The 56,749-nt window shown below is 72.2% G+C and carries 27 protein-coding genes and 1 pseudogene; 9 read left to right on the top strand and 19 right to left on the bottom strand.

Annotated elements, in window-relative coordinates:
- The 14 genes from AB0G74_RS27090 to AB0G74_RS27025 all read right to left on the bottom strand — a co-directional run.
- Positions 1-10,262, bottom strand: a 10,262-nt coding sequence (locus AB0G74_RS27090; RefSeq protein ID WP_361151131.1) for an SDR family NAD(P)-dependent oxidoreductase, incomplete at its 3' end; no start/stop codon positions are given.
- A 39-nt stretch (positions 10,263-10,301) separates the two neighbouring features.
- On the bottom strand, positions 10,302-13,427 hold the full coding sequence (locus tag AB0G74_RS27085; protein WP_361151128.1) for a type I polyketide synthase: 3,126 nt from the start codon (positions 13,425-13,427) through the stop codon (positions 10,302-10,304).
- A gap of 59 nt (positions 13,428-13,486) precedes the next feature.
- Positions 13,487-14,224, bottom strand: coding sequence for a thioesterase domain-containing protein (locus tag AB0G74_RS27080; protein WP_361151125.1), 738 nt, complete (start codon positions 14,222-14,224; stop codon positions 13,487-13,489).
- A complete protein-coding gene (locus AB0G74_RS27075) occupies positions 14,221-15,468 on the bottom strand; it encodes a cytochrome P450 (protein WP_361151123.1) in 1,248 nt (415 codons plus the stop codon). The genes AB0G74_RS27080 and AB0G74_RS27075 overlap by 4 nt, the downstream gene beginning before the upstream one ends.
- Entirely contained in the window at positions 15,465-15,695 is a 231-nt protein-coding gene (locus tag AB0G74_RS27070; protein ID WP_361151120.1) for a phosphopantetheine-binding protein, read from the bottom strand. Before AB0G74_RS27070 ends, AB0G74_RS27075 begins: the two co-directional genes overlap by 4 nt.
- A gap of 268 nt (positions 15,696-15,963) precedes the next feature.
- A complete protein-coding gene (locus tag AB0G74_RS27065) occupies positions 15,964-16,698 on the bottom strand; it encodes an alpha/beta fold hydrolase (RefSeq protein WP_361151117.1) in 735 nt (244 codons plus the stop codon).
- Positions 16,695-20,582: an amino acid adenylation domain-containing protein gene (locus tag AB0G74_RS27060; RefSeq protein ID WP_361151114.1), complete on the bottom strand. Its 3,888-nt coding sequence runs from the start codon at positions 20,580-20,582 to the stop codon at positions 16,695-16,697. Before AB0G74_RS27060 ends, AB0G74_RS27065 begins: the two co-directional genes overlap by 4 nt.
- Positions 20,583-20,587: 5 nt before the next feature.
- Positions 20,588-29,569: an amino acid adenylation domain-containing protein gene (locus AB0G74_RS27055; protein ID WP_361151111.1), complete on the bottom strand. Its 8,982-nt coding sequence runs from the start codon at positions 29,567-29,569 to the stop codon at positions 20,588-20,590.
- Positions 29,570-29,574: 5 nt separating this feature from the next.
- Positions 29,575-38,259 carry an amino acid adenylation domain-containing protein gene (locus AB0G74_RS27050; RefSeq protein ID WP_361151108.1) on the bottom strand — a complete coding sequence of 2,895 codons (8,685 nt, stop codon included), beginning with the start codon at positions 38,257-38,259 and terminating at the stop codon, positions 29,575-29,577.
- Positions 38,260-38,302: 43 nt separating this feature from the next.
- Positions 38,303-39,490: an NAD(P)/FAD-dependent oxidoreductase gene (locus AB0G74_RS27045; protein ID WP_361151105.1), complete on the bottom strand. Its 1,188-nt coding sequence runs from the start codon at positions 39,488-39,490 to the stop codon at positions 38,303-38,305.
- A gap of 55 nt (positions 39,491-39,545) precedes the next feature.
- Positions 39,546-39,821, bottom strand: a complete 276-nt coding sequence (locus AB0G74_RS27040) for an acyl carrier protein (RefSeq protein WP_361151102.1) — start codon at positions 39,819-39,821, stop codon at positions 39,546-39,548.
- 34 nt (positions 39,822-39,855) lie between these two features.
- On the bottom strand, positions 39,856-41,439 hold the full coding sequence (locus AB0G74_RS27035) for an amino acid adenylation domain-containing protein (protein ID WP_361151099.1): 1,584 nt from the start codon (positions 41,437-41,439) through the stop codon (positions 39,856-39,858).
- Positions 41,440-41,559: 120 nt separating this feature from the next.
- Positions 41,560-42,321: an LmbU family transcriptional regulator gene (locus AB0G74_RS27030; RefSeq protein ID WP_361151096.1), complete on the bottom strand. Its 762-nt coding sequence runs from the start codon at positions 42,319-42,321 to the stop codon at positions 41,560-41,562.
- Between the two features lie 92 nt (positions 42,322-42,413).
- Positions 42,414-42,629: an MbtH family protein gene (locus AB0G74_RS27025; RefSeq protein WP_358822980.1), complete on the bottom strand. Its 216-nt coding sequence runs from the start codon at positions 42,627-42,629 to the stop codon at positions 42,414-42,416.
- 501 nt (positions 42,630-43,130) lie between these two features.
- Between AB0G74_RS27025 and AB0G74_RS27020 the strand changes: the two genes are divergently transcribed.
- Genes AB0G74_RS27020 through AB0G74_RS27010 form a run of 3 tightly spaced genes read left to right on the top strand, consistent with a single transcriptional unit; the run spans position 43,131 to position 47,654 of the window.
- Complete coding sequence (locus tag AB0G74_RS27020) at positions 43,131-43,895, top strand: thioesterase domain-containing protein (RefSeq protein ID WP_361151092.1); 765 nt, start codon at positions 43,131-43,133, stop codon at positions 43,893-43,895.
- Positions 43,882-44,706, top strand: a complete 825-nt coding sequence (locus AB0G74_RS27015) for an SDR family oxidoreductase (RefSeq protein ID WP_361151089.1) — start codon at positions 43,882-43,884, stop codon at positions 44,704-44,706. The genes AB0G74_RS27020 and AB0G74_RS27015 overlap by 14 nt, the downstream gene beginning before the upstream one ends.
- Before the next feature lie 41 nt (positions 44,707-44,747).
- A complete protein-coding gene (locus tag AB0G74_RS27010) occupies positions 44,748-47,654 on the top strand; it encodes a non-ribosomal peptide synthetase (RefSeq protein ID WP_361151086.1) in 2,907 nt (968 codons plus the stop codon).
- Positions 47,655-47,780: 126 nt separating this feature from the next.
- Here AB0G74_RS27010 and AB0G74_RS27005 read toward each other — a convergent pair whose 3' ends face one another.
- Complete coding sequence (locus AB0G74_RS27005) at positions 47,781-48,359, bottom strand: hypothetical protein (RefSeq protein ID WP_361151083.1); 579 nt, start codon at positions 48,357-48,359, stop codon at positions 47,781-47,783.
- A gap of 207 nt (positions 48,360-48,566) precedes the next feature.
- Here AB0G74_RS27005 and AB0G74_RS27000 point away from each other — a divergent pair, with 207 nt between their 5' ends.
- Positions 48,567-49,367: a hypothetical protein gene (locus AB0G74_RS27000; protein WP_361151080.1), complete on the top strand. Its 801-nt coding sequence runs from the start codon at positions 48,567-48,569 to the stop codon at positions 49,365-49,367.
- Here AB0G74_RS27000 and AB0G74_RS26995 read toward each other — a convergent pair.
- On the bottom strand, positions 49,364-49,954 hold the full coding sequence (locus AB0G74_RS26995; protein WP_361151077.1) for a dihydrofolate reductase family protein: 591 nt from the start codon (positions 49,952-49,954) through the stop codon (positions 49,364-49,366). The two genes, AB0G74_RS27000 and AB0G74_RS26995, sit on opposite strands and share 4 nt — an antisense overlap.
- Before the next feature lie 212 nt (positions 49,955-50,166).
- On the opposite strand from AB0G74_RS26995, the gene AB0G74_RS26990 reads away from it, so the two are divergent.
- The 4 genes from AB0G74_RS26990 to AB0G74_RS26975 all read left to right on the top strand — a co-directional run bounded on the left by AB0G74_RS26990 (position 50,167) and on the right by AB0G74_RS26975 (position 53,947).
- Complete coding sequence (locus tag AB0G74_RS26990) at positions 50,167-50,787, top strand: class I SAM-dependent methyltransferase (protein ID WP_361151075.1); 621 nt, start codon at positions 50,167-50,169, stop codon at positions 50,785-50,787.
- A gap of 162 nt (positions 50,788-50,949) precedes the next feature.
- Positions 50,950-51,732 carry a hypothetical protein gene (locus tag AB0G74_RS26985; RefSeq protein WP_361151072.1) on the top strand — a complete coding sequence of 261 codons (783 nt, stop codon included), beginning with the start codon at positions 50,950-50,952 and terminating at the stop codon, positions 51,730-51,732.
- A gap of 375 nt (positions 51,733-52,107) precedes the next feature.
- A complete protein-coding gene (locus AB0G74_RS26980) occupies positions 52,108-53,526 on the top strand; it encodes a DEAD/DEAH box helicase (protein ID WP_361151070.1) in 1,419 nt (472 codons plus the stop codon).
- Positions 53,527-53,608: 82 nt separating this feature from the next.
- The gene (locus AB0G74_RS26975; RefSeq protein ID WP_361151068.1) at positions 53,609-53,947 is read left to right on the top strand and encodes a thioredoxin domain-containing protein; all 339 of its coding nucleotides are present in this window, start codon (positions 53,609-53,611) and stop codon (positions 53,945-53,947) included.
- Positions 53,948-54,047: 100 nt separating this feature from the next.
- Here AB0G74_RS26975 and AB0G74_RS26970 read toward each other — a convergent pair whose 3' ends face one another.
- Complete coding sequence (locus AB0G74_RS26970) at positions 54,048-54,440, bottom strand: hypothetical protein (protein WP_361151066.1); 393 nt, start codon at positions 54,438-54,440, stop codon at positions 54,048-54,050.
- A 143-nt stretch (positions 54,441-54,583) separates the two neighbouring features.
- On the opposite strand from AB0G74_RS26970, the gene AB0G74_RS26965 reads away from it, so the two are divergent.
- Positions 54,584-55,528, top strand: a complete 945-nt coding sequence (locus AB0G74_RS26965; protein ID WP_361151063.1) for a VCBS repeat-containing protein — start codon at positions 54,584-54,586, stop codon at positions 55,526-55,528.
- Between the two features lie 296 nt (positions 55,529-55,824).
- Here AB0G74_RS26965 and AB0G74_RS26960 read toward each other — a convergent pair whose 3' ends face one another.
- Together AB0G74_RS26960 and AB0G74_RS26955 are read right to left on the bottom strand one after the other, a co-directional pair.
- A complete protein-coding gene (locus tag AB0G74_RS26960) occupies positions 55,825-56,214 on the bottom strand; it encodes a DUF6205 family protein (RefSeq protein ID WP_361151061.1) in 390 nt (129 codons plus the stop codon).
- 55 nt (positions 56,215-56,269) lie between these two features.
- Positions 56,270-56,749: pseudogene (locus AB0G74_RS26955) on the bottom strand (hypothetical protein); the annotation flags it as partial.

Genomic DNA, 56,749 nt, shown 5'->3' with positions numbered 1-56,749 from the left:
CCCGCATTCGCCAGCGCCTGCCGAATCACCCGCTCCTGCGAAGGCCCATTCGGCGCCGTCAACCCGTTACTCGCACCGTCCTGATTCACCGCCGACCCACGAACCACCGCCAACACCCGATGGCCGTTTCGCCGCGCGTCCGAAAGCCGCTCCAGCAGCAGAACGCCGGCGCCTTCACCCCAGCCGGTGCCGTCGGCGGCGGCGGCGAACGCCTTGACCCGGCCATCGGGGGCGAGGCCGCGCTGTCGGCTGAACTCGGTGAAGACCCCCGGGCTCGCGATCACCGACACTCCTCCGGCGACCGCGAGGGTGCACTCCCCCTGGCGCAGTGAATGCACCGCTTGGTGGAGCGCCACCAGGGACGACGAGCAGGCCGTGTCGATGGTGATCGCCGGGCCTTCGAGTCCGAGGAAGTAGGCCAGTCGGCCGGAGATCACACTGGTCATCTTGCCGGTCATCAGCAGGCCGTCCATACCTTCGGGGGCCTGGTGCAGTGGTGTGCCGTATTCGAGCGATACGGCGCCGACGAAGACGCCGGTCCGGCTGCCGCGTAGCCCGCCCGGATCGATACCCGCACGCTCGACGGCCTCCCACGCGGTTTCCAGCAGCAGCCGCTGCTGGGGGTCCATCGCCGTCGCCTCGCGCGGGCTGATTCCGAAGAATCCCGCGTCGAACCCGGCCGCATCCGCCAGAAACCCACCCTTGGTGACATACGACGTACCGGGCCGGTCCGGATCGGGGTCGTACAGCCCCTCCACATCCCAACCACGATCCGTGGGGAACTCCGAAAGTGCTTCGGTCCCGGACGCCACCAGGTCCCACAGTTCTTCCGGGGATCCGACGCCTCCCGGTAGTCGGCAGCCCATTCCCACCACGGCGATCGGCTCGTCCCATGCCGTGCCCGCGACCACGGGTTCGGCACCGGCATCGGCCGCGTCGCCGAGCAGTTCACCGCGCAAGTAGCGCGCCAGCACCACCGGTGTCGGGTGGTCGAAAACCGCCGTGGCGGGGAGCCTCAGGCCGACGGCCTCCGTCAAGCGGTTGCGCAGGACGATCGAGGACTGCGAGTCGAAGCCGAGTTCCCGGAAGGTGCTCTCGGGTCGTACCGCCGACGCTCCGGTGTGCCCCAGTACGGCGCCGGCGTGAGCACGTACGACCTCCAGCAGCTCACGCTCCGCGTCGATCGGGGATTTCCCGGCGAACCGCTGCCCGGCTGTCGATCCGGCGGCGGTACGCCGGGTGATACGAGGACGGGCCGTGATCTCCGACTCTGCGGGCGGGGTGTCCGCCGTGGTCGGTTGCGCGGGGTCGGCGGGGCGTAGGGCCAGGTTGTCCACGGAGGCGATGGGGGCGCCTTCGGTGTCGGCCAGCTCCAGGGCGAACGAGGACCGGCCCGTCGGCGTCAGCCGTACCCGGGCGTGTACGGCTCCCGTCGCGTACAGCCGCACACCCGACCAGACGAACGGCAGCCCCGACGAAACGCCACCGGCGTGCATCGCCGCGTCCAGCAGCACCGGATGCAGACCGAACCCGGCCACCTCCCCCTGCCGCTCCTCCGACAGCACCACCTCGGCAAAGGTCTCCTCACCCCGCCGCCAAACCCCCCGCACACCCTGGAACCCAGGCCCGTACTGATACCCGTCGACCTCCATGGGCACTGCCCCGGTCGGAGGCCAGATCCGCGCGTCCCACGACGGCATGGACACCGAGCCGTCCGGGGTGAGTGTGCCCGTGGCGTGTCGGGTCCACGGCGCGCCGGTCTCCTCACCGTCAGGTCGGGAGTGCACGCCGACCGTGCGCCGCCCAGTGTCATCGGACTCCCCCACCTCCACCCGCAACCGCACCCCTGCCCGGTCGGGCAGAACCAGCGGCTCCTCCAGCCTCAGCTCCTCGACACCGTCGACACCCACCTCGTCCCCGGCCCGCAGCACCATCTCCACCAACACCGCGCCCGGCACCACAGGATCGGACAGCCAACCGACCGACGCCGACGACAACCGGCCCGTCAGCACCACCGCGTCCGCGCCGGCCAGCTCGACCACCGCACCCAACAACGGATGCCCCAGCACCTCCTGACCCAACGCACCCGCATCTCCCGCGCCACCCGATGACTCCAACCAGAACCGCTCACGCTGGAAGGGATAGGTGGGGAGGTCGAGGTGTGCGGACCGATCCGTCGGATAGAACACCGACCAGTCGGCGGCGGTCTGGAGATGAGTGGTGGCGAGGGACGTAAGAACCCGCTGCCAGGTGTCGTCGTCGCGACGAAGGGTGCCGGTGACGGTTACTCGAACAGTGCCCGCGTGGTCCTCGGCGGTCTCCTGAACCGGATACGTCAGCACCGGATGCGGACTCGCCTCGACGAACAGGGTGTGGCCGTCGTCCAGCAGAGCCTTCGTCGCAGCCTCGAAGTCGACGGTCGTGGCCAGATTGTCGTACCAGTACCCGGCATTCATCACCGTGGTGTCCGGCATCGGACCACCGGTATGACCGGCGACGGAGGAGTAGAACGCGACAGAGCCAGGCCGGGGCTGAATCGGGGCAAGCAGCTCCAGCAAGCGATCCTTGAGTGCTTCCATGTGGAGGGTGTGGGAGGCGTAGTCCACCGGGATCCTCCGCGCCCGGATCTGCACGTCCTCGCAGTGCGCCAGGAGTTCCGCCAAGGCGTCGGCATCGCCTGCGACCACGGTCGACAGCGGACTGTTCACCGCCGCTACGAAAACCTGACCAGCCCACCGTTCGATCAGAGCCGAGGCATCCGACCGGGGCAGCGGCAGGGAGACCATTCCACCGGATCCGGCCATCGCCGCGATGGTCTGTGACCGCAGTGCGACCACCCGCGCGGAATCCTCCAGAGACAGCACACCCGCGATATGAGCCGCCGCGATCTCCCCCTGGGAGTGACCCACCACCGCGTCCGGGACGATGCCCAGGTGCTCCCAGAGCCGGGCCAGCGACACCATCACCGCCCACAGAGCAGGCTGAACCACGTCCACCCGATCCAGCCCCGGAACACCCTCCACACCCCGAAGAACATCCACCACATCCCAACCCGTAAAGGGTTCAAGAGCCGCCGCACAAGCCTCCAGATGCTCGGCGAAGGCGGGCGAGGACTCCAGCAATCCCAGACCCATACCGATCCACTGCGCCCCCTGCCCGGGAAAGACGAAGACCGTACGACCCGCCTCGCCAGAAGCCACACCGGAAACCAACCGCCCAGAGGGCTCACCGGCCGCCAACGCCGCCAGTCCGTCCCGATAATCAGACTGATCCCGGCCAATGACTACAGCCCGATGGTCGAACACCGCCCGACTCGTCGCCAGAGCGTGCCCCACCTCGACAGACGTCACCCCAGGACGACGATCCAGATGATCGAGGAGCCGACGGGCCTGCTCACGCAACGCCCCCTCCGACCTCGCCGACACCACCCACGGCAACACCCCACCCGCCACCACCACAGGCTCGGAACCCTCACCCCCCTCCACAACCTCCGGCGCCTGCTCCACAATCAAATGCGCGTTCGTCCCGCTGATACCGAAGGCGGAGATCGCGGCTCTGCGCGGACGGTCGGCATCCGGCCATGCGCGCTGCTCCGTCAGTAGCCTGACTCCACCCGTCGACCAGTCGACATGCGGTGTCGGCTCGTCCACATGCAAGGTCTTCGGCAGTACGCCGTGCCGGATCGCCAGCACCATTTTGATCACACCGGCCAGCCCGGAGGCCGCCATGGTGTGGCCGATATTGGACTTCAGGGAGCCGAGCCACAACGGCCGTTCTTCAGGACGGTTCTGGCCGTAGGTCGCGAGCAACGCCTGCGCCTCGATCGGATCCCCGAGCGTCGTCCCCGTACCATGCGCCTCCACGGCATCGACCTCATCCGCCGCAAGCCCCGCATTCGCCAGCGCCTGCCGAATCACCCGCTCCTGCGAAGGCCCGTTCGGCGCCGTCAGCCCATTACTCGCACCGTCCTGATTCACCGCCGAACCACGAATCACCGCCAACACCCGATGACCGTTCCGCCGCGCGTCCGAAAGCCGCTCCAGCAGCAGAACGCCGACGCCTTCACCCCAGCCGGTGCCGTCGGCGGCGGCGGCGAACGCCTTGATCCGACCGTCCGCCGCCAGGCCGCGCTGTCGGCTGAACTCGGTGAACACACCGGGTGTGGCCATGACGGCTACTCCACCGGCTACCGCGAGGGGGCATTCGCCCTGGCGCAGTGCGTGGATCGCCTGATGGAGTGCGACCAGGGACGACGAGCAGGCCGTGTCGACCGTGATCGCCGGGCCTTCGAGCCCGAGGAAGTAGGCCAGCCGGCCGGAGATCACACCGGCCGTCTTGCCGGTCAGCAGATAGCCGTCCATTCCTTCGGGGGCCTGGTGCAGTAGTGAGCCGTACTCCTGGTTCATGGCACCGATGAACACACCGGTCCGGCTGCCGCGCAGCCCGCCCGGATCGATACCCGCACGTTCCACGGCCTCCCACGCCGTCTCCAGCAACAACCGCTGCTGCGGATCCATCGCCGTCGCCTCACGCGGACCGATCCCGAAGAACCCCGCGTCGAACCCGGCCGCATCCGCCAGGAAGCCGCCCTCCCGGACGTAGCTCTTTCCGGGCCGATCGGGATCGGGGTCGTACAGCCCCTCCAGGTCCCAGCCACGGTCCGCCGGAAAATCGGAGATCGCGTCGCCGCCCGCCGCCAGTAGTTCCCACAGGTCTTCGGGCGAGTCGATGCCTCCCGGCAGTCGGCAGCCCATTCCCACCACGGCGATCGGCTCGTCCCATGCAGTCCCCGTGACCACGGGTCCGGCATGGGCATGGACATGGGCACCGGCATCGGCCGCGTCGCCGAGCAGTTCACCCCGCAAGTACCGCGCCAGCGCCACCGGTGTCGGATAGTCGAAAACCGCCGTGGCGGGCAGTCGGCGACCGAGGGCGTCCGTGAGCCGATTCCGCAGTTCGACGGAGGCGAGGGAGTCGAAGCCCAGCTCCCGGAAGGTGCTGTCGGGCCGGACGGCCGACGGTTCGCCGTGTCCCAGTACGGCACCGGCGTGAGCGCGTACGACCTCCAGCAGCTCCCGCTCCGCGTCGGCCGGTGCCATCCCGGCGAAGCGTCGTCCGCCCGCCGTACCGGCCGCCGTTCCGGGTCCGGCCGCCGTACGCCGGGTCGTACGGGGACGTACCAGCGCGCCGAGCACGGCCGGTACCGGTGCGCCGCCGTCCCGGGCCGACCGGGCGGCTTCCAGCCCGGCGGGTACCAGCGTCGGCTCGTCGCGGGCGAGTGCCGAATCGAACAGGGCGAGCCCTCGCTCCGGCGTCAGCGGCACCAGGCCCGTCCGGGCCATTCGGGCCAGGTCCGCCCGGTCGAGATCGCCCGTGAGTCCGCTCCGCGGCTCCCACAGGCCCCAGGCCAGGGAGACGGCCGGGAGTCCGCGCGCCCGGCGGTGTTCGGCGAGGGCGTCGAGGAAGACGTTGGCCGCCGCGTAGTTGCCCTGTCCGGCGCCGCCGAGCGCGCCCATGACTGAGGAGAACATCACGAACGCCGACAGTTCCCGGCCCTTGGTGAGCCGGTGCAGATGCCAGGCCGCGTCCGCCTTGGGCCGTAGGACCGAGTCGAGGCGGTCCGGGGTCAGGTCGGTGAACAGACCGTCGTCGAGTACGCCCGCGGCGTGGACGACGGCGGTCAGGGGATGCCCGGCGGGGATCCCGTCCAGTACGGCGGCGAGCGCGACGGGGTCGGCGACATCGCAGGTCACGACCGTGGCCGTCGCTCCGAGCGCGGTCAGTTCGGTGACGAGTTCGGGTGCCCCGTCGGCGTCCGGCCCGCGTCGGCCGGCCAGCAGCAGATGCCGTGTCCCGTACGTGGTCACGAGATGGCGGGCCAGCAGTCCGCCGAGCGTGCCGGTGCCACCGGTGATCAGTACGGTGCCCTCCGGATCGCCCAGTGGTGACCTGGTGGTCGTGGTCTTCCCGGCGCCCCGGTCCTCCGCGGGACCGGCGGCCCGGGTGAGCCTCGGCACCAGAATCCCGCCCGCGCGCACCGCGAGCTGCGGTTCGCCGAGGGTCAGCGCCGACGGCAGGGTACTGAGGGATGACTCGTCCGCGTCGATGTCCACGAGGACGATCCGGTCGGGGTTCTCCGTCTGCGCCGAGCGGAGCAGCCCCCATACCGCCGCCAGGGCGAGATCGGGATCCGTCGTGCTCCCGGCGGACATCGCGCCCCTGGTGACCACCGCGAGCCGTAGCCCGGTGAATCGCTCGTCGGCCAGCCAGGACCGCACCAGGAGCAGCGCCTCGGTCAACGCGGCCCGTACGGCGACGGGGTCACCGCTCGAAATGTGCTCGGTGGGCCGGGGGCAGAACAGGGCCAGCTCGGGGCGCCTGCCGGAGGCGGATTCCGGGGCGCTGGTGGCGAGGGCGGCGGCGAGCGCGGACAGATCGGCGTATCGCGTCGTCCGGTCGGCGTCCACGGCGGCGGCGAGTCCGAAAGTATCATCGCCGACCAGCGCCCATGGGCCGGACGTACCTCCGTCGGACTCCTGAGCCGTATGCCGGACCCATTCCAACCGGTACAGGGCGTCATGGTGTCCGCCCGGTGTACCGGTGAGCCGCGCGGGGTCGGCGGGGCGTAGGGCCAGGTTGTCCACGGAGGCGATGGGGGCGCCTTCGGTGTCGGCCAGCTCCAGGGCGAACGAGGACCGGCCCGTCGGCGTCAGCCGTACCCGGGCGTGCACGGCTCCCGTCGCGTACAGCCGCACACCCGACCAGACGAACGGCAGCCCCAGCGAACCGCCACCCGAACCCGAATCCTGGCTCGGGATCAGCCCGGCGTGCATCGCCGCGTCCAGCAGCACCGGATGCAGACCGAACCCCGCCACCTCCCCCTGCCGCTCCTCCGACAGCACCACCTCGGCGAACACCTCGTTCCCGCGCCGCCAAACCCCCCGCACACCCTGGAACTCCGGCCCGTACTCATACCCCTCGTCCGCCAGGGACGCGTACAACTCCTCGGCGTCGGCCGGGACCGCTCCGGACGGGGGCCAGGCCGCCGGACGTGCCCATGCCGCGTCATCCGGTCCGGTGGGTATCCGGGCGGTCAAGGTGCCGGTGGCGTGTCGGGTCCACGGCGCGCCGGTCTCCTCACCCTCGGGCCGGGAGTGCACGCCGACCGGGCGGCGCCCGGTGTCATCGGACTCCCCCACCTCCACCCGCAACCGCACCCCCGCGCCGCCGGAGAGAATCAGCGGCTCCTCAAGCGTCAACTCCTCGACACCGTCGACACCCGCCTCGTCCCCGGCCCGCAGCACCATCTCCACCAACACCGCGCCCGGCAACACCACGGCACCGGTCACCACATGATCGGAAAGCCATGCCTGCGACGCCGACGACAACCGGCCCGTCAGCACCACCGCGTCCGCGCCGGCCAGCTCGACCACCGCACCCAACAACGGATGCCCCAGCACCCCCTGACCCACCACACCCGCATCTCCCGCCCCACCCGACCACTCCAACCAGAACCGCTCACGCTGGAAGGGGTAGGTGGGGAGGTCGACGGCTCCCGTGGCGGGGGCGTAGAAACGGGTCCAGTCGATGGCGGTACGGGTGTGGGCGGTGGCGAGGGATGTGAGGACGCGCTGCCAGGTGTCGTCGTCCCGACGAAGGGTGCCGGTCACGGTGACGCCAGCCGTATCGGCGTGTTGTTCGGCAGTCTCCTGGACCGGATACGTCAGCACCGGATGCGGACTCGCCTCGACGAACAGGGCGTGGCCGTCGTCCAGCAAAGCCTTCGTCGCAGCCTCGAAATCAACAGTCGTGGCCAGATTGTCGTACCAATACCCGGCATTCATCACCGTGGTGTCCGGCATCGGACCACCGGTATGACCGGCGACGGAGGAATAGAACGCGACAGAGCCAGGCCGGGGCTGAATCGGGGAAAGCAGCTCCAGCAACCGATGCTTGAGGGTTGCCATGTGGGGGGTGTGTGAGGCGTAGTCCACCGGGATCCTCCGCGCGCGGATCTGCACGTCCTCGCAGTGCGTCAGCAACTCTTCTACGGCATCGATATCACCGGCGACCACCGTGGCGGTGGGTCCGTTGACCGTGGCGACAGTAAGCCGTCCGTTCCATCGTTCGATCAGAACCGAGGCATCCGAACTGGACAAGGGCAGGGAAACCATCCCGCCCGGTCCCGCGAGAGCCGCGATCGTCTGCGACCGCAGCGCCACCACCCGCGCCGAGTCCTCAAGAGACAGCACCCCCGCGATATGCGCGGCAGCGATCTCCCCCTGGGAGTGACCCACCACCGCATCCGGGACGACGCCCAAGTGCTCCCACAACCGCGCCAGCGACACCATCACCGCCCACAACGCAGGCTGAACCACCTCCACCCGATCCAGCCCCGGAACACCCTCCACACCCCGAAGAACATCCACCACATCCCAACCCGTAAACGGCTCAAGAACCGCCGCACAAGCCCCCAGATGCTCGGCGAAAACAGGCGAGGAATCCAACAACCCCACGCCCATACCGATCCACTGCGCCCCCTGCCCGGGAAAGACGAAAGCCGTACGACCCGAGCCCCCGGGCGCGACGCCCGACACCACCCCGCTCGAAGGTTCGCCGATCGCCAACGCGGCTAGTCCTGCCCTCAGTTCCACCGGCTCTCGGCCGATGACCACGGCCCGATGGTCGAACACCGCCCGACTCGTCGCCAGAGCGTGCCCCACCTCGACAGACGTCACCCCAGGACGACGATCCACATAATCAAGCAACCGACGGGCCTGCTCACGCAACGCCCCCTCCGAACGCGCCGACACCACCCACGGCAACACCCCACCCGCCACCACCACAGGCTCGGAACCCTCACCCTCCTCCACGACCTCCGGCGCCTGCTCCACAATCAAATGCGCGTTCGTACCGCTCACACCGAACGACGACACACCCGCCCGCCGTGGACGATCCACCTCCGGCCAGGACCGCGTCTCGGTCAACAACTCCACCGAACCCGCCGACCAGTCCACGAACGACGACGGCTCGTCCACATGCAACGTCCTCGGCAACACCCCGTACCGCATCGCCATCACCATCTTGATGACCCCACCCACACCCGCCGCCGCCTGAGCATGACCGATATTCGACTTCAACGACCCGAGCCACAACGGCCGCCCCTCCGAACGGCCCTGGCCATACGTCGCGAGCAACGCCTGCGCCTCGATCGGATCGCCCAGCGCCGTCCCCGTACCATGCGCCTCGACCACATCGACGTCCTGCGGTACGAGCCCCGCACTGCTCAGTGCCCGGCGTATGACCTCTTCCTGGGAGAGACCGTTGGGGGCGGTCAGGCCATTGCTGGCGCCGTCCTGATTCACCGCCGACCCACGAATCACCGCCAACACCCGGTGACCGTTTCGCCGCGCGTCGGAAAGCCGCTCCAGCAACAGCAGCCCCACACCCTCCGCCCACGCCGTTCCGTCGGCGGCCTCCGCGAACGCCTTGCACCGGCCGTCCCCCGCGAGGCCCCGCTGTCGGCTGAACTCCACGAACATGCCCGGTGTGGCCATCACGGCGGCACCGCCCGCCAGAGCCAGATCGCATTCGCCGTCGCGGAGCGCCCTGGTCGCCATATGCGTCGCGACCAGGGAGGACGAGCAGGCGGTGTCGACCGTCACGGCGGGGCCCTGGAGTCCGAGGGCGTACGAGACCCGGCCGGAGGCGACGCTCGCGGTCTGGCCGGTGAGCCGATAGCCGTCGTATCCGGCGGCACCGTCGTGCAGCGGGGGACCGTAGTCCTGGGTCATCGCGCCGACGAAGACACCGGTGCGGCTGCCGCGCAGCCCGCCCGGATCGATACCCGCACGCTCCACGGCCTCCCACGCCGTCTCCAGCAGCAACCGCTGCTGGGGGTCCATCGCCGTCGCCTCGCGCGGACCGATCCCGAAGAACCCCGCGTCGAACCCGGCCGCATCCGCCAGGAACCCGCCCTTGGTGACGTACGACGTACCGGGCCGGTCCGGATCGGGGTCGTACAGGCCCTCCACATCCCAACCACGATCCGCGGGGAAGTCGGTGATGGCGTCGGTGCCCCGCTCCACGAGGCGCCACAGGTCCTCCGGGGTGCGGACGTCGCCCGGGTAGCGGCAGGACATGCCGACGATCGCGATGGGCTCGCGGGCGGACTCCTCCAGTTCGCGCACCCTTCCGCGCAGGGCCTGCGCGTCGTCGACGGCGCGGCGCAAGTAGGACCGGAGCTTGTCGACGTCCTCCACCAGGGCCTCCCCAACAGTTGCTCGGACGAACGAATGGCGCTACACGTATCCGCGGTCGATCAATTCGTACAATTCATCGTCACTCCGGCTTTCCTTGCCCGGTTCGGAGTCCTGGTCGGGCGGTAGATCCGGGCCTTCCGGCGCGAGCAGGGAGAACAGGTGCCGGCCGAGGGCGCGCGGTGTGGGGTGGGTGAAGGCGACGGTGGCCGGGAGCCGTACGCCCGCGGTGGCCGTGAGCCGGTTGCGGAGCCGTACGGCCATCGAGGAGTCGAAGCCCAGGTCCTTGAAGGTCTCGGCCGACCGGGCGGCGAGATCGGCGCCGGTCAGCCGGGTGTCCTCGGTGCTCAGCACCGCCGCCGCCTCGGCGCAGACGAGATCGAGGGCCGCCGTCTCCGAACGCGGCTCCGCCACCCCGGCACCCGCACCCGCACCGGCCCCGCCACGGTCGGCGCTGTCGGTGGCATCGGTGGCATCGGGCGCCGTCAGCCAGTACCGCTCCCGCTGGAACGCGTAGGTCGGCAGGTCGATCCGGCGCGGGTGCCCGGCGGCGTAGACCGCGTCCCAGTTCACGGGTACGCCCCGGACATGGAGTTCGGCGAGCGATGTGATGATCCGGCCGAAGCCGCCGTCATTCCTGTGCAGGGTGCCCGCGATCAGCGGCGTCGCGTCGAGCGCGTCGGCCGTCTCCGCCATCGCCACCGTGAGCACAGGATGCGGGCTGACCTCGACGAACACACCGCCGCGGGCTCGCATCAGCCGTTCGACGACTTCACCGAAGCGTACGGTCGCCCGCAGATTGTCATACCAGTACGGGCCGTCGAGCCGGTCCGTGTCCAGTGGCCCGCCGGTGACCGTGGAGTGGAACTCGACCGCCACGCGTCGCGGTGTCACCCCGTCGGCCGCCTCGATCACCCGGTCCCTGATGCGTTCGACCTGGTGGGAGTGGGAGGCGTAGTCGATCCTGACCCGGCGGGCCCGGATCCCGGCATCGGCCGCCTGCGCCGCGAACCCGGTCAGCGCCTCCGGGTCCCCAGCGATCACCACGGAGCCCGGTCCGTTGACCGCGGCCACGGAGAGCCGGTCCGGCCACTCGCCCAGGCGGCCCTCGACCCATGCCAGGGGCGCGGAGACCGCGGTCAGCCCGCCCAGACCGGCGAGTTCGGTCAGTGCGCGGCTGCGGAGGGCGACGATCCGCGCCGCGTCGTCGAGGGGGATGGCGCCCACCGCGCAGGCGGCGGCGATCTCGCCCTGCGAATGGCCCACCACGGCGTCGGGGACGACTCCCAGGGACCGCCAGACCCGGGCCAGGGAGACCATCATCGCGAAGAGAGCGGGCTGGACCACGGCGTCCCCGTCGTCCAGGGACGGTGCCGACGGCGCGCCGGTCAGCAGGTCCAGGAGTGACCAGTCCAGCCAGGGGGCGAGGGCCCGCGCGCAGTCGTCCATGCTCCGGGCGAAGACGTCCGACTCCTCGTAGAGCCGACGGCCCATGGCGGGCCACTGCGAGCCCTGGCCGGGGAAGACGAAGACGACCGGGCCCGCCGGTTCCCCGGCGGATCCCCGGATCACCCCGGTCGTGTTCTCGCCCGCCGCGATCGCGTCGAGGCCGGCCAGGGCTGCCGTCCGGTCGCCGCCCGGCAGGACCGCCCGGTGTTCGAAGAGGGTCCGTGTCACCGCCAGGGAGTGCCCGATATCGGCCGCGGACAGCGACGGGTCATCGGCCACGCGTTCGCGCAGTCGGGCCGCCTGGGCCCGCAGGGCGGACTCCGACCGGGCCGACAGAACCCAGGGCAGGGCATCGGTCCGGACCACGGTGGCCTGGCCGTCCGCCTCGCCGTCCGCTTCGCCGTCCGCCTTCCCGGACCGGCTGTCGGGTGCCGCTTCGAGGACCACATGGGCGTTGGTGCCGCCCATGCCGAACGCCGACACTCCGGCTCGCCGGGGCCTTCCGGGAGCGTCGGGCCAGGGCCGGGCGGTACGCGGGACCTCGAAGTCCCGTTCGAAGTCGGTGACGGCGGGGTTCGGTGTCCGGAAGTTCAGGCTGGGGACCAGCCGGGCGCGGTCGAGACAGAGCGCCGCCTTCACCAGTCCGGCGATTCCGGCGGCGGGCTCCAGGTGTCCGATGTTCGTCTTGACCGAGCCGATCACCAGGGGGCGAGTCCGGCCGGTCGCCCGGAACACCTCGCGCAGGCCGGAGAGTTCCGCCGGGTCGCCGAGCCGGGTGCCGGTGCCGTGGGCCTCGATGTAGTCGATGTCCCCGAACGGGACAGCCGCGTGTTCGAGGGCGGCCCGTACGGTCGCCGCCTGCGCTCCGGGGCTGGGGTCCGGCGGCCGGGAGGTGGCTCCGCCGCTGCCGACGCTCCAGCCCCGGATCACGGCGTAGACGCGGTCGCCGTCGGCGACGGCCCGATCGAGCCGCTTGAGCAGGGTGAACGCGCCGCCCTCGCCCCGGACGAAGCCGGCGGCCCGGGCGTCGAAGGTGTGGCAGCGGCCGTCGGGTGACAGGGCGCCGAGGTTCGCCATACCGAGGCCCGCCGCCGGGTCCGTGATCAGACGCACTCCGCCCGCGAGCGCCGTCTCGACCGCGCCGCCCCGGATCCGGTCGCAGGCCAGTGCCAGCGCCACCAGCGACGAGGACTGGCCCGAGTCGGCGCAGAGGCTCATGCCCCGCAGGTCGAACAGATGGGAGATCCGGTTGGCGATCAGCGTGCCGCCGGAGCCCAGCGCCGCGTAGTGGTCGTCCCGGTCGCTGCCGGACGCGCCGCGCAGCAGTGCGTAGCCGGAGGGCTCGGCGCCGACCACGACGTCGATCCGGCGGCCCGCGATGGCGGTGGCCGGGATCCGGGCGTCCTCCACGGCCTCCCAGGCGAGTTCCAGGCCCAGTCGCTGGACGGGGTCCATGGCGGCGGCTTCCGCCGGTCCCGTGTCGAAGAACGCGGCGTCGAAGCCGTCGACGGTGTCGAAGAAGGAGCCGTGGCGCACGGTCGCGGCGTCCGGGTGCGGCGGGCGGGACGGCCCGCCCGGCGGGGTGGCCCGTCGCTCGGGGAACGTGCCGACGGTCGAGCGTCCTTCGAGCAGCAGACGCCAGTACGCCGCCAGGTCGGGTACGCCGGGGAAGCGGCACGACATGCCGATCACGGCGATATCGGTGGCTGCGCCACTCATCTTTCTCCCTTCCGGTTCCGTCGGTGTCCATGGGTCGGGCGCGCGGGGCGTCGGTGCCCTCACCGCCACGAGCCGAGGAGTCTCAGCAGTTCGCCCGGCGCGTTCACGAAGCCATGGGGCCGGCCGTCGATGACGTGGAACTCGACGGAGTCGGCGTACCGGCGCCATCCCTGGAGCCGGTCGAGGCCGAGATCTGGGTCGTCACGCCAGTGCAGTACGACGATCGGACAGCCCGCGGGGACCGGTTCGGGCCGCCGGTAGGCGCGGGCGGCGGCGAGATCGCGGCGGAGTACGGACATCCCCAGCTCGATCATGTCCGGCCGGGGTGCGATGCCCCGGCCGCGGACGACCGACTCCAGTTCGGCCCGGAGTTCGTCGTCCGTCATGGTGAGCATCCGGTCGTACGACGCGTCGTGGGGTGCGGCCTGGCCCGAGACGAAGAGGCGCTCCGGCCGGGGCAGGCCCCGTTCGGTGAGCCGGACCGCGGTCTCGTAGGCGGGCAGGGCGCCCGCGCAGTGGCCGAAGAGGGCGAAGGGCCGGTCGAGCCGGGGGGTGAGTGGTCCGGTCAGTTCGGCGGCCAGGTTCTCGTAGGTTCCGTAGTGGGGTTCCGCGAGCCGGTTCTCCCGGCCGGGGAACTGGATCGGGCAGACCTCGGCGTCGGCGACGGCGGCGGGCCAGGCGCTGAAGGCGGAGGCGCCGGATCCGGCGTAGGGGAAGCAGAAGAGGCGGGCCGGGTGGCCGGTGGGGCGGGGCCGGAGGAACCACGGCGACGGCGGGTCGGGGGTGTCGGTGGTCATGGTGCGGCGCGTTTCCGGGCGACGACGGGGAGATGGGTCATTCCGGCGATGAAGTAGGAGCGGAGATGTTCCGGTTCGCCGTCGAGTTCGATCGTGCCGGGGTGCCGGAGGAGTTCTTCGAAGAAGATCCGCAGGGTGAGCCGGGCGAGGGGTGCCCCGACGCAGTAGTGGGGCCCGAAGCCGAAGGCGATCTGGGCCTTGGCGTTCCGGGTGAGGTCGAAGGTGTGGGGGTCGGGAAACCGGGTGGCGTCGCGGTTGGCCGAGCCGATCCAGGCGACGACGGCGGCCCGGGCGGGGATCGTGCCGCCGCCGATCGGGGTGTCGTGTACGGCGTACCGCATGAAGTTGCAGGCGGCCGAGGTCCAGCGCAGCCCCTCTTCGACCAGGTTGGGGACGAGTGACGGGTCGGCTCTGGCCCTGGCGAACTGGTCGGGCCGCTCGACGAGGGCGAGTACCGTGCCGGAGACGGTGTGCGGGGTCGTCACATTGGCGCCCAGCAGGATGCTGTAGCCGTCGAGGGCGATCTCCTCGTCGGTGAGCGGCGCGTCGCCCGCGTGTACGGTCATCAGCCGGTCGAGCAGGCTGCCGTCGGCGCCGCCTTCGGCCCGGCGTCGTTTGACCCGCTCGGTGACGTAGGTGACCAGTTCGTGGTGGGAGATGGCGAGGGTGGCGGCCTCACCGCCCAGCCGGAAGTGCGGGTCGGACGGTGCGGTCACCATCGCGGTCAGCCGGACGAGTTCGTCCCAGTCCCGTTCCGGGATGCCCAGGATGGGGCCGGTGACGATCGCCGGGAGGCGGAGTGCCTGTTCGGCGAGGTCGAAGGGTTCTCCGTCGAGGGCGGGGGCGAGGAAGCGGACGACGGTCCGCCGGATCCGCTCCTCCCAGGGGGCGACGGCCCGGGCGGTGAGATGGCGGCCGATAGCCCGGCGGACCTGGGTGTGCCGGGGCGGGTCGGTGGAGGTCATCAGCCGGCCCGCCGCGACGTCGTCCGTGCCGAGGTGGGTGACGACCGTGCCGCGTTCGGAGGTGAACTCGCGGTGGTCGCCGAGTACCCGGCAGACGTCGTCGTAGCGGGTCACCGACCAGAACTCCCGGCCGTCCGGCAGGACCTGGTGGTGCAGGGGCGCCCGGAGCCGCATGGCGTCCCAGACGGGATGGGGGTCGCCGAAGGAGTAGAGGTCCAGGTCGAACAGGTCGATCCGGTCGAGGTCGATCTCGCGGGCGGGGCCCGGGGTGAGTCTCATGTCCCGCTCCTCCCCCGCTCGACCAGGGCGGCGACCCGGGCCGGGGTCTGCGCCAGATAGAAGTCGCGCACGGACAGCTCGGCGCCGTACTCCTGGGCCACCCGCTCGATGATCTTGATTCCGATCAGTGAGTTGCCGCCGAGCGCGAAGAAGTCGTCGTCCGGGCCGACTTCCCGGTTGTCGAGGTATTCGCCCCACAGCGCCGCCATCTCCTGCGCGAGTGACATCTCCAGTCCTGTCCTTTCTCCGTCGAAACAGCAATTCCGTTCTCCGGCCGCGCGACGGACCGGGCGGGTCTTCAGTGGACCGGCGGCCGGAATGGCGCCGCCGCCGGTTCCCGAGCCGACGAGGCATATCGAAAAGGCGCTTCCGGTCTTCGTCCCGCCAACGTAAATGGGCGGGGAAAGGCGGTGCAAGAGATACCGGTACGGATCCCGTTCCCGACGGCGCTGTCCCGCTGACGGGACAGCGCCGCGACACCCAACGCCGGGGCGGTCAGCCGCGGGCGGATTCCGCCGCGATCACATCCAGCACTGCGCGGCCCCGGTCGACCAGATACATATGATCGCCCGGCAGCTCCCGATAGCGGAAGGCGGCCGTCGTCGCGTCCCGCCACTGGCGGGCCTCCTCGGCGGTCACCAGTCCGTCGGAATCGCCGCGCAGCGAGCAGATCGGAACCGGCACCGGCGCGCCGGAGTCCGGGACGTAGTTCTCGTGCATCTCACAGTCGGCCCGCAGGACGGGCAGGATCAGCTCCCGCATCTCCGGATGGTCCAGGGCCTCGTGCCGGAATCCGGCGAACTCCTCGACCCGGGCCAGGAACTCTTCGTCGGGCAGGCCGGTGGCCCGTCGCTCCCGCTGGGTCCACGGCCCCGGTGAACCGCTGACGACCAGCAGTTCGACCCGGATGCCGCGGGCGCTCAGCAGCCGCGTCAGCTCGAAGGCTAGGACCGCGCCCAGACTGTGCCCGAACAGGACGGCCCGGGCCCCTTCGCCCAGGGCCGCGGCGATCCCGGCGGCCTCGGCCCCGGCCGCCTCGGTGACCTTCCGGTACGGACTCTCCAGCATCCGCCGCTCCCGGCCGGGCAGTTCGAAGGGCACCACCCGCCACCGGTCGGCGGACCAGGCCCGCCAGGGGTGGAAGAACGAGGCGCCCGCCCCCGCGAACGGTACGCAGAGCAGGGCGGCCGGGCCGTCCGGCCGTCCGGCGGGGTCCCGCCGGCCGGTCATCCCGCCAGCTTCCGGTTGATGACCGCCATGATCTCGGCCACGGGCCCCGGCATATGGAGTTCATGGTGGACGGCGCGTACGTCGTGTACCTCGATGGTGCCGAGCACATAGGGCCGCCAAAGATGGGCGTAGGTATTCTCCTCCAGCGTGGCGTTGAAGAACAGTACATCGCCCCGGTAGACCGGCGATTCGAAGTCGGACATGATGGCGGCGTTATTGGCCAGAATTCTCGACATGGTGTCCACAAGCTGTTTCCGGTTCTCGGTTCCCATGTACTCGCCGAAGTGCTCTTCGAGTTCTTCCCGGTAGTCCGATACCTTTCTTCCGGTATGGATCTTCTTGAAGTACTCTCCGCCCGGCTGGGAGTCCAGTACGGCCACGAAGGAGATCTCACGCCCCCGGCGGTCGATGGCCTCGGCGACGGCCTGGACGACCGTTCCGCCGTAGGACCAGCCGACCAGATGGAACGGCCCCTCAGGCTGGATCTTCACCATCTCGTCGACATAGTCCTCGATCATTTCCGGCACCGAGGCGGCCAGGGCGTCCGTGCCGTTCCAGCCCCGGGACTGGAGCGCGTAGGCGGGCCGGTCCCTGACATGCAGCACAAAGCTGAAGAACGCCCAGCCGAGCCCGCCTCCCCCGTGCAGGAACCACAGCGGCTCGCGGCCCGTACCGGGGTCGTTGTTCAGCGGCAGGACGACACCGAACGGATCGGAAAGCTGCTCGGGCGTGGTGATGAGCATCAGCGCGGCCAGCTCCGCGACCGTCGGGTATTTGATGATCGTCCGCAGGGGCAGATCCAGCTCGAACTCGTCGCGGATCCGGGCGCTGAGCCGGGTGGCGAGCAGGGAGTGCCCGCCCAGTTCGAAGAAGTCGTCGTCGATGCCGACGCTCTCCACGGCGAGCAGCTCACGGAAGAGGGCGCACATCTTCTCCTCGTGGGAGTTGCGCGGCCCCCGCCCGGACCCGGCACCGGCCCCAGCCCCGGCTCCGGTCCCGGTGGCAGTCTCGTCCGCCGGGAGGGCGTCGGGGTCCAGGGCCCCGTCCGGGGTGCGCGGCAGGACCGGCAGCGGGATCAAGGCGGTCGGCAGCATGGCCTCGGGGAGGTGTTCCCGCAGATGGGCGGGGAGTCCGTCGAGCAGCGCCCCGGCCCGCACGGTGTCCGCCCCGGCGTGCGGCCCGCCATCGGATCCCGCGTCCGCCCCGGCGTCCCGCCCGGCGTCGGGCCCGGGGACGACGTAGGCCACCACGCGTCCGGCGCCGTCCCGGTCCTCCCGTACCACCGCGACCGCGTCGGCCACCCCGGGATGACCGGTCAGGGCCCGCTCGATCTCCCCCGGCTCGACCCGGCAGCCCCGGATCCGGCGCTGCCGGTCGGTCCGCCCGAGGTGTTCGAGTCGTCCCGAGGAGTCCCAGCGCACCAGGTCCCCGGTCCGGTACATCCGGCCGCCGGGCGGGCCGAAGGGGCAGGCCGGAAACCGCTCCGAGGTCGGCCCCGGCAGACCGTGGTAGCCGCGGCCCGTCCCGGCACCGGCTACGTACAGTTCGCCGGGCACCCCGCGCGGTACCGGGCGCAGCCGGGCGTCGAGCACATAGACCCGGGTATTGCCCGCCGGGGCGCCGACCGGGGTTCCGGCCCCGACCGTCAGCCGTGCCCCGGCGCACCAGCCCGCCGTTTCGGCCGGGCCGTAGACCTGGAGCACCTCGGCCGCCTGTTTGGTGAGTGTTCTGGCCTGTCCGGCCCGCGGTATCCCGTCTCCGATGACGATGCGCAGGTCCTTCGCGGCATGGGGTTCGTGGCGCAGCAGGGTCCGCCAGAAGGCGGGTGCCGACCGGACCGCGGTGATCCGGTGGCGGCGGATCAGGGCCGCCGCGGCGGCGGGGTCGGCGAGGGTGTGCCGGCCCGTCAGGACGACGGTCGCGCCGGTGAGGAGGGGGAGGAACAGCTCGGCTTCGGGGCAGTCGTGTGCCGTCGTCGTACCGAACAGCATCCGGTCGCCGGGCGCCAGGGGGAACCGGCGTGCGGCGGTGGCCAGGAGGTTCGTCACCGCGCCCCGGGTGATCACCACACCCCGCGGGGTGCCGTCGGGGCCCGGGACGTAGCTGATGTAGTGCGCGTTCCCGGGCCGGGCGGCGGTCCGGGGGGCGGTGTCCGGGCAGTGCGTGAGGTCGGCTCCGTCGAGGGTGTCGGCGTCCAGTACGTGTCCGGGGTCCGCGTCCCGGAGCAGGGCCGTGGTCCGCCGGGGCGGGCCGTCCGGGTCGAGGGGTACGGCGGTTCCCCCGGCTTTCGCCACCGCCAGGAGTGCCACCATCTGGCCGGTGGTTCCGGTCAGTGGTACGGCGACCCGGGTTTCCGCGCCGACGCCCCGGTCGGCCAGCCAGTGGGCCAGCCGGTTGGAGCGGGTGTCCAGTTCGCGGTAGGTGAGGGTGTCCTCCCCGGCGATCACGGCGATCGACTCGGGGTCCGTGCGGGCCCGGTCCCGTACGGCTTCGGCGGGGCCGTGGCCGGGGGTGGGTTCGGCGGTGTCGTTAGCGTCCTCCAGGAGCCGTCGCCGTTCGCCCGGGAGGAGGATGTCGATATCGCCGACGCGCAGTGCCGGTTCGGCGGCGATCCGGGTCAGGACCAGGACGAAGCGGGCGGCGAAGGCTTCGACGGTCTCGCGGTCGAACAGGTCGGTGGCGTACAGGATGTCGCCCCGGAGGGCGCCCGAGCCGTCGGCGGTCAGATTGAGGAAGAGATCGACCTTGGCGGCGGTCGGGGCGAGCGGTTCGACCGTCAGGGTGAGCCCGGGGAGTTCCAGTTCGGGTCTGGTGTAGTTCTGGAGTCCGAGCATCACCTGGAACAGCGGTTGGTAGGCGGTGGAGCGGACCGGGTTGATCGCCTCGACCAGGAGGTCGAACGGGACGTCCTGGTGCTCGTAGGCCGCCAGTGCCTTGTCCCTGACCCGGGCGAGGAGTTCGGTGCAGGCGAGGTCGCCGCTGAGTCCTACCCGGAGGACCTGGGTGTTGACGAAGAAGCCGACGAGGTCGGCCAGGGCTTCGTCGGTCCGCCCGGCGATGGAGCCGCCGATCGTCACGTCGTCTCCGCCGCCGAGTTGTCGCAGCAGTACGGCGAGTGCCGTGTGCAGGACCATCGAGAGGGTCGCTCCGCGTTCGTCGGCGAGTCGCTGGAGGGCGGCCGTCACCTCGGGGTCGACTTCGAGGTCGACCGTGGCGCCCCGTCCGGTGGGTGTCGTGGGCCGGGGGCGGTCCAGGGGCAGGTTCAGCGGCTGCGGCACATCGGCGAGTTCCGCGCGCCAGTAGCGGATCTGGGTCGCGGCCAGGCTCTCCGGGTCCGTGACGTCGCCCAGTACCTCGCGCTGCCACATCGTGTAGTCCTTGTACTGCACGGGCAGCGGGTCCCAGCGGGGTGCGCGGCCGTCGCGGCGGGCGGTGTAGGCGGTGGCCAGATCGCGGGCCAGTGGCGCGCCCGACGCGCCGTCGGTGGCGATGTGGTGCACGACGAGGACCAGGACGTGTTCCTCGGGCGAACAGCGGAACAGTTTCACCCTGACCGGGGGCTCGGCGGCCAGGTCGAACCGGTGGGCGACGGCCTCGGCGACCGCTGCGGCCACGTCGTCGGGCGCGATCTCGGTCAGCGGTACGTCCGGGGCGCCCTCGGCCGTCGGCAGGATCCGCTGGTGCAGTTCGCCGTCGCCGGTGGTGCCGTAGACGGTGCGCAGGATCTCGTGCCGGTCGACGACGTCGCGGATCGCCTCGGTGAGGGCGGTGTGGTCCAAGGGGCCGGTGAGCCGGAACGCGGCCGGCATGTTCCAGTTCTCCGACCCGCCCTCCAGCTGGTGCAGTAGCCACATACGGCGCTGTGCGAAAGAAAGCGGGATCATCGCCTCTACTCCTCTGCGAACATCTTGCGCAGGCCGGGCCGGCGGGGGGCGGCCGACTCCTCGGTCCACGCGGCGAGCGCGGCCACGGTCGGCAGGTCGAAGACCTTGCGGATGGGGATCTCTATCGCCAGTTCGGCCCTGGCCCGGCTGATCAGCCGGGTGGCGAGCAGGGAGTGCCCGCCGAGGGCGAAGAAGCCGTCGTCGGCGCCGACCCGGTCCACGCCGAGGACTTCGGCGAAGAGCGCGGCGAGGGCCGCTTCGCGGGCCGTGCCGGGGGCCCGGTAGGCGGTCCCGGTGTACTCGGGTTCGGGCAGGGCGGCCCGGTCCAGTTTGCCGTTGGGGGCGAGGGGCAGCCGGTCGATGAGGACGACGACGGACGGCACCATGTAGTCGGGCAGCCGGGCCGCGACGAAGGCCCGCAGGTCGCCGGTTCCGGGACGGGCGTTGTCGCCGGTGGGCCTCTCCCGGGGGGCCGCCGGGCCGGGCGCCGGGCCCGTGCCGGGAGTCGGGTCCGTACCGGTCGCGGATTCCGGTTCCGGGTCCGTCCCGGCGGGCACGGCGTAGGCGATCAGCCGGGGCCCGGTGCCGTCGCCGGACGGGTCGCGGGCGATGACGACGGCCCGGTCGACCCCCGGGTGCGCGGTGAGGGCGGCCTCGATCTCGGCGGGTTCGACGCGGAATCCGCGTACCTTGATCTGCGCGTCCCCCCGGCCCGTGTACTCCAGCCGGTTCCCGGCGTCGACCCGGGCCAAGTCGCCGGTACGGTACATCCGGGCTCCGGCGGGCCCGAACGGGTCGGCGACGAACCGTTCGGCGGTCAGTGCCGCCCGGCCCCGGTAGCCGCGCCCCACGTTCCCGCCGACGTACAGTTCGCCGACGGCGCCCGGGGGGACGGGGACCAGTCCGGGGCCGAGGACGTAGGTCCGCATATTGCCGAGCGGGGTGCCGACGGGGACGCCACCCGGCCGGTCCCCCGCCGGGTCGTCGTCGACGGTGTGGGTGGTGGCGTAGAACGACTCGCTCTGCCCGTAGGCGTTGACGATCCGTACGCCGGGGAAGGCGGCCCGGGTCCGTTCGACGAGCGCCGGGGTCAGGGCCTCACCGGCGAAGACCACGGTCCCCACCCGCGTACGGTCCGCGACGGCGTCGACGAGTTCGGCGAAGGCGGAGGGCACGGTGGAGATGACGTCCCCGCTCCAGCCCGCGCCCTCGCCGAGCGCCAGGACGTCCCGGACGACTTCCACGGTGCCGCCGGTGGCGAGGGTCGTGAAGATCTCGAACACGGAGACATCGAAGTTGACCGACGTCCCGGCGAGCAGCCGGTGGCCCGGTGCCATGTCCAGCCGGGCGGCGAGCCGCAGTACGCCGTTGACCACATTGGCGTGGGTGATGGCGACGCCCTTGGGCCGCCCCGTGGAGCCGGAGGTGTACATCACATAGGCCAGTTGCCCGGCGCGGGGCGGACGGCCGGGGCCGCCGGTGTACGCGGCCGGGCCGAGGATGTCGAGGAGGACGTCGGGCGCGTCGTGTTCCGGCAGCAGTGGTGCGGTCGCGGAGTCCGTGAGGACGAGACACGGCCGGGCCTCGTCCATGACGGCGGCCGTACGGTGCCCGGGGTAGCCGGGGTCGACGGGCAGATACGCGCCGCCCGCCCGCACCACCGCGAGCAGGGCGACCACCAGTTCCGCCGTCCTCGGCAGGGCGACCGCGACCAGTGACTCCGGACCCACGCCCAGTCCGCTCAGGGCGCGGGCCAGCCGGTCGGCGCGGGCGGCCAGTTCGCGGTAGGTGAGCGTGTCGTCTCCGGCGACGACGGCGACCGCGTCCGGGGTGCGGGCCGCCTGGGCCGCCACCAGCCCGTCGATCGTGGTGTCCGGGGTGGGGGCGGCCGTGTCGTTGAGGCGGACGAGCAGCCGGTCGCGTTCGGCCGGGTCGAGGAGGTCGAGCCGCCCGACCGGCAGTCCGGGGTCGGCCGCCAGCCGCTCCAGGAGGCGGACGAAGCGGGCCGCGTACGCCGCCACGGTGTCCCGGTCGAAGGCACCGGGCGTGTACTGGAGCAGGAAGTGGAGATCCGGATCGGCCGCCGCCATCAGGGCGAGCGGGTAGTGGGTGCCGTTGGACGGGCGCAGTCCGGTGAAGGCGATACCGTCGGCGGCCTCGGTGGCGGCGCCGATGCCCTCGCGGTCGACGGGGTAGGACTCGAAGACGACCAGGGTGTCGAAGAGGTTCCCCGGTCCGGCCGCCCGCTGGATCTCGGTGAGCCCGTAGTAGTGGTGATCCTGGAGGCCCGCCTGGCGGTGCTGGAGCCGGGTGGCGAGTTCGGCGAAGGTGTCGCCGGGCGCGTACTCCACCCGTACGGGCAGGGTGTTGATGAACATCCCGACCATCGATTCGACGTCGGGGACGGCGGGCGGCCGGCCGGAGACGGTGGCGCCGAACACCACGTCCCGGCGGCCGGTGAGCTGTCCGAGCAGGAGCGCCCAGGCGCCCTGGACCAGGGTGTTGACGGTGATGCCCTGGTCGGCGGCGTACCGGTGGAGGGTGCCGGACAGTTCCGGCGGCAGGCTGATCGCGATCTGGTCCAGGCCCTCGCCCGGGCCGGTTCCGGGGGCGGCGAGCAGGGTCGGTTCGCCGGCTCCGGCGAGTTCCGCCGCCCAGGCGCGGGCCGAGGCGTCGCGGTCCTGCCGGGCGTGCCAGGCGAGGAATGCGCCGTAGCTCCGGGTGGGGGGCAGTCCGGTGGTGTCGCCGTGGGACGCGTAGAGCAGCAGCAGGTCGCGCATGAGCAGGGGGGACGACCAGCCGTCGGAGAGGGTGTGGTGGACGGTGAGGACGAGTTCGGCCCGGCCGGGTTCGGGGACGACGAGGGCGAGCCGGATGAGCGGCGGGACGGCGGGGTCGAAGTGGGCGGCCCGGTCCTCGGTGAGGAACGCCTCGAAGAGTTCGGTGCGCTCCGGGGTGCCGTGGCCGGTGAGGTCGAGATACCGCCACGGCAGGGTCACCCCGGCGGCGGGCACGATCTGGACGACGTCGCCGCCCGCCCGCTCGGCGAAGGCGGCCCGGAGGTTGTCGTGCCGGTCCAGCAGGGCCTGTCCGGCCCGGCGCATCCGGTCCGGGTCGACGTCGCCGGAGAGATGGAAGACCAGTTGGACGTGGTAGGCGTCGAAGGACGATCCGGCGAGCAGCGAGTGGAACAGGATCCCGGACTGGGCGGGGGTGACCGGCCAGATCTCGGCCAGCGGACCGTACCGGCCCTCCCAGGTGTCGATCTCCGGCTGGCCGACGGGAACCAGGGGCGCGTCCGACGGGGTCAGTCCACCGGCGCCGGGGGTGGTGGCGTGCCGGGCCAGGGCGGTCAGGGCCCGGACCCACAGCTCCGCGAGTTCGGTGACGTCGGCCCGGGAGAGCACCCCGGTGGCGAAGCCGAAGTGGGCGGTCAGTTCGTCGCCCGCGCCGGTGTCGACGGCGACCGCGTTGATCTCCAGCGCCGACAGTACGGGCAGGTCGGCGTCGGGCGCGGCGATCAGTCCGGGTCCGGCGGGGTCGGGCGCCCAGCCGAGGCCGCGCAGTTCCTCCGGGATGTCGGCGCCGGACGTCCGGCCCAGGTAGTTGAAGCCGATCCGGGGTTCCCGGTACCCGGCGAGTACGGCGGCGGTCTCCGGGTTGAGCCGGCGGAGCAGTCCGTAGCCGATGCCGCCGCCGGGGACGGCCCGCAGCTGCTCCTTGACGGCCTTGACGGCTCGTCCGGCGGCCGGGCCGCCGTCGAGGGCTTCGGCCGGGTCGATGCCGGTGAGGTCCAGCCGTACCGGATACATGGCGGTGAACCAGCCGACGGTCCGCGACAGGTCGGCGCCGGGTACGGCGTCCTCGTCGCGGCCGTGGCCCTCCAGCCTGATCAGGGCCGGGGCGTCGGGGATGTCGCGGGCGCGGCGCCACTGGGCGAGGGCCAGCGCCAGGGCGGCCAGCAGTCCGTCGTCCGGGCCGCAGCGGAAGACGGCGGGCAGGGTGTCGAGGACGGTCCTGGTGACCTCGGCGGGGACCCGGACCCGGATGGTGTCGGCGGTCGCGGCGGTATCGAGCGCCGGGTCGGGTTCCCGGGTGCCGAGCACGGGTTCGTCGGTCGCCAGGATCCGCCGCCACGCGGGGAGTTCCGCGATCCGTTCCGGGGTCAGCGCCTCCTCGGCCAGGGCGTGCGCCCAGCGGCGGAACGAGGTGCCGGGGGCGGTGGCCGGTGCCGGGGGGCGGCCGTCGCGGATCCGCTGCCAGGCGGCGACCAGGTCGGGGACCAGGATCCGCCAGGACACGCCGTCGACGACGAGGTGGTGCAGCACGATCAGCAGCCGGTCCGGGCCGGTGGCGGAGGTGAACCGGACGAACTGCGCCATCGTTCCGGCGTCCGGGTCGAGCCGGTCCGCGGCGGCGTCGAGTTCCGCCTGGAGGGCGGCGCCGTCGTACGGGATCTCGCGCAGCAGGTCCCGCGCGTCCGTCGTGCCGGGCGGTTCGATCCACCAGCCGGGCCGGTCCCGGTCGAGCCGGGACCGGAGGACGTCGTGCCGGTCCAGCAGGGTTTGTACGGTGGCGAGCAGCCCGGCCCGGTCGATGTCACCGGGCAGGGTGAGCAGCCCGGACATGCAGAGCCTGCCGAGGCCGCCGCCGAGGCCGAGGACGTGGGCGGCGGTCGGCAGCAGGGGCACCGGTCCGGTGGCGCCGCCGGGCAGCTCCGCCAGGACGGGGCGTTCCTCCGCGCGGTCGCGGGCCAGTTCCGCGAGCCGGGCGACGGTGCGGTGTTCGAAGATCTCCCGGGTGCTGACCTCGATCCCGCGCGCCCTGGCCCGGGCGACGACCTGGATGGAGCGGATGCTGTCGCCCCCGGCGGCGAAGAAGTCGTTGTCGATGCCGACGCTCTCCGCGCCCAGTACCTCGGCGAAGAGGGCGCTGAGGGTCTCTTCCCGCCAGTCGCGGGGGGCCCGGCCGGTGGACGCCCGGGTGGGGTCGGGTGCGGGCAGCGCGCGGTGGTCGAGTTTTCCGTTCGGGGTGAGCGGCAGTTCCGGGAGGGGGACCAGCGCCGTGGGGACCATGTAGTCGGGGAGCCGGGACCGGAGGTGGGCGGTGATCTCGCCGAGCAGGGGGCCGATCGACCGGGCGAGTACGGGGGCGTTGGCCAGGGGCCGTCCGGGCGGGCCGCCGGGGACGTAGGTGTTGTGGACGTGGTCGGCGGAGCCGTTTGGTGGTCCGGGCAGCAGTACGGCGTCGTAGTGGCGGGCGTCCTCGCCGGACCAGGTGATCAGTGCTTCGGCGCCGTTTTCGCGAAGGTGCCGGACCAGTTCGTCCGGGTCGACGGGTGTGCCGGTGGGGGGTGTCCGGCCGAGGAGTCCGGCGGCGGCGGTGAGGGCGGCTTCGGCGGCCAGCCGGGTGTTGGGGATGCCGGTCACCCGGACCGGGCCGCCGGTGCGGCGGGCGAAGTCGGTGAGATCGGCGAGGTCCGTGAGACCGGTGAGGTGTCCGCCCCATGGCACGGCGGGTATCCGGGCCAGGTCCAGAACCCCGGCGGGGTTCTTGTGGAGGACGACTTCGTAGCGGTGCCGGGTGAGTTCGTTGTGGGCCCGGCCGGGTTTCAGCCGGATGTCGACGGCGGCGGAGTGCTCGGCGGCCCAGGCGGTGAACCACTCGGGGGCGATGACGAGTTCCCGTTCGGCCAGCAGTTCGCGGCTGACGAGGGTGCGCAGCTCCTCGTAGGAGGCGTGGGGGTGGGCGGCGCGCTGGATCGCGGTGTGCAGGAGGTGGCGGGTGGTGGCGTTGCGTACGTCGCCGACGACGATCCGGCCGTCCGGGGCGAGCAGTTCCATCGCCCGGCTCAGTACCCGGTCCAGATAGCCGGTGTCGGGAAAGTACTGGACGACGGAGTTGAGGACGACGGTGTCGAAGCGTCCCGCGGGCAGTCCGGTGGTGTCGTCGGCGGGCCGGGCGGTGAGGTGGACGCGGTCGCCTTGCCCGGCCCGGTCCGCCTGGGCCCGGACCCGGGCCACGACCGGGGCGGAGATGTCGGTGCCCCAGTACTCGTCGACCCGTTGGGCGATCCGGCCCAGCAGGAGTCCTGAGCCGACCCCGATCTCCAGGATCCGGCGGGGCGCCGGGCGCAGTACTGCGGCGACGGCGGCGTCGCGCCACTCCCGCATCTCGTCCAGGGGGATGGGTTCGCCGGTGTAGCTGGAGTTCCAGCCGCGGAAGTCCTCACCGAACCCGGCGTCCCCGGGGTCGGCGTAGGTGTCGTCGTAGAGGTCGCGCCATTCGTCCACCTGGGCGTCGGCGTCGGCGGTCGCGGCCCGGGACGCGGGCACCACATATCCCACCAGCCGCCGGCCGCCCCGCGGGGTGTCGCTCACGACGACGGCGGCCCGGTCGACTCCCGGGTGTGCCATGAGGGCGTGTTCGATCTCGCCGGGTTCGATCCGGAAGCCGCGGATCTTGATCTGGACGTCGGTCCGGCCGAGGTATTCGACCTTGCCGTCGCGGGTCCAGCGGACCAGGTCCCCGGTGCGGTACATCCGGGTGCCCGGCGTGCCGTAGGGGCAGGCGACGAAGCGGTTCGCGGTCAGGGCTGATCGTCCCAGGTAGGACCGGGCGAGCCCGGTACCGGCCAGATACAGCTCACCGGCTACTCCGGGCGCGACCGGGCGCAGCGCCGGGTCGAGTACGTACAGCTGGGTGTTCCAGGCGGGTGCGCCGATCGGCAGCCGTTCGGCGCCGGGGGTGTGGCGGGCCGCGGTGACCTCGACGGCGGCTTCGGTGGGTCCGTAGAGGTTGTGGATCTCGCAGCCGGGGAGCAGGGCGGCGACCCGGTCGGCGAGGTCGGCGGGGAACGCCTCGCCGCCCGCTTCCAGCCAGCGCAGGCCGGTGCACCCGGCGGCGGCGGGTTCGGCGGCGAAGGCTTCGAGCAGGGAGGGGACGAAGAAGGCTCCGGTGACGCCGGTGCGCCGGATCAGTTCGGCCAGGTAGCGGGGGTCGCGCCGGCCGTCGGGGCGGGCGATGACGACGGCCGCCCCGGTCAGCGGGGCGGTGAAGGCTTCCGGGACGAGGGCGTCGAAGCCGACGGACGAGCTCATCAGGGTGCGGTCCCCGGGGCCGGTCCGGAACCGGTCGGCGCGCCAGGCGAGCATGTTGGCCGCGGAGCGGTGGGTGATCTGGACGCCCTTGGGTGTTCCGGTGGAGCCGGAGGTGTAGACGACGTAGGCGGTGTTGTCGGGTGAGAGCGTACGTTCCGGGTCGGCCGGGGGGTATCCGGAGACGTCGGGCGGGGTGTCGTCCAGGGTCAGCAGTGGCCGGGCGTCGTCCACGAGGTAGCGCACCCGGTCGGCGGGGAGTTCGGGGTCCACGGGCAGATAGGCGGCGCCGGTCTTGAGGACGGCGTAGATCGCCACCATCAACTCCACCGAGCGCGGCAGCCGGATCATCACCAGTTCTTCCGGGCCCGCGCCGTGTTCGGCGAGCCAGTGCGCCAGCCGGTTGGCCCGCTCGTTGAACTCCCGGTAGGTCAGGGTCTCGGTCTCGCCGATCAGGGCGACGGCGTCGGGGTCCTGCCGGACCCGGGCCTCGAAGGCGTCGGGCAGGGTGGTGTCGGATATCGGGCGGGCGGTGTCGTTGACCGTGTGGAGGAGCCGGTCGCGTTCTTCGGCGGAGAGGACGTCGATCGCGGCGACGGGGATCGCCGGGTCGTCCAGGACTTGCTCCAGGACGCGGATGAACCGGTCGACGAAGCCGGTGGCCGTGGTGTGGTCGAAGAGTTCGGTGGCGTACTCCAGGAGCCCGTGGGCGCCGCCGGCCGCGGTCGGCACGATATTGAGGAAGAGGTCGAACTTCGCGGTGCCGGTACTCGCCGGTACGGGGGTGACCCGCAGGCCCGGCATGGTGATCTCGGGCCAGACGAACTGCCAGCCCAAGGCGGTCTGGAAGAGGGGTTGGTAGGCGGTGGAGCGGTCCGGGGCGAGTACCTCCACCAGTCGTTCGAAGGGGATGTCCTGGTTGTCGTAGGCGGCGAGGGCCTTCTCCCTGATCTGCTCCAGGAGTTCGCCGAATCCGGGGTCTTTGCTGAGGTCGGCGCGGAGTACCCAGGTATTGACGAAGAACCCGATCAGATCGTCGAGCTGTTCGTCGGCGCGGCCCTCGATCGGGCTGCCGATGGTGATGTCGTCGCCCGCGCCCAGTTTCCGCAGCAGGACCGCCAGCGCCGCCTGGGCCACCATGGGCGCGGTGGCTCCCCGGTCGACGGCCAGTTTCTGGAGCCGGGCCAGGAGTTCGGGGGAGAGGGCGAAGGGGACGGCGCCGCCGTGGTGCCCGGCGACCGGGGGCCGGGTCCGGTCGAGGGGCAGTTGCAGCGGCTGCGGTACGCCGGTCAGCTCGTCGCGCCAGTAGGCGAGCTGTGCGGCGGCGACGCTCTCCGGGTCGGTTTCGTCGCCCAGCAGCTGCCGCTGCCACAGGGTGTAGTCCTTGTACTGGATCGGGAGCGGGGCCCAGTCGGGTGCCCGCCCCCGGTGGCGGGCCTCGTACGCCGTCATCAGATCCCGCAGGAACGGTGCCATCGACGCCCCGTCGGCGGCGATGTGGTGGAAGACGAAGGCCACCACATGGTCCAGGGGCCCGGTCCGGAACACGGTCGTCCGCAGGGGTGGTTCGGTGAGCAGGTCGAAGACCTCCCGGGCGGCCTCGTGGACGGCGGCGTCCACCCGGTCGGGGGCCACGTCGACCACGCGGAACGGGGGTTCGGCCTCCGCCGGGCCGAGGATCCGCTGTGCCGGGTTCCCGTCGGGGTCCTCGGCGACCAGGGTGCGCAGACTCTCGTGCCGGGTGACGACATCGGTCACCGCCGCAGCCAGGGCCGCCGGGTCGAGCGGTCCTTCGAGGCGGAGCACGAACGGCTGGTTGTACGTCGCCGACGGGCCTTCCATCCGGTGGAGGATCCACATCCGGCGCTGGGCAAAGGACAACGGGATCATCGACGCTACTCCTGTACGGTCATCTGTCGCAGCTGAGGGCGTTTCGATGTGGCCAGCTTCTTGATCTGCTCCGCCAGCCGGGCGACGGTCCGGTTCCGGAACACCGTGGTGACCTTCACATCGACCCGGAGTTCGGTACGGACGCGCCCGATCAGCCGGGTGGCCAGCAGTGAGTGCCCGCCGCTTTCGAAGAAGTCGGTGTCGATGCCGATCTCCTCGGTGCCGAGCAGTTCGGCGAAGAGGCGGCAGAGGACCTTCTCGTGGTGGTCGCGCGGTGCTCGTCCGGCGGTGGTGGGGGCGCGGTCGGGCGCGGGGAGCGCGGCGCGGTCGAGTTTGCCGCTGGAGGTCAGTGGCAGGGCGTCGAGGACGGTCAGTTGCGCGGGGACCATGTAGTCGGGGAGCTGCCGGGCCAGCCGGGTCCGGAGATCGCGGGCGAGCTGGTCGGGGGTGTGCCAGTCGGCGGGGGCGGCGGGGGTCGGGGTCGGGGTGTTCCGGCCGGGCCGGGTGGCGTACAGCTGGAACATGCCGGTGCCGTCGAGGCCCTCCGGGGTTCTGACGGCGACCCGGAATCCCCTGGTCTCCAGGAGTCCGGTGACGACCGCGACCCTGTCGTCGGTGTCGTGGACCTCGGCCACGATCTGGTGGATCAGCGGCCAGTGCGCCGGTTCGATGCCGCGCAGGGCGGCCAGTTCGCTCCGCTCGGCGTCGATCTTCAGCAGGTCGACCTCGGTCAGTCCGTGTTCCCGGATGAGCTGGGAGACGGTACGCAGCTCCACTTCGATCCGGGTACTCGCCAGCCGGTCGGTGAGCATCTCGTCGGTGAGGCGCTCGTCGTCTCCGGTACCCGACCCGGCGCCGCCGGGGTCGTCGCCGGGGCGGGACTCATTGGCGATCACCCGGCGCAGGGTCTTCCGTTCCGCGGCCTCGTCCGCGAAGCGCCCCGACATCAGGGACATCTCGGGGTAGTGGGTGAAGGTGGCGCGTCCCTCGGCTTCGGCGATGCCGTACTCCGTCACCACGGCGTCGAGGCCGTGGAGTTCGGCGTTGAGCCGGTAGAAGGCGGCCGTCTCCGGGATCGGTTCGCAGGCGTGGATCCGGACACCGCGTGCCCGGGACCCGGCCCAGATCCCGAACATGCCGATGTGTCCGCCGATGTCGAGGATTCGGGCGCCGTCGCCGATGGTGATGCCGCCGTGGGCGTATTCGCCGCGCCGGAAGATCTCGTCGTAGAGATAGCCGATATTCGACTTGTTCCGTCCGGCGACCGTCATGCCGTTGGGCAGTTCGTGCAGTTCGACCCCGGTGAGGCGGCCGGTCCCGGCGAGCGCCAGCCGGCGGGCCACCCCGGGGGCCGTCTCGGGGTCCACCACCGCGTAGCCGCTGAGCCGCCGGTCGCCGGTCGCGTCGGTCAGGGCGATCACGGCGGCCTGCCGTACCGCCGGATGCGCGGTCAGCGCCGCCTCGATCTCGGCCGGTTCGATCCGGAAGCCGCGCAGTTTCAGCTGGTCGTCGGTCCGGCCGAGGTAGTCGAGGCGCCCGGCGCGGTCCCACCGTACGAGATCGCCGGTGCGGTACATCCGCGCGCCGGGCCCGCCGTAGGGGCAGGCGACGAACCGGCCCGCGGTGAGCGCGGCCTGCCCGAGATAGCCCCGGGCCAGCCCGGTCCCGGCCAGATACAGCTCGCCGGGGACCCCGGGCGGTACCGGACGCAGCGCCCGGTCCAGGACGTACACCCGGGTGTTCCAGATCGGTACGCCGATCGGTACGGCGCCGGAGTCGCCGGGGCCGCAGGCGTGGTAGGTGACGTCGACGGCCGCCTCGGTGGGTCCGTACAGGTTGTGCAGTCCGACGCCGGGCAGGGTACGGGCGAAGGCGCGGGCGGTCTCCCGGGTCAGGGCCTCGCCGCTGCTGAAGACCCGGCGCAGGGTTCCGGCGCAGTCGGCGGCGGCCGGTGCGGCGAGGAACGCCTGGAGCATCGACGGTACGAAGTGGCAGGTGGTGACGGACTCCTCGGTGATCAGCCGGGCCAGATAGCCGGGGTCCTTGTGCCCTTCGGGGTCGGCGACCACCAGGGCGGCGCCCTCGGCCAGCGGCCAGAAGAACTCCCAGACCGAGACGTCGAACGACGCCGGGGTCTTCTGGAGGACCCGGTCCCCGGCGGTGAGCCCGTAGGCGTGCTGCATCCACCGGAGCCGGTTGACGATCGCCCGGTGCGTCACCTGGACGCCTTTGGGGCGGCCGGTGGAGCCGGAGGTGTGGATGACATAGGCCGCGTGGTCGGGTGAGAGCGCGCGCTCCGGGTTCGCCGACGGGTATCCGGAGGTGTCCGGCGGCTCTGTGCCGAGTACCAGCAGCGGGCGGGCGTCGTCGAGGATCCGCCGGACCCGGTCCTCGGGCAGATCGGTGCCCACCGGCAGATAGGCCGCGCCCGTCTTGATCACCGCGTAGAGGGCCACCACCAGTTCGGCGGAGCGGGGGACGCGTACCGCGATCAGCCGTTCGGGCCCGGCGCCGCGTTCGATCAGCCAGTGCGCCAGCCGGTTGGCCCGCCGGTTCAGCTCGCCGTAGGTCAGCCGCTCCCCCGCGGCGATCACCGCGAGGTCGTCGGGCCGCTCCCCGGCCCGGCGCTCGAAGGCGTCCGGCAGGGTGTCGCCGGGCGACGGGTACGCGTACGACGTGTCGTTGACGCCGTTGAGGGACCACTCCCGTTCCTGGTCGGTGAGGACGTCGACGGCCCCGACGGGGACCGCCGGGTCGGTCCGGATCTGTTCCAGTACCCGGACCAGCCGGGCGGCGATCGTCTCGGCCTCGGCCCGGTCGTAGAGGTTGTTCTGGTAGTCGAGGGAGAGCCGCAGATAGGGGTCGGAGGCGTTGAGGCTGAGCGGGTAGTGCGATCCGGCGAAGGGCCGGATGCCGTCGATGGTGAAGCCCGCCGAGGCATTGGCCTCGACGATGCCCTCACGGTCGACCGGATAGTTCTCGAACGCGATCATCGTGTCGAACAGGGCGGGCATACCGACATCGCGCTGGATGTCGGCCAGCCCGTAGAAGTGGTGGTCGAGCAGGGCGGTCTGCCGGTCCTGGAGTCCGGTGACGACCTCGGCCACGGTCCGGCCGGGCGGGCAGAGCACCCGGATCGGGAGGGAGTTGACGAAGAGGCCGACCATCTCGTCCGACCCGGGCAGATCCGCCGGGCGGCCGTTGACGGCGGCCCCGAACACCACATCGGTCTGCCCGGTGAGCTTGCTCAGCAGAATGCCCCAGGCCGCCTGGACGAGGGTGTTGAGGGTGACGCCGAGCCCGGCGGCCCGCGCGGCGAGTTCCCGGCCCTTGTCGATGGTCAGCGGTACCTCGACCCGGCCGAGTGCGGACGCCTTCTCCCGCAGGGGGTTGTCCGGGGCCACCAGGGTCGGCTGGTCGAAGCCGGCCAGCTCGGCTGTCCAGCGGGCCGCCGACGCCGCCCGGTCCCGGGTCGAGAGCCAGGCCAGATAGTCGCCGTAGCCCCGGACCGGGGCGAGCTGGTGGGTCCCGGCGTAGAGCTGGATCAGATCCTTGAACACCAGGGGCGACGACCAGCCGTCAAACACGGTGTGATGAGCCGTCAGGACGAGGGCGGCCCGCCCGGGGCCGTCGGTGAGCAGCGCCAGCCGGAACAGCGGCGGCACGGCCGGGTCCAGCTGGTCGGCCCGGTCCTCGGCGAGGACCGTGTCGAGCGCCGCGTCCCGGGCCGCCGGGTCGAGCCCGGTGAGATCGATCTGCCGCCAGGGCAGGACGACGTGTTCCGGTACGACCTGGACCGGTTCGCCGTCCGCGCCGGTGAGGAACGCGGAGCGCAGATTGGGATGGCGGTCGAGCAGGGCCTGTCCGGCCGCGCGCATCCGCGCCGGGTCGATGTCGCCGGAGAGCCGGAGCACGAACTGCATGTGGTAGACGTCGAAGGAGCCGTCGGCGACCGCGGCCTGGAACTGGATCCCGGACTGGCCGGGTGCCTGGGGCCAGACGGCCGTGAGGCGGCCGTACCGTTCCTCCCAGGTCTCGATCTCGGACTGGGCCACCCGGACCAGCGGGGCGTCCGACGGGGTCAGCCCGCCGCCGCCGGGGCCGGCGGCGTGTCCGGCCATCCCGCGCAGCTGCTCGGCCCACAGCTCGGCCAGCTCCGTGGTCCGTTCCCGGGAGAGCACTCCCCCGGCGAACATGAACGCCGCTTCCAGCCGGGTGCCCTCGGGGGTGTCGACGGCGACCGCGCCGACCTCCAGGGCGGAGAGGGCGGGCAGATCGGGGTCGGGCAGCGGCGCCAGCTCGGCCGACCAGGGCGCCGGGCCCCAGCCGTCGGCGCGCAGCGCCTCGGGCACATCGGTGCCGGAGATCCGGCCCAGGTAGTTGAAGCCGATCTGCGGTGCCGGGTATCCGGCGAGTCCGGGGGCCGTCTCCGGGTTCAGATAACGCAGCAGCCCGTAGCCGACGCCCTTGCCGGGGATGCTCCGGAGCTGCTCCTTGACCCGTTTGACCGCCCGGCCCGCCTCGGGGCCGCCCGCGGCGGCGGCGACCGGGTCCGTACCGCCGGTGTCGATCCGGGCCGGGTACATGCTGGTGAACCAGCCGACGGTGCCGGAGAGGTCGGCACCGGGCAGCAGGTGTTCCTCCCGGCCGTGGCCCTCCAGCCGGACCAGGGTGGGTCCTTCCGTGCCCCGCCACCGTTCGAGGGCGAGGGCGAGGGCGGCGAGCAGGACATCGGTTCCGGTGGCGCGGTAGGCCGCCGGGAGGGTGGTCAGTACGGCCTCGGTGACCTCGGCGGAGAGCCGGACCCGGACGCTGTCGACGGTCGACATCAGATCGACCGCCGGGTCGTACGCGCGGCTGCCCAGCGGCTGCTCCGGGGTTTCCAGCACTTCCCGCCAGTACGCCAGCTCCGCCGTCCGCTCCGGGGTGCGCGCCTCGGTCTCCAGCGCCGCCGCCCACCGCCGGGCCGAGGTTCCGCCCGTCGCCGGTCCGGGCGTCCGGCCGGACCGGACCCGTCGCCACGCCTCGGCGAGGTCCGCCATCAGGATCCGCCACGAGACGCCGTCGACCACCAGGTGGTGCAGGACGACGAGCAGTCGGCCCGCAGCCGGGGCGGCGTCGAACCAGACGAAGGCCGCCATGGTCCCGTTCTCCGGTTCGAGCCGTCCGGCCGCGTCGGCCAGTTCCCGCCGGGCCGCCGCGAGCCGGGAGGGCTCGTCCCACCGATCGTCGCAGGGGACGCGGTGGATCAGGTCCGCCGCCCGTACGGAGCCCGGCCCGGGGACGTCGAGGGAGAGGCCGCCGTCCCGGACCAGCCGGGCCCGGAGCAGATCGTGCCGGTCGAGTACTGCGTCGAGGGTCGCGGCCAGCCCGGCCGCGTCGATGCCAGCGGGCAGCTCCAGGACCATCGACATGGCGAACCGGTCCAGTCCGCCGCCGTGTTCGAAGATCTGGCGAGCCACCGGCGGCAGCGGCATGGGGCCGGTGGCGCCGCCGGTGTCCTCGGCGGGTCCGGGAGCCCCGGTGCCGCGGGCCGCGGCCAGTTCGGCGAGCCGGGCCGCAGTCCGGTGCTCGAAGACCTCCCGGGTGGTCAGCTCCAGGCCCCGGGCCCTGACCCTGGCCACCACCTGGATCGACCGCAGGCTGTCGCCGCCGACGGCGAAGAAGTCGTCGTCGGCGCCGACCCGGTCGACGCCGAGGACATCGGCGTAGACGGCGGTGACGATCCGTTCGGTCTCGGTCCGGGGCGCCCGGTAGACCTCGCCGGTGAACTCCGGCTCGGGCAGCGCCGACCGGTCCAGTTTGCCGGTCGGCCCGAGCGGCAGCCGGCCGAGGGTGACGAAGGCCGACGGCACCATGTAGTCGGGGAGCCGGGCCGCGACGAAGGTCCGCAGCTCGGCGGCGGAGGCACCGGCCAGGACGTGCGACACGTCGCCGATGCCTCCGGCGCCGTCGTCCCCGACGGCGCCGTCACCGGTGTGTACGACATAGGCGACGAGCCGCCGCCCGCCGGAGGGGGCCTCCCGGGCGATCACCACCGCCTGGCTGATCCCCGGGTGCGCGGCGACGGCCGCCTCGACCTCGGCGGTCTCGATCCGGAAGCCGCGGACCTTGACCTGGCCGTCGGCCCGGCCGACGCACTCCAGTTGCCCGTCGGCGTTCCAGCGGGCGAGGTCGCCGGTGCGGTACATCCGCTCGCCCGGGGGGCCGAACGGGTTCGCCGTATAGCGTTCCGCGGTGAGGCCCGGGCGGTGGTGGTAGCCCCGGCCGAGGCAGATCCCGGCCACGTACAGCTCGCCGACGACGCCCTGGGGCGCGGGGGCGAGTCCGGGGCCCAGCACATAGGCGCGCATGTTTCCCAGCGGGGTGCCGATGGGGACGACGTCGCCGTCCGGGCATTCCTCGTCCGGGGCGAGGGCGTAGGTGGTGGCGTAGAAGCTCTCGCTCTGTCCGTACGAGTTCACAATCCGCGCCCCGGGCAGTACCCGGCGCAGCTCGTGTACCAGCCGGGTGGGGAACACGTCTCCGGCGAGGACGACCGTCCGGACGTCGGGCGCCTTCGCCAGGTGGTCCACCAGCTCCCCGAGGACCGAGGGGACGGCGCTGATCACCCGGCCGTCCCAGGTGTCGCGGTCGGCGAGCGACGGCAGGTCGGCCACGATCTCGGCCGTACCGCCGGTGGCGAGGGTGGTCAGCAGCTCGAAGACCGACACGTCGAAGTTGACGGACGTCCCCGACTGGATCCGCCAGCCGGGCGGGGTGTCCAGGACCCGGATCAGCTCCCGGATCCCGTTGACGACATTGCGGTGGGTGATCGTCGCGCCCTTCGGCTGCCCGGTGGAGCCGGAGGTGTACATCACATAGGCCGGGTTGTCGGGGTGCGGTGGCGGGATCGGGGCACCGGTGTCCGGTGGTCCCCCGGCGTCCGCCCGGACGGCGCCCCGGTCGATCTCGACGGTCACGAGGCCGTCCCCGGGCAGTGCGCGCCGGGTGGCGGCGTCGGCGACGGCGAACCGGGGCGCCGCCTCGGCGAACACGGTCTCCGCCCGCCCGCCGAGATGGCGGGGGTCCAGCGGGAGATAGGCGGCGCCGGACTTGAGGATCCCCAGCAGCCCCACCACCAGGTCCTCGGTCCTGGGCAGGGCCAGCACCACCAGGTCCTCGGGTCCGGCGCCGCGCCGGGCCAGCTCCCGGGCGACCTCGTCCGCCCGTTCGCCGAGTCCGCGGTAGGTCAGGGTCCGGCCTTCGCAGACGATCGCCGGGGCGTCCGGGGTCCGGGCCGCCCGGGCTTCGAAGAGTTCGGGGACGGTCAGTGCGGACGTCTCGGCGGCGGTGTCGTTGAATGCGGTGAGCAGCCGGTCCCGTTCGGCCGGGGCGAGGACGTCGAGCCCGCCGACCGGCCGCCCCGGGTCGGCCACCAGCCGCCCCAGCACACGGACGAAGCGGTGCGCGATGTCCTCGGCGGTCGCGCGGTCGAAGAGGTCGGTGGCGTACTCCAGCCGGCCGGTGGCCCCGCCCGTACCGTCCGGGATCAGATCGAAGAAGAGATCGAACTTGGCGGTCCCGGTCTCCAGCCGTTCGGACCGGGCGTCGAGGCCGGGGAACGAGGCCGCCGGTACGGGCGGCTGCCAGGCGAGCATCACCTGGAAGAACGGGTTGTACGCGGTGGACCGGTCCGGGTTCAGCAGCTCCACCAGCCGCTCGAACGGCAGGTCCTGGTGGTCGTAGGCGGCGAGGGCCCGGTCCCGGACCCGCCCGAGCAGCTGACGGAAGGTCGGGTTCCGGGAGAGGTCGACCCGGAGAACCCAGGTATTGACGAAGAAGCCGACGAGTTCCCTCAGCTCCTCGTCGGTCCGGCCCGCGATCGGCGCGCCGATGGGGATGTCGTCGCCGCAGCCCAGGTGGTGCAGGAGTACGGCGAGGGCGGAGTGCATCACCATCGAGACCGTGGTGTCGGCCCCGGCGGCCAGCTCCTCCACGGCCCGGAGCACCCCGGGGTCGACGGTGAAGCGGACGGTGTCGCCCCGGTGGCCCATGGTTCTGGGGCGCGGGCGGTCGGTGGGGACGGCCAGGGGCTGGGCCAGTCCGGCGAGGGTCTGCCGCCAGTACGCGAGCTGCGCGGCTGCGAGGCTGCCGGGATCGGTCTCGTCGCCGAGGACGTCCCGCTGCCAGAGCGTGTAGTCCGCGTACTGCACCGGCAGCGGCTCCCACACCGGGGCGCCGCCGTCCCGGCGGGCCGTGTAGGCGGTGATGAGATCGCGGAACAGGGGGGCGAAGGACTCCCCGTCGACGGCGATGTGGTGCATCACCAGGACCAGGGTGTGTTCGGTGGGTCCGCGGCGCAGCAGTACGGCGCGTACCGGGATGTCGGCGGCGAGGTCGAAGGTCGCGGTGGCCGCCTCCCGGACGGCCGCCGATTCGTCGTCCGCCGCGACCGGTACGACCGGCAGCCGGAACGGGCTCTCCTCGAGCGGCAGTACCCGTTGGTGCGGTACGCCGCCGGCGTCCTCGACGATCACCGTACGGAGGACCTCGTGCCGGTCGACGACATCGCGGAGGGCCGCCTCCAGCGCGCCCGCGTCCAGCTCGCCGCCGAGCCGCAGGGCGAAGGCGCCGTTGTACGTCGGCGAAGGGCCTTCGAACCGGTCCACGAACCACAGTCGGCGCTGCGCGAACGACAACGGGATCATCGTCTCTCCAAGGGGGTAGGGCTGCCGGGGCGCGGCCGGCGGCTCAGTTCCGGTCGAGGACCGCCAGGAGTTCGGCGTTGTAGAAGTCGTCGATGGAGCAGGCGCCGGACACCGTCGAGAAGTACCGGTCGGTCAGCTCCTGGTGGCCGGTGAGATGCCGGAGCATCGCGGTCCGCCCCTCGGGCTTCAGCTCCGCCACGTTGAGCGCGCCCTGGTAGATGTCGGAGAAGGTGTCATCGAGGTCGTCCTGGTAGCCCTTCAGGGCCTCCTCCAGCGCCGGGCCGTCGTGGAGCCGGTCCCCGACGTGGTCGGTCAGCGACTGGGCCTGGAGGAAGGCGTCGGTGATCCCCCGGGCGGTGATGGAGTCCTTGTGGTGGACCGCGTCGCCGAGCAGGACCCACCCGGGGCCGTACGCCCGGCGGAAGTAGTTCTCCTGGTGCCCGGTGCCGTAGAACTGCTCGGCCCGCTCGCCCGCCGCCATCCGGGCGAAGAGTTCGGGGGCGGTCGTCCGGACGGCTTCGAGCCAGTGGGCCTCCACCGCCGTCCGGACCCGGGCGAACTCGGCCTGCGGGAAGTACGCCATGACCAGGGTGAGGCCGTCGTTGGTGGGCACGGCGACGATCCACCGGCCCGGCCGTTCGTGGATCTCGAAGCCGGAGGGCACCCCGGCCCAGTAGCTGTAGTAGACACAGGACATCCGCGGGTGTTCCACGACGTTCCGCGCCCCGGTGGTACGGGCCACCAGGGACCGCATCCCGTCCGCGCCGACGACCAGCCGCGCCCGTTCCGTCGTCTCGGTGCCGCCCGGTGTGGTGTACCGCACCCCGGCGACCCGGTCGCCGTCGTGGATCAGACCGGTGACGGCGCAGGACTCCCGGAACTCCGCGCCCGCCGCCACGGCTCCGCCCGCCAGGATCGGATCCAGGACGAACCGCCTCGGCGCGTAGGTGGTCCGATAGCCGTCGACCGGCAGGGAGAAGCCGTCCAGCCGGACCCCGGGGCCCCGGTAGCTCTCCCGGTCGATCGGCGGGCAGCCCGCGGCCCGCAGCCGGTCGAGCAGTCCCCAGCGGCCGAGCAGGGCCACGCCGGGCTGATGGATGTAGTGGGAGGAGAGTGTGTCCTTCGGGAATCGCGCCTTCTCCAGCAGCAGGGTGCGATATCCCCGCCGGGCGAAGAGCATGGCCGCCGGTGAACCCGCGCACCGGGCACCTATGACAATGATGTCGTACATGGCGCCTCTCTGCCGGTGAGGTCGGTATTTATCCGGTCGGCCGGAGCGATGGATATCACCGGGGGGTGACCGCGCCCGGGGCTTCGTCTTCGGCGCCCTCGGTGTTACCGGCCTTCGCCGCCCGCTCGATAAACGCGACGATCGATCGCACCGTGGGATTGCGGAACATCTGATCCACCGGCACTTCGACACCCAGCTCCTCGATATAGGCCATCTGAATCCTGGCCATGATCACGGACTGGCCGCCGAGGGCGAAGAAGTCGTCGTCTGCGGAGATGTCGTCGCGTTCCAGTTCCCGGCACCAGATACGGCGTACCGCTTCGGCAAGCATCGTCTTCCTCTCGGTGGTCGGCGGGAGCCGGTGGCTACCGTCCCGGTCCGTCGTCGGCGTACCGGTCGCGCCAGGCGTCGGCGAGGGCCGCGCGATCGGCTTTTCCATGCGGGCTCAGGGGCAGCCGGGGAATGCTCAGAAAACTGGCCGGAACCATGTTCCGGGGCAGGGTCTCCAGAAGCCGGGCACGCAGTTCGTCCCCGGTACGGCCGTCGCCCGCCGGGACGACGAAGGCGATCAGCCGGACTTCGCCCGAGCCGGTGCGGACGGCCACCACGGCGGCCTCCCGGACTCCGGCGATCCGGCCCAGGGCGCGCTCGACATCGGCCGGGTCGATCCGGGTGCCGCAGATCTTCACCTGGGCGTCCAGCCGCCCGGCGACGACGAGTTGGCCCGTCTCGGTCACCCGGCCCCGGTCACCCGTGCGGTACAGGCCGCGCGGTACGCCGTCGACCGGGGCCGTGGTGAAGCGCCCGGATTCGGGGCCGCCGTTGAGGTAGCCCGCGCCGACGCCGGTGCCGAAGATGCAGATCTCGCCGTACTCCCCCGGCCCGACGCCCCGCAGCCGTTCGTCGGCGATCAGGACGCCGGTGTTGTGGGCCGGGGTGCCGACCGGGGGGATGTCGTCTTCGTCCGGCCGGTAGCCCGACAGGTCGTACGAGGTCGCGACGTCGGTGCACTCGGCGACGCCGTACTGGTGCAGCAGGGTGCAGGCGGTGCCGTCCCGCCGGGCCCAGTCCATGATCCGCTCACCGCGCAGCGGCTCCCCGCCGAACAGGATGTGATCCAGCCGCGCGAGGGCGTCACCGCCGCGCGCGGTCTCCCATTCGACCAGCAGATACAGGGTGCTGGAAGCGCAGTGCACCACCCGGATGCCGTACCGGCCCAGCAGCCGGTGGGCGAGTGCCGGGTCGAAGTTCCGGCTGGTCATCAGATGCTGGGTGGCGCCGCAGAACAGGGGCGCCATCAGGGCGCGCTGGGAGAGGTCGAAGCCGAAGGCGCTGACGACCAGATGGCTCGATCCCCGGTGCATCCGGTAGTCGGTCCGGAGCCAGTTCAGCAGATTGAACCAGCCCTCGTGGCGTACGGCCGTCACCTTCGGGACCCCGGTCGAACCCGAGGTGAAGACCGCGTAGCAGATGTCGTCGCCGGAGATCGCGACGGCGGGATCGGTCGCCGGGAAGTCCGCCGTCCGCCCGGCCCCCCGGTCGAGGAGGATCACCTCGGCATCGGCCGATTCGACCAGGGCGGCCGTCTCCGGGGAGGCCACGATCAGGGCGAGACCGGGGACCTGGCCGAGCAGCAGCCGCAGCCGTGCCGCCGGATAGGCCGGGTCGAACGGGACGTAGGCCGCGCCCGCCTTCAACGTGCCGAGCAGGGCGACGACCATGTCGACCGAGTAGTCGAGGCAGATTCCGACGAGGGTGCCCCGGCCGTGGCCCCGGGCGCCGAGGAAGTGCGCGAACCGGTTGGCCCGTGCGTTCAGCTCGCCGTAGGTCACCCGTTGTTCGCCGTGGACGACGGCGACGGCGCCGGGGGCGGCGGCGGCGTGCGTCTCGAACCGCCGGTGTACGAGGGGCGCCGGGGGCAGGGCGACCCGCTGTCCCTGAAGAATCATCAATCGGCTCCGATGGGTAGCGCGCGTCCGGCCGGGCACCGGGGTCGTGGCGGTCCGCGGCCGGTGCCGTGGGGGTGCACCGGACGTGGCGATCGTCGGTACGCGGCCGGGGCCGGGTGCTCAGACGGGGCGCCGCCCGGCGGCGTCCAGGACCCGGGTCACCCACTGGCCGACGGGCAGGCCGTGGGCGGCGGCGGCCTCGGCGTAGTGGTCGAGTTGTCCGGCGGAGAGTTCGATGGTGAGCGTCGTACCCGCCGGGGGCCGCTCACCGGCTCCGGCTCCGGCTCCGGCTGCGACCGTGGCCGTGGCCGCTGCTCCGGCTCCGGCTGCGGCCGTGGCTCCGGCGGGTGGTGGGGTGGTGCCCGGCTGCCGGTCGCCGGGAGCCGGCAGGGTCCCGGCTGGTCCCGACTGCTCCGCGAGACCGGCCCTGACCGCCCGGCGCAGCTCGTTCCGCGACCACTTGCGCTGTTCGGCCCGGCGCAGCCAGTAGTCCTGCTCCGGCGGCGACAGCCGGGTCACCTCGGCGTGATGGGCGAAGCTGAGGGTGTCCCGGCGGCGGTCGTGCTCGAACCGCCGGGCCACCCAGGCGTAGTTGCGCAGGGTCTGGTAGTCGAGCCCGGTACGCTCGATCGCCTCCCGGTAGCGCCGCCAGCCGTAGGCGGCCTCGCCGAAGACCAGCCAGTCGCCGAGCCACCAGGCGGAGGAGTTCGACAGCTCGCGCAGACTGGATCCGATCCGCTCCCAGGACCGTTCCGACAGCGTCTCCGGGAAGATCATCCCCGTCTTCCGTACCTGTGTCTGCTTGCCGACGAACGACAGCACGACATCGCGCTGCGCGGGGTCGCCGCCGGTGGCCGACGGCATCGTTCCGGGTCCGCTCACGGTTCTCACAGGGTGTCCTCCACAGCCTTCTCTCCCCGTCGAGGTGTTCGTCCGGACGTCGACGGACCGCCCGGCCGGGCCGGAGGGGGCGGTCAGTCCGCCGCCATGGCCTCCCGCAGGCTCCGGGGGCGCAGGTCGGTCCAGTTCCGCTCGACGTACTCCAGGCACTCGGCCCGGGACGCCTCGCCGAAGACCACCCGCCAGCCCGCGGGCACCTCGGCGAACAGCGGCCACAGGGAGTGCTGGTCCTCGTCGTTCACCACGACGTGGAAACGGCCGTCCTCGTCATCGAAAGGGTTCGTACTCACCACTGCCACCGTCCTCGATCGTCACGGGGGTCCTGCCGGGGAAATCGGAAATCGCCGGTGCGGGCGCTGGTTCCCGGGGTCGGCTTCGTCCTGTCGACGGGACACCCGGCATCCACGGCGGCCCGGAATGCTGACGCCACGCTAAGTGCCGTCCGGCGGCGTCGCAAGGACGGCGGGAAAGCCGTTCTCCCGGTCACCGGACCGGATCTGTATCCCCCCGGTGTTCTGTGCCACGATGGCGGAGCCGGACCCGTGTCCGGGCCCGCTCGAAATGCGTGCCGTAGTCGATTCGGCCCATCGGGCGCGGGAATGGGCGGGGAATCGCGCGGTAAGGGAATTCCGGTGCCGAATTCCCCGGAGAGCTCCCCGGCGCCCCGCCGCCCGAACTCCGGCATTACGGCGGTACGGCGGTACGGCGTCGCGCACGGTTCGACATCCACCATCCATCCGCCCCCGACGGCCGTCAGAAACCGTACGGGAGCCCCGCCTGGAGGCGATGCAGTGACCAAGCCGACGACTTCGGAGCGGGACGGGGTCCCCTTGCTCTGTCTTCCGTTCGCCGGGGGCGGCGCGAACTTCTTCCACCCGTGGAACAAGACGGGTCTCCGCGGCGTCGTGGCGGCACCGCTCGCACTCCCCGGCCGGGAGCGCCTGCTGGACGAGGAGCCGTACCGGGATGTGCACCGGGCGGCGGACGGACTGCTTCCGGCGGCGCTGGACGCGGCGGGGGACGGTCCCGTCGCCCTCTTCGGGCACTGCTTCCTCGGTGCGGTGCTCGCCTATGAACTCACCCGCCGGATCACCGCGGTCTCCGGTGTCGAGGTGGTCCGGCTGTTCGTCAGCGCCGCGCGCCCGCCGTCCGCCGGACCGGCCAGTGATGTGTCGGCGCTCTCCGACGACGCCTTCCTCGCCCATGTCGAGAAGACCACCGGACGGAGTTACCCCGCCTTCGACGTACCGGAGATCCGGGAGCTGCTGCTGCCGACGCTGCGGGCGGACTTCGCGATGGACGAGGGCTACCGGCCGGGCGACGGAGGTCCGCTCGACGTGCCGGTGACCGCCGTGTACGCCACCGGCGACGCGTTCGTGTCCCGGGCCGACGTGGACCGCTGGCGGGAGGTGACGACCGGCGGTTTCGACCTGGTCGGGGTCGACGGGGGCCATATGTACCCGGCGGACGACCCCGGGCCGCTGCTGGAACTGATCTCCACGACCGTCGCCGGGGGCCCCGGCCGTCCGGAGGAGGCCGTCCATGGCGCTGCGTGAGAAGACCGTGGTGATCACCGGGGCGGCCCGGGGCATCGGCCGGGCGTGCGCCGTCCGGGCGGCCGAGGAGGGCGCGGATCTCGTCCTGGTCGACATCTCCGGCGATCTGCCGGAGATCCCCTACCCTCTGGGTTCCGCGGACCAGTTGGAGCGGACCGCGCGGCTCTGCCGCGAGTACGGGGCGGCCGTACTGGTAGCCCCGGCCGATGTCCGTTCGGCCGAAGCGGTCGCCTCGGCGATCACGGCCGCGGTGGACCGGTTCGGCCGGATCGACGCGCTGATCAACAACGCGGGAGTGGGGGCGCCCTCCGGGCGGCCCGCCCACGAGGTCACCGAGGACGAGTGGCGGGTGATGCTGGAGGTCAACCTCTCCGGGCCCTGGCGGCTGATCACCGCGGTCGCCCCGGTGATGCTGGCCCAGCGGGCGGGCAGCATCGTCAATGTCGCCTCGACCGCCGGTCTCGTGGGCTATCGCCACTTCGCCGGCTATGTCGCCTCCAAACACGGACTGGTCGGTCTGAGCAAGGCCGCGGCGCTGGACTACGCGCCCGCGAACATCCGGGTCAACGCCCTCTGTCCGGGGCCGGTCCGGGACGACCCCGCCGTGGACGGCCAGATGACGGCGGTCGTCGCCGACGCGCTCGGCATCAGCTACGAGGAGCAGGAGGCGGTCTATCTGGAGTCGGTGGCGACCGACTCCCTGGTCGACCCGGCCGATGTCGCGGGCGCGGCGGTCTGGCTGGCCGGGGACGACTCCCGGATGGTCACCGGAACGGTGGTCACCGTCGACGCCGGTTTCACCGCCCGCTGACCCCGCAGGACTTCTCCCCGGTCCCAGCCAAAGGAGTGAGTGTGTCCGTCCCCAGCGCAGCGGCCGGCGGGATGCCCCCGGCCGGTCTCCCGGACGATTCACCGAGCGGCCGGCCGCTCGCCCAGGTCTGCCACAGTCTGGTCCGGCGGCTGCCCACCGGGACCGGCGCGGCCTCGGTACGTACGGCCCTCGACTCCCTGATGGATCGTCACACCGCTTTCCGGGGCGTACGGCTGTTCGCCGAGCGGCTCGACATGGGCGCGGGCGACCCGGTGGCCCGGATCCGCCGCGAGCGGGAGGCGGGCCGTCCGGTCGACGGCGATCCGGTCGTCGCGCGGGCCGTCGTCCTGGGCTATGCCGACGGCGAGGCGGATCTGGTGCTGGTGGCGGACCGCCGGGTGGCGGCGGACCGGCGGGCCCTGAACAGGCTGGCCTCGGCGCTGGCCGGGCCCGGATCGCCCGTCACACCGCCGAAGGCGCCAGCCCCGGCGACCGGTGCCGTGTCCCGGATCCGTACCCCTGCCCGGATCACCGACGGGGCGGACCCGCTGCCGTGGGGGCTCGGCGATCCGGACCGGGCGGGCCTGATCCGTACCGTGAAACTGGCCGCCGCGAAAGTCGCGGCCGATACCGCGCCCGCACTGCTGGTGGCGGCCACCGCCCTGGTCCTCGCCCGCTACGGCGCCTCGCGACAGGCCGCGTTCGGGCTGCTCGCCGAACGGCCGGGGGCCGGGGAAGTGGAGTCCGCCGTCACTCTGCCCGTACGGGACGGGGCCACGGTCGCCGAACTGCTCGGCGCGGCGGCCGACCGGATGGCATCGGGCGGCGAGCCGCTATCGGAGTCGACCCCGGTCCGGGTCCTGCTGACCGAGGAGCGGCCGGGCGAGAGCTACCGGCCCGCCGTCGCCCCCGGCTTTCCGGCGACCCTGGACTGGCGGTACGACCCGGACGGCACCGTCGGCGGTGTGCTCCACCACGACGAGGGCGCCGTCGCCCCGGCCGTCGCCCGCCAGTTCGCCGGACACCTCGACCGGGCCGTACGCGAGCTGGCCGACGCCCCCGCCACGACCGTACTCGGCGACATCGCGCTGGTCACCGCCGAAGAGGCCGCCGCTGTCCGGGCCGCCGGGCGCACACCCGCCAGGGACGGTACGCCCCCCGTGCCCCTCCACGAGACCTTCCGCGCGGTAGCGGCCGCCCAGCCGGACGCCCCCGCGCTCTCCGGCCCGGGCGGCACGCTCGACTACGCCGGGCTCGACGCCCGCTCCGACACGGCGGCCGGTGCGCTGCGGGCCCGTGGCGTACGGCCGGGTGACCGGGTCGGTGTCTGTCTCGACCGCGATACCGATCTGGTGGTGACCCTGCTGGGGATCCTCAAGTCCGGTGCCGCGTACGTCCCGATGGACGCCGGGTATCCGGCGGACCGGCTGATCCACACGGTCACCGACGCCGGTCTGCGGATCGTGGTGTCGTCCGCGCCGGACTTCCCCGCCGTGGCCGGGGTGACGGTACTGTCCCCGGCCGAACTGTCGCGGACCGACGACGGCCCGGTCACCACCACGGCCACCGCCACCGATGCCGACGCCATCGCCTACGTCATCTACACCTCGGGCTCCACCGGGCGGCCCAAAGGAGTCGCGGTACCCCACCGCAATGTCCACGCCCTGCTCTCTGCCACCGCCGACGACTTCGGCCTCACCCCCGAGGACACCTGGACGCTCTTCCACTCCAGCGCCTTCGACTTCTCCGTCTGGGAGATCTGGGGCGCCCTGCTCACCGGTGGGCATCTGGTCGTGGTGCCGTACTACGTCTCCCGGAACCCCGAGGAATTCCACGACCTGCTGGTCCGGTATCGCGTCACCGTCCTCAGCCAGACCCCGTCCGCCTTCGCCGCCCTCAAGGAGGCCGACCAGCGCGCTCCGGCCGCCGTCGCGGTGCGGCTGGTCGTCTTCGGCGGCGAACCGCTGGACGTACGGATCCTCCGGGACTGGTTCCGCGGCCATCCGCACACCCGCTGCCGGGTGGTCAATATGTACGGCATCACGGAGACCACCGTCCATGTCACCGCCCACACCGTCACCCCGCCCGATCTCGCCACCGGCTCCCGTACCGTCGGCCGGGCACTGCCCGGCTGGTCGGTCTCCGTACGCGACACGGCGGGCCGGGTCCAGCCCTTCGGCGTCCCCGGCGAGATCTGGGTCGGCGGCGCGGGCGTGGCCGACCGCTATCTCGGCCGGGACGAGCTGACGGCGGCCCGGTTCGTCATCGACCCCGCCACCGGGGAACGGGTCTACCGCAGCGGCGATCTGGGCCGGCTGCGCCCGGACGGCCGACTGGACCATCTCGGCAGGATCGACGACCAGGTCAAGGTGCGCGGCTTCCGGATCGAACTCGGCGAGATCCGCTCGGTCCTGCTGGAGGACGACGGCGTCACCGCGGCGGCGGTCGTCCTCGGCGGCGACCCCGGCGACCCGGCGGGGGTACGGCTGGACGCGTATGTCGTCCCCCGGGACGGGAGCGTGTCCATGGCGGACGTCCGCCGGCGCGCGGCCCGCCGTCTCCCGGAGTACATGGTGCCCGCCACCTTCACCCCGCTGTCCGAACTGCCGCTCACCGTCAACGGCAAGTTCGATGCCGACGGGCTGGCGCCGGAAGCCGTCCCGGACCCAGGGCCGACGCCCGCCGCCGACTCCGGAGAACCGGCGGACGACCCGGTCCTGAAGGTCTGGCGGGAGATCCTCGGCGACCATATCGGCCCCCATGACGACTTCTTCACCACCGGCGGCAACTCCCTGCTCGCCGTCCGGCTCTCGGGTGCGCTGCGCAGAGCCGGACTGCCCCCGGTGTCGCTGCGCGAACTGCATATCCACCCGACCCCCGCCGAGGTGAGCGCGCTGATCGCCGGACGCGCCCCGGCCGGTGAGCCGCCCGGCCCGGCCCCGGTCTGACGGCCCCGGCCGCGGTCCGGGGCCCGCCGGTCCGGGCCGGGGCGGCTCACAGCGCCGCGCTCCGCGAGGTCCCCGCCGCCTGACGGGCGGCGGCGGGGACGTCCTCACAAGCCCGAAGGCTCGCGGCTAGTTGAATTCGAGGGCGCTGATGCGGTCGTTCATCGCGTTGCCCACATAGGTCGTGTCGGAGGTGTAGTACTGGGTCGCACCGCTGTAGTCGCCGTGCTCCCACCCCCGGATGTAGCAGTTGCCCGCGAGCTGGATGGAGCTGATGGCGTCGTTCCAGTCCCCGAGGCCGGTCCAGCGCCAGTCCCAGCGCCCGTTGTTGTAGCAGGGGTTGGCCGCCCTGGCGATCCAGGTGGGACCCGAGTAGTTGGCGTCCCAGTAGAAGACCCCGATGACATGCGACGCGTTCGCGGCGCGGGCGGTGCCGGTGCCCGTGGAAGCGTTGAGCTTCTCCGGGAAGTTCTTGTCCTTCGCCGCCGTCTTCTGCGTGGCGTCGGTGACCCGGCCGCCGGTCGCCGCGGCGACGCTCTCGCGGAAGGTGTCGTAGCAGGTGGTCTTGCCGGTGTCGAGATCGCCGACACAGTGGGAAGCGGTGGCCTCGCCCTGCGGGGCCTGGGCCGCGACGGCCGGAACCGGCGCCAGGAACACGCTCGCACACGCGACGGTCACCAGGCCGGTCATACCGGTTCTTAATCTCACGTGCTTCTCCCTCACGCTGGACGTGCGCCGGTCGTTCCGGACCGGTACGGCGGTGCGCCCGGTGGCGTACCGGGGTGGAAGAGGAGGAACCCCCACCGGAGGTTGCCCCGTCCACGGACTTGGCGCGAAAGCGATCTCCACCCGGTGACGGCCGACGGCGTTGTCCGACCCCTCTGGCAGAATCCGCGGATACCGACCGAGGGGGAGATGGTGTCGCGTCAGCTCTGGGGCCTGAGCCCGCGGTCGTGGCTGATCCTCGCGGTCTTCACCACGGCTCTCCTGACCCTGGTGGGCCTGCCCGCCCTCTCCGACCGGCCGGACCGCCCGGACCCTTCCGCCGCCGGGCCAGAATTGACGCCCGTCGCCCCCCGCCCCGACCGGAAGCTCACGGGCGGAGCGACGGCCAGGCTGTCCCGGTGCGGTACGCGGGCAGACCTCTACCCCCCGGCGCGGGGAACCGGGGAACGGAAAGGCGGCCCCGACCTGACCGTGCTCAGCTGGTCGACGAACGACACCGCCGCCCCGGACGGCGACGGCATCACCCTGACGGTGTTCGCGGCCGTCCGCGCCGGTGAACGGCCGCTGCGGATCGCGGCCCCGGCCTTCGCCGGCCGGGGCACCGTGGAGGTCGTCTCCCCCTTCGGCAGCGGTGTCAGCGCCTCGGCCGTCGGCCTGGGCGCGACGGTCGTCGAGGACGGACCGGGCATGCGACCGGTGAGACCACCGGCCTCCGGATCGCACCACATCGCCCCCGGCAAACGGCTGCTCCTCCAGGTGAACGTCCCGGCGGAGGCCATGTGCCCCGGTCTGAACCCCATCGATGTGATCGCCTGTTCCCCCGAGGAAGCCGAGTCCCCGGACGAAGCCTGCCCCACCCTCGTCCTCACCTTCACGGACCCGGCCGTACGCGCCTACCGCGCCCAGGGCTCCGAGCGTCCCCCCGGAACATTCAGCGACCGCCTGATCGGCGCCCTGCCGAACCCCGCCGTATCCGCCCCACGAGCCTAGGTTCGGTCGATTCCGCCGGGCGGGCGCACCACGCGATAGCGGAGATAGACGGCCTGCGACGAGCTGAAGGTCCGGCTCTCGACCAGTCGCAGGTCCACCCGGCGCCCGTCCCGGGGGAAGAACGGCGTACCGCCGCCGACGAGGACCGGGTAGACCACGGCCCGGTACTCGTCGATCAGTCCCGCCTCGGCCGCCGCGGCGGCGAGCGACGCTCCGCCGATCGCGATATCGCCCTCCCCGGGTTCGGCCCGCAGCCGCTCGATCTCCTCCGTCAGGCTGCCGGAGGCCAGCCGGGTACGGCCCCGGACCGACCGCAGGGTGCTGGAGAACACGACTTTCGGGAGCGACTTCCAGAGCGCGGCCCACTCCAGTGTCGGGAAGTCGAGTGAGGGGTTCTGGTCGGCGGTCTCCCAGTACAGCATCGTCTCGTAGAGTCGTCTTCCCAGCAGGTGGACGCCGAGTTGTCGGGTCTCCTCGGTCCAGAAACGGAAAACCTCCTCGTCCGGGACCGTCCAGTCGAAGCCACCGCCCGGGTCCGTGATGTAGCCGTCGAGCGAAACGCTCATCGCGTAGGTCACACTGCGCATCAGAAGTCCTCCTCGGTGCCGGGTCCGACGGTACGGCCCGTACGACCCGGAGTTCATCGCGGCTCACCGCGTCCGTAGGGGACGGCTGGGCACCCGCCCGCCCCCGTGCAGCCGGTTGCCGGGAGCATCGGCCTCGGGGCCCGTCCTTCAACCGTTGCTGCCCCCGCGATACTCGTTCGCCGCCGCCGTCGCCGGTGACTAGCGTCTCGGCCATGGACATCTCAGATCCCAAGGACCTGGTCCGGCGAGGGTACGACGCGGCCTCCGCGCGGTACGACGAGGCGTACGGCGCCGAGACCAAGTACCGGTCGCTCCTCGGCGACCTCCGCCGGCGGATCCCGGCCGGCGGGACGGTGCTGGACCTGGGCTGCGGAAGCGGGGTGCCCGTCGCGCGGACCTTGGCCGCCGCCGGTTACCGGGTCGTCGGCGTCGACATCAGTGCCGTACAGATCCGCCGGGCCCGGGAGCGGGTGCCCGGGGCGGAGTTCCTTCACGCCGATGCCACGACCGTCCGCTTCGCCCCCGCTTCCTTCGACGCCGTCGTCTCCCTCTACGCCCTGATCCACATCCCCCTGGCCGAGCAGCCGCCTCTGCTGCGGAGGGCCGCCGAGTGGCTCCGCCCGGGAGGCTGTTTCGTGGCCACCACGGGACACGGCGAGTGGACCGGCACCGAGGAGGACTGGCTCGGCAGCGGCGCCCCGATGTGGTGGAGCCACGCGGATGCCGCCACCAACCGCGAGTGGCTGGAGCAGGCCGGACTGACGGTCGAACAACAGGAGTACGTCCCCGAGGGCGACAGCGGCCACACCCTCTTCCGGGCCCGCCGCCCCTGACCCGGCCCGCCGCGACGGCCGAGCGTGCCGGTGGCACAATCCGCTGGTCAGGACGGGCGCCTGGTGCGAAGATCGTTCCGGCCGAGGTCCCGCCCGTGTCGTCGAGCGGTGGACCATGCGGCCCCGTGCCCTGCCACCGCCCCGTCCGCCGGAGTCGTCCCCGTGTCTGCCCTGCCGCGTCGCGCCACCCGTTCCTCCTCCCTCATCGCCCTGGCCCTTCTGGCGCTCGGCACCGCCGGGTGCTCCGCGAACGGCCGCCCGGGTGAGCAGCACTCGTGGGCGAAGGCGGGCGTGCCCGCCTTCGAAGCCCTCTACAGCGCCTCGTCGGTCACGATCGACATGAAAGCGCGGCGCGACGGCCTGGACGTACACGGCACCTTGCAGATCGGCCGGGGCAAGGAGTGCCGGGCCGAGGTGACCTCCGGGCGGGGCGGCGAGGTCCGGGTGATTCGGACCGCCGACGGCACGGCCTACATCCAGGTCGACGAGGCGCAGATCAGATCCGGCGGCGGGAACCGGCCGCGGCAGCGGGTGGAGGCCGATGTCCGGCTGTTCGCCGGGCGCTGGCTGAAGGCCGACCCGTCCGCGCCCATGACGCGGCAGATCGTCCAGTACTGCGACATCCGGAAGCTGATACCCGCCGATCACACCGAGATCGAGGAGGTCGACCTGACCGGCACCGTCACCGGGGACGGCCGCCGGATCCGTTTCGCCGCCAAGGAGGACGGGGTGATGATGCGGGTATTCGTCAACCGGGGAGAGAACCCGACGGTGCACAAGATCGAGCAGATCGGCGGGGAACGGCCGATGAGCGCCGTCTTCTCCGACTTCGGAGAGCCGATCCAGGTCGGTCATCCCCCCGCGGACGAGGTCCTCACCCCGGACGAGATACGGACCCTGTACCGGGACAGCGTCGCCGACCTCGCCCGGTCCGAGTCCGGCTGACCGGCCGCTGCCCGGAGTGATCCGGCCGGGGTGCCGAGCGGCGTCACGGTGCCCCGGTGACGACCGCTGCCCACCGCGAAGCCGAGCTGTTCGGCGGTGATCACTACGACGGGTCGGCCTGGCGGTCACGCAGGGTGAGCGCGCCCTGAAGGGTGTCGGCCCCCGCTTCGTACGGTCCCGTCTGCCGAAGGACGGCACACCCCTGTCACCGGATTACCGGGACAGCCGCGGGGAGCGGGTCCGGCGCCGGGCCGGGAGGCGGTCGGCCCGAGGGCCGCGCTGGTAAAATCGGGGGATACCCGCAGACTGCCTGGGCCCGTGCCGGACAAGGTACGGGCCCGGTCCGTGCGGGGCACCGAAACGTGAAAGGACTCCATGAAGGCGAAGCAGCCGGCCTCCCGACGCTCCGGACCCGGCAGGTCCGACCAGGAGAGTGCGCCGCGGGGCGAGCTGTCGGTGCCGGGGACGTCGGCGCCCGGCCTTCCGCCCGCCGCGTCCTTCGCCGAGCTGGATCTTCCGGCCGAGCTGACGGGAGTACTGGCGCGGCTCGGGGTGGAGGACCCGTTCCCGATTCAGGCGGCCACCCTGCCGAGCGCGCTGGCCGGGCGGGATGTCCTGGGCCGCGCGCGGACCGGCTCGGGGAAGACTCTCGCCTTCGGGCTGGCGCTCCTGGCGCGTACGACGGGCCTGCGCGCCGAGCCGAAGCGCCCTCTCGCGCTGGTCCTGGTGCCGACGAGGGAACTCGCGCAGCAGGTGAGCGAGGCGCTGAAGCCGTACGCGGAGGCGCTCGGGCTGCGGTCGGCGACCGCGGTCGGCGGGCTGGCGATCAACCGGCAGGTGGCCGCGCTCCGGGCCGGTGCCGAGGTCCTGGTGGCGACGCCGGGGCGGCTGGCCGATCTCGTCGCCCGGCGGGACTGCCACCTGGACCGGGTGCGGATCGCGGTACTGGACGAGGCGGACCAGATGTGCGATCTGGGTTTCCTGCCGCAGGTCACGGAGACCCTGGACCAGGTGCCCACCGGCGGGCAGCGGATGCTGTTCTCCGCGACGCTCGACCGGAATGTCGATCACCTGGTCGAGCACTATCTGACCGAGCCGGTGCTCGCCACGGTCGACCGGGCGGAGGGCTCGGTCGCGACGATGGAGCACCACGTACTCAACGTCCATCCCGCCGACAAGCTCGCGACCGCCACCGAGATCGCCGCCCGGGACGGCCGGGTCCTGATGTTCCTGGACACCAAGCACGGTGTGGACCAGTTCACCCGCCATCTGCGGAGCAGCGGCATCGAGGCGGCCGCCCTGCACAGTGGTAAGTCGCAGCCGCAGCGCACGCACACCCTGGCCCGGTTCAAAGAGGGAGCGATCACGGTACTGGTGGCGACCAACGTCGCCGCCCGCGGTATCCATATCGAGCACCTGGACCTCGTGGTCAACGTGGATCCGCCCGCCGACCCCAAGGACTACCTCCACCGCGGCGGGCGCACCGCGCGGGCCGGGGAGTCCGGTCGCGTGGTCACACTGGTCACGCCCGGCCAGCGCCGGGACGTGAACCGGATGATGTCGGACGCGGGCATCCGGCCCACGGTCACCCAGGTTCGCTCCGGTGAGGAGCGGCTGACCGGTATCACCGGTGCGAAGCGCCCGCCGGTGCGGGACAAGGCGAAGACCGGCAACGCGGCGTTCCGGGGCCTGGGCACCCGCACGGGCCGCCCGCCCAAGGAATCCCGCAAGGCCGCGGAGGCCCGCACGATGGCGGAGGCCCGCAGGGCCGCCCGAGCGCGCAAGGGCCGCTGACATGCGGTGCGCGTAGCCGCGGTCCGAAGTACCAGAAGGGGCACCCGCTGTCCCGTACCGAGTGGAGCGTCGAGGAGTGCGGATGGCGAGCAGGATCCATCAACCCCGGGAGGACGCCGAGTTCGAGTTCGTCCTGGCGCGGGCGGACGTGCCGGTGCTCGCGTACTTCTACGGAGTGTGGCCCAAGGCCGTGGCGGCGTGCAAGGAGATGGAGCCCCTGGTGCGGGAGGTGGCCGACGCCTACCGGGGCAGGCTGATCGTCGTACGGGCCGATATCGCGAGGTGCCCCGGGCCGGTGCGGCGGTACGGCGTCACCGGCGCGCCCTTCTTCGTACTGATCGACCGGGGCGAGGCGACTACGGCCGGGAGCGGTCCGATGACCGGAGCCGCGCTCGGGGAGTTCCTGGACGCCCGTCTGTGAGCAGGGGTCGTCCCGGCCGGTGAGGGGGCGGCCCGCGGCGAAGGGCCCGGGGCGCCATCGGCCCCGCTCCCTGAGGTCACCGGTGGGAGTTCCGGGCGCCCTACCAGTACGTGGCCGGTCCCGCGACGACCCATCCGGCGTCGGTGGCCCTGACCCTGAAGCCCAGTGCCACCTCGATGATCCGCGCGCGATAGGTGATCTCGACATAGACACTGCTGTCGGTGAGACCCCAGTGGAAGTCCGCGGGACTCAGTTCGCCCAGCCAGGACAGGTCCCGCTCCCACTCGTCGGCGGCGGGGCTGTCGTCCGCCTCGTCCCCGTCGGCGTCGGCCGCGACGGACTCGCCGTACAGCGATTTCAGCACATGACGGACCGGGTAGTGATCGATGAGCTGTTCGGCCTCGGGGATCCTTCCGGCTCGGAGCAGGTCGAAGTATCGCCGAACGACAGCTTCGAATTCGGCCTTGGCGGGGTGCTCCGTCCAGATCCTCACCACGAGATCATACGAATCGGGTAACCGCCCCAGCGGTGAGGCGAGTTCGAGTTGACCGCCGCAATGTGCATGGCAAGGATGACAGCCGCAGTGAACCTTCCAGGGGGGAACGTTCACTCCCGACCCTTTCGGAGCGGCATTTCATGGCAACAACTGCTCTCGGCCACACCAACGCGCTGTCCCGGCTCACCGTAGCGGCCGTCACGGCCGCCCTCGTCGCGACGGGCACGAACGCCGTCGCGGCCGACGAACCCCGGAACGCGTCGAAGGCCCGTGAGACGGCCTCCAGGCTCGCCGAGTCGGGTCCCGCCGCGCAGGCTCCGGCCGCGCGGAGCGCCTCCGCGGCGAATGCCCCGACCGTCGAACACCGGTACCTGTACGGGATCTCCGGTGCCACGCTCTACGAGTACCGGCCCGACGGCCGTGGCGGCTACGGTCCGCGGGCCCTCTGGGACCAGGAGTGGGACTACTACCGCAACGCCGCCCAGGTGAACAACGACGGCGACGCGAACGCCGACGACGCGTGGCTCTGGTCCGTCTACGGCGAGCTGTTCTACATCTCCGGCGAGGCGCCCTATGTCTACGTCGGGGGCGGCTGGAACATCTACAACAAGGTGATCTCGCCGGGCAGTCTGGGTGGCGCCGCGAGCGCCGACCTGATCGCCCGCGACGGTTCCGGGAACCTCTGGCTCTATCTCGGTTACAGCGACGGCAAGCTGACCGGGCGCACCCTCATCGGCACGGGCTGGAACATCTACAGCCAGATCTCCGGCTACGGCGACCTGACCGGCGACGGCCGCGCCGACATCGTCACCGCCGACAAGTCCGGCGTCCTGTGGCTCCACCCCGGCAGTGGTGACTACAAGAAGCCGTTCGACGCCCGTATCAAGATCGGCGGCGGCTGGAACAGCTTCACCTACCTGGCGGGCGTCGCCGACCTCGACCTCGACGGCAAGAACGACATCATCGCCCGCGACAAGTCCGGTGCCCTGTACCGCTACTCGGGCACCGGCAGCGCCAGGGCCCCGTTCAAGCCCAAGGTCAAGATCGGCACCGGGGGCTGGAACACGTACCGCGTGCTCTTCTGACCGGAACGCGAGCGAGGAGGCGGGGGACGGCACTGGGGGCGGCCCGGCCGGACTGAGGCGTATCCCCCGCCTCCTCGGCCGTGCGGGCGAACCCACGGTACGCCTCTCCCGCCGACTGGCCCGCCACGCGCCGGACAAAGAGCTGCCCGGCCCGCCGACCGTGAAGAGGAACGGAAGGTGACAGACGAGGACCCGGCTTCCCCGGCACACCGACCACATCGGCGCTGCCGACCCGGATCAGTGTTCCGGTGTGCCGGTCCTGACGCACCGGGCGGAACCGGCCGGGCGGGGCACAGCTAGAACGGCTCGTCGCCCGGGGTGTCGTCGGGCGGCCAGTGGACCTCGGCGCGCTGGATGACGGCCCGGCCGTTGCGGACCCGGATCCGCCACAGCTCCTGCGGGGTGTCACCCGTGCATTCGAGCTGGCCGGTGAAGACGTGGCCGGGGAACGCGTCGACGGCGACTTGGACTTGGTGGGCCAGCGCGTAGGTGTCGCCGCGCCGGGCTTCCAGCCGGGACGCTGTCGACTCGGCGCGCGGGCCGTCCGGCTGGTCGAGGCGGAGGACGAGGTCGCAGCCGTACGGCGGGGCCTCGGGGGTGTCGGGGTGGAACGGGCTTCCTGCGGTGCGCTCGGAGGGCAGGGGCGGGGTGATGGTGTAGCCGCCGGAGGCAAGGGTCGTATGCATGAGGGTGTCCTCTTGTACGGGGTGTAGGCGGCGGAAACGGCCGGTGCCGGGCCGGTCAGCCGAAGGTGGCGTTGAGCGTCTCGGCACTGGCTTTGATGTCGTGGCTGAGGGTGACCTCGTGGTGGGGCAGTTCGTCGAGGTGGTCGAGGACGGTGTCGCGCTGGGCCGGGGCGTCGGGTGCCCCGGCCAGGAGTCCGAGGACGTCGGGGTAGCGGTCGTCGGCGTGGGCGGTGAAGAAGTCCCCCCGGCCGACGCGGCGGTCGGTCGGGGCGGCGCAGGGGTCGGCGCCCGGAACGACGCGGGGCAGGAGGATCCGGGACACGGTCGCCTCCTGCCGTGCCAGCGGGAGGCCGAGCCAGCGTTCGAGCTGGCGCGGCGCGAACTGCGCCTTCAGCTCGCGCCCGTTCTTGGACCGGATGGGTTCGCGGGATCCGGTGGTGAGGGCGGCGGTGACCCGCTCGTGCTGGGTGGGGTGGAGGTGCTGGCCGTTCCGGATTCGACCGGACACCTGGTCGTACAGTCCAAGGGCGTCGAG

Origin of the sequence: Streptomyces sp. NPDC020875 (assembly GCF_040641415.1) — a bacterium.
GTDB lineage: Bacteria > Actinomycetota > Actinomycetes > Streptomycetales > Streptomycetaceae > Streptomyces.
This window is presented reverse-complemented; position numbering and strand designations above follow the sequence as displayed.

What these genes read in the sequence shown, in the direction of transcription:
- AB0G74_RS27085 (WP_361151128.1), bottom strand. Translation starts at nt 13,427, where the DNA reads ATGAGTGGCGCAGCCACCGATATCGCCGTGATCGGCATGTCGTGCCGC.
- AB0G74_RS27080 (WP_361151125.1), bottom strand. Translation starts at nt 14,224, where the DNA reads ATGACCACCGACACCCCCGACCCGCCGTCGCCGTGGTTCCTCCGGCCC.
- AB0G74_RS27075 (WP_361151123.1), bottom strand. Translation starts at nt 15,468, where the DNA reads ATGAGACTCACCCCGGGCCCCGCCCGCGAGATCGACCTCGACCGGATC.
- AB0G74_RS27070 (WP_361151120.1), bottom strand. Translation starts at nt 15,695, where the DNA reads ATGTCACTCGCGCAGGAGATGGCGGCGCTGTGGGGCGAATACCTCGAC.
- AB0G74_RS27065 (WP_361151117.1), bottom strand. Translation starts at nt 16,698, where the DNA reads ATGACCGGCCGGCGGGACCCCGCCGGACGGCCGGACGGCCCGGCCGCC.
- AB0G74_RS27060 (WP_361151114.1), bottom strand. Translation starts at nt 20,582, where the DNA reads ATGATCCCGCTTTCTTTCGCACAGCGCCGTATGTGGCTACTGCACCAG.
- AB0G74_RS27055 (WP_361151111.1), bottom strand. Translation starts at nt 29,569, where the DNA reads ATGATCCCGTTGTCCTTTGCCCAGCGCCGGATGTGGATCCTCCACCGG.
- AB0G74_RS27050 (WP_361151108.1), bottom strand. Translation starts at nt 38,259, where the DNA reads ATGATCCCGTTGTCGTTCGCGCAGCGCCGACTGTGGTTCGTGGACCGG.
- AB0G74_RS27045 (WP_361151105.1), bottom strand. Translation starts at nt 39,490, where the DNA reads ATGTACGACATCATTGTCATAGGTGCCCGGTGCGCGGGTTCACCGGCG.
- AB0G74_RS27040 (WP_361151102.1), bottom strand. Translation starts at nt 39,821, where the DNA reads ATGCTTGCCGAAGCGGTACGCCGTATCTGGTGCCGGGAACTGGAACGC.
- AB0G74_RS27035 (WP_361151099.1), bottom strand. Translation starts at nt 41,439, where the DNA reads ATGATTCTTCAGGGACAGCGGGTCGCCCTGCCCCCGGCGCCCCTCGTA.
- AB0G74_RS27015 (WP_361151089.1), top strand. Translation starts at nt 43,882, where the DNA reads ATGGCGCTGCGTGAGAAGACCGTGGTGATCACCGGGGCGGCCCGGGGC.
- AB0G74_RS27000 (WP_361151080.1), top strand. Translation starts at nt 48,567, where the DNA reads ATGGTGTCGCGTCAGCTCTGGGGCCTGAGCCCGCGGTCGTGGCTGATC.
- AB0G74_RS26995 (WP_361151077.1), bottom strand. Translation starts at nt 49,954, where the DNA reads ATGCGCAGTGTGACCTACGCGATGAGCGTTTCGCTCGACGGCTACATC.
- AB0G74_RS26990 (WP_361151075.1), top strand. Translation starts at nt 50,167, where the DNA reads ATGGACATCTCAGATCCCAAGGACCTGGTCCGGCGAGGGTACGACGCG.
- AB0G74_RS26980 (WP_361151070.1), top strand. Translation starts at nt 52,108, where the DNA reads ATGAAGGCGAAGCAGCCGGCCTCCCGACGCTCCGGACCCGGCAGGTCC.
- AB0G74_RS26975 (WP_361151068.1), top strand. Translation starts at nt 53,609, where the DNA reads ATGGCGAGCAGGATCCATCAACCCCGGGAGGACGCCGAGTTCGAGTTC.
- AB0G74_RS26965 (WP_361151063.1), top strand. Translation starts at nt 54,584, where the DNA reads ATGGCAACAACTGCTCTCGGCCACACCAACGCGCTGTCCCGGCTCACC.
- AB0G74_RS26960 (WP_361151061.1), bottom strand. Translation starts at nt 56,214, where the DNA reads ATGCATACGACCCTTGCCTCCGGCGGCTACACCATCACCCCGCCCCTG.